This window comes from Mycobacterium sp. E3251, assembly GCF_001666835.1.
Classification (GTDB): Bacteria; Actinomycetota; Actinomycetes; order Mycobacteriales; family Mycobacteriaceae; genus Mycobacterium.
This window is the reverse complement of the sequence record NZ_LZJF01000163.1, coordinates 1-56775: the sequence shown is the minus strand read 5'-3', so window position 1 is coordinate 56775 and position 56775 is coordinate 1. Positions and strand designations below refer to the sequence as shown.

Annotated in this window: 55 protein-coding genes, 1 tRNA gene and 3 pseudogenes (1 of these 59 only partly in view); 39 read left to right on the top strand and 20 right to left on the bottom strand. The window is 67.6% G+C overall.

What is annotated here, in order from left to right:
- From A5697_RS20635 to A5697_RS20615, 5 genes are all read left to right on the top strand, one after another.
- Positions 1-3318 carry the 3' portion of a non-ribosomal peptide synthetase gene (locus tag A5697_RS20635; protein WP_068011862.1) on the top strand. 1086 nt of this gene lie to the left of the window's left edge, so the window shows 3318 of its 4404 coding nt (coding positions 1087-4404); its start codon lies beyond the left edge, outside the window; its stop codon occupies positions 3316-3318.
- A complete protein-coding gene (gene mbtG / locus A5697_RS20630) occupies positions 3315-4610 on the top strand; it encodes an NADPH-dependent L-lysine N(6)-monooxygenase MbtG (RefSeq protein ID WP_068011853.1) in 1296 nt (431 codons plus the stop codon). Before A5697_RS20635 ends, mbtG begins: the two co-directional genes overlap by 4 nt.
- Entirely contained in the window at positions 4588-4806 is a 219-nt protein-coding gene (locus A5697_RS20625; protein ID WP_068011852.1) for an MbtH family protein, read from the top strand. Before mbtG ends, A5697_RS20625 begins: the two co-directional genes overlap by 23 nt.
- Before the next feature lie 187 nt (positions 4807-4993).
- Positions 4994-5500 carry a hypothetical protein gene (locus A5697_RS20620; protein WP_369806135.1) on the top strand — a complete coding sequence of 169 codons (507 nt, stop codon included), beginning with the start codon at positions 4994-4996 and terminating at the stop codon, positions 5498-5500.
- A 175-nt stretch (positions 5501-5675) separates the two neighbouring features.
- Positions 5676-6179, top strand: coding sequence for a hypothetical protein (locus tag A5697_RS20615; RefSeq protein ID WP_068011861.1), 504 nt, complete (start codon positions 5676-5678; stop codon positions 6177-6179).
- On the opposite strand, the gene A5697_RS20610 is transcribed toward A5697_RS20615, so the two are convergent.
- From A5697_RS20610 to A5697_RS20600, 3 genes are all read right to left on the bottom strand, one after another.
- Positions 6173-7048 carry a sigma-70 family RNA polymerase sigma factor gene (locus tag A5697_RS20610; RefSeq protein ID WP_068011851.1) on the bottom strand — a complete coding sequence of 292 codons (876 nt, stop codon included), beginning with the start codon at positions 7046-7048 and terminating at the stop codon, positions 6173-6175. The two genes, A5697_RS20615 and A5697_RS20610, sit on opposite strands and share 7 nt — an antisense overlap.
- Positions 7045-7638 carry a carboxymuconolactone decarboxylase family protein gene (locus tag A5697_RS20605; RefSeq protein ID WP_067946779.1) on the bottom strand — a complete coding sequence of 198 codons (594 nt, stop codon included), beginning with the start codon at positions 7636-7638 and terminating at the stop codon, positions 7045-7047. The genes A5697_RS20610 and A5697_RS20605 overlap by 4 nt, the downstream gene beginning before the upstream one ends.
- Positions 7639-7717: 79 nt before the next feature.
- Positions 7718-8032 (bottom strand): type II toxin-antitoxin system VapB family antitoxin, encoded by a 315-nt coding sequence (locus A5697_RS20600; protein WP_067946781.1) that lies wholly within the window; start codon positions 8030-8032, stop codon positions 7718-7720.
- Between the two features lie 213 nt (positions 8033-8245).
- Between A5697_RS20600 and hrcA the strand changes: the two genes are divergently transcribed.
- From hrcA to A5697_RS20555, 9 genes are all read left to right on the top strand, one after another.
- Positions 8246-9277 (top strand): heat-inducible transcriptional repressor HrcA, encoded by a 1032-nt coding sequence (gene hrcA / locus A5697_RS20595; RefSeq protein ID WP_067203209.1) that lies wholly within the window; start codon positions 8246-8248, stop codon positions 9275-9277.
- Between the two features lie 67 nt (positions 9278-9344).
- Complete coding sequence (gene dnaJ, locus A5697_RS20590; protein WP_068011850.1) at positions 9345-10493, top strand: molecular chaperone DnaJ; 1149 nt, start codon at positions 9345-9347, stop codon at positions 10491-10493.
- Between the two features lie 24 nt (positions 10494-10517).
- On the top strand, positions 10518-11279 hold the full coding sequence (locus tag A5697_RS20585; protein WP_068011849.1) for a 16S rRNA (uracil(1498)-N(3))-methyltransferase: 762 nt from the start codon (positions 10518-10520) through the stop codon (positions 11277-11279).
- Between the two features lie 186 nt (positions 11280-11465).
- Entirely contained in the window at positions 11466-12524 is a 1059-nt protein-coding gene (locus A5697_RS20580) for a PhoH family protein (RefSeq protein ID WP_067944069.1), read from the top strand.
- 30 nt (positions 12525-12554) lie between these two features.
- Positions 12555-13088 (top strand): rRNA maturation RNase YbeY, encoded by a 534-nt coding sequence (ybeY, locus tag A5697_RS20575; protein WP_068011848.1) that lies wholly within the window; start codon positions 12555-12557, stop codon positions 13086-13088.
- A 62-nt stretch (positions 13089-13150) separates the two neighbouring features.
- Entirely contained in the window at positions 13151-14374 is a 1224-nt protein-coding gene (locus A5697_RS20570) for a hypothetical protein (RefSeq protein ID WP_067944077.1), read from the top strand.
- Positions 14371-15684: a hemolysin family protein gene (locus A5697_RS20565; RefSeq protein ID WP_068011847.1), complete on the top strand. Its 1314-nt coding sequence runs from the start codon at positions 14371-14373 to the stop codon at positions 15682-15684. The genes A5697_RS20570 and A5697_RS20565 overlap by 4 nt, the downstream gene beginning before the upstream one ends.
- Positions 15685-15702: 18 nt before the next feature.
- Complete coding sequence (era, locus tag A5697_RS20560; RefSeq protein ID WP_068011846.1) at positions 15703-16602, top strand: GTPase Era; 900 nt, start codon at positions 15703-15705, stop codon at positions 16600-16602.
- 35 nt (positions 16603-16637) lie between these two features.
- A complete protein-coding gene (locus A5697_RS20555) occupies positions 16638-17420 on the top strand; it encodes an SDR family oxidoreductase (RefSeq protein ID WP_068011845.1) in 783 nt (260 codons plus the stop codon).
- A gap of 48 nt (positions 17421-17468) precedes the next feature.
- Here A5697_RS20555 and A5697_RS20550 read toward each other — a convergent pair whose 3' ends face one another.
- Together A5697_RS20550 and A5697_RS20545 are read right to left on the bottom strand one after the other, a co-directional pair.
- Entirely contained in the window at positions 17469-18926 is a 1458-nt protein-coding gene (locus tag A5697_RS20550) for an aminotransferase class I/II-fold pyridoxal phosphate-dependent enzyme (RefSeq protein WP_068011844.1), read from the bottom strand.
- Between the two features lie 198 nt (positions 18927-19124).
- Positions 19125-20621, bottom strand: a complete 1497-nt coding sequence (locus A5697_RS20545; protein WP_068011843.1) for an amidase — start codon at positions 20619-20621, stop codon at positions 19125-19127.
- Between the two features lie 62 nt (positions 20622-20683).
- Between A5697_RS20545 and recO the strand changes: the two genes are divergently transcribed.
- Genes recO through A5697_RS20530 form a run of 3 tightly spaced genes read left to right on the top strand, consistent with a single transcriptional unit; the run spans position 20684 to position 22846 of the window.
- The gene (recO, locus tag A5697_RS20540) at positions 20684-21478 is read left to right on the top strand and encodes a DNA repair protein RecO (protein ID WP_067944075.1); all 795 of its coding nucleotides are present in this window, start codon (positions 20684-20686) and stop codon (positions 21476-21478) included.
- A complete protein-coding gene (locus tag A5697_RS20535; RefSeq protein ID WP_068011842.1) occupies positions 21471-22361 on the top strand; it encodes a decaprenyl diphosphate synthase in 891 nt (296 codons plus the stop codon). The genes recO and A5697_RS20535 overlap by 8 nt, the downstream gene beginning before the upstream one ends.
- Before the next feature lie 56 nt (positions 22362-22417).
- A complete protein-coding gene (locus tag A5697_RS20530; RefSeq protein WP_068011841.1) occupies positions 22418-22846 on the top strand; it encodes a hypothetical protein in 429 nt (142 codons plus the stop codon).
- A 4-nt stretch (positions 22847-22850) separates the two neighbouring features.
- Here the strand turns inward: A5697_RS20530 and A5697_RS20525 are convergent, their stop codons facing one another.
- From A5697_RS20525 to A5697_RS20515, 3 genes are all read right to left on the bottom strand, one after another.
- On the bottom strand, positions 22851-23852 hold the full coding sequence (locus A5697_RS20525) for an alpha/beta fold hydrolase (protein ID WP_068011840.1): 1002 nt from the start codon (positions 23850-23852) through the stop codon (positions 22851-22853).
- A 140-nt stretch (positions 23853-23992) separates the two neighbouring features.
- Positions 23993-24385, bottom strand: a complete 393-nt coding sequence (locus tag A5697_RS20520; RefSeq protein ID WP_067944056.1) for a Fur family transcriptional regulator — start codon at positions 24383-24385, stop codon at positions 23993-23995.
- A gap of 46 nt (positions 24386-24431) precedes the next feature.
- Positions 24432-24860, bottom strand: coding sequence for a metalloregulator ArsR/SmtB family transcription factor (locus tag A5697_RS20515; protein ID WP_067944054.1), 429 nt, complete (start codon positions 24858-24860; stop codon positions 24432-24434).
- 181 nt (positions 24861-25041) lie between these two features.
- Here A5697_RS20515 and A5697_RS20510 point away from each other — a divergent pair, with 181 nt between their 5' ends.
- The 3 genes from A5697_RS20510 (at position 25042) to A5697_RS20500 (ending at position 28360) form a co-directional block, all read left to right on the top strand.
- Complete coding sequence (locus A5697_RS20510; protein ID WP_197501074.1) at positions 25042-26439, top strand: glycine--tRNA ligase; 1398 nt, start codon at positions 25042-25044, stop codon at positions 26437-26439.
- A gap of 224 nt (positions 26440-26663) precedes the next feature.
- Positions 26664-27860: a PPE family protein gene (locus A5697_RS20505; RefSeq protein WP_068011839.1), complete on the top strand. Its 1197-nt coding sequence runs from the start codon at positions 26664-26666 to the stop codon at positions 27858-27860.
- Between the two features lie 185 nt (positions 27861-28045).
- Positions 28046-28360: a hypothetical protein gene (locus A5697_RS20500; RefSeq protein ID WP_231972126.1), complete on the top strand. Its 315-nt coding sequence runs from the start codon at positions 28046-28048 to the stop codon at positions 28358-28360.
- A gap of 24 nt (positions 28361-28384) precedes the next feature.
- Here the strand turns inward: A5697_RS20500 and A5697_RS20495 are convergent, their stop codons facing one another.
- The gene (locus A5697_RS20495; protein ID WP_068011838.1) at positions 28385-30370 is read right to left on the bottom strand and encodes a TPM domain-containing protein; all 1986 of its coding nucleotides are present in this window, start codon (positions 30368-30370) and stop codon (positions 28385-28387) included.
- 107 nt (positions 30371-30477) lie between these two features.
- On the opposite strand from A5697_RS20495, the gene A5697_RS20490 reads away from it, so the two are divergent.
- From A5697_RS20490 to dnaG, 3 genes are read left to right on the top strand one after another with little or no spacing between them, the layout of a single operon-like run.
- A complete protein-coding gene (locus A5697_RS20490; RefSeq protein ID WP_067944047.1) occupies positions 30478-31749 on the top strand; it encodes a deoxyguanosinetriphosphate triphosphohydrolase in 1272 nt (423 codons plus the stop codon).
- A gap of 54 nt (positions 31750-31803) precedes the next feature.
- Entirely contained in the window at positions 31804-32412 is a 609-nt protein-coding gene (locus A5697_RS20485; protein WP_082953516.1) for a superoxide dismutase family protein, read from the top strand.
- A gap of 30 nt (positions 32413-32442) precedes the next feature.
- Positions 32443-34416, top strand: coding sequence for a DNA primase (gene dnaG, locus A5697_RS20480; RefSeq protein WP_067944045.1), 1974 nt, complete (start codon positions 32443-32445; stop codon positions 34414-34416).
- Here the strand turns inward: dnaG and A5697_RS20475 are convergent.
- Complete coding sequence (locus A5697_RS20475) at positions 34391-34669, bottom strand: hypothetical protein (RefSeq protein WP_067944043.1); 279 nt, start codon at positions 34667-34669, stop codon at positions 34391-34393. The genes dnaG and A5697_RS20475 overlap by 26 nt on opposite strands.
- A gap of 152 nt (positions 34670-34821) precedes the next feature.
- Between A5697_RS20475 and A5697_RS20470 the strand changes: the two genes are divergently transcribed.
- Positions 34822-34894, top strand: a tRNA-Asn gene (locus tag A5697_RS20470).
- Between the two features lie 12 nt (positions 34895-34906).
- Here A5697_RS20470 and A5697_RS20465 read toward each other — a convergent pair.
- Positions 34907-35629 carry an SDR family NAD(P)-dependent oxidoreductase gene (locus A5697_RS20465; RefSeq protein WP_255395981.1) on the bottom strand — a complete coding sequence of 241 codons (723 nt, stop codon included), beginning with the start codon at positions 35627-35629 and terminating at the stop codon, positions 34907-34909.
- Positions 35630-35730: 101 nt separating this feature from the next.
- Between A5697_RS20465 and A5697_RS20460 the strand changes: the two are divergent.
- Positions 35731-36012, top strand: a pseudogene (locus A5697_RS20460) (muconolactone Delta-isomerase family protein); the annotation flags it as partial.
- Positions 36013-36035: 23 nt separating this feature from the next.
- Here the strand turns inward: A5697_RS20460 and A5697_RS20455 are convergent.
- From A5697_RS20455 to cysK, 4 genes are all read right to left on the bottom strand, one after another.
- Complete coding sequence (locus A5697_RS20455) at positions 36036-37682, bottom strand: NAD-dependent malic enzyme (RefSeq protein ID WP_068011836.1); 1647 nt, start codon at positions 37680-37682, stop codon at positions 36036-36038.
- Between the two features lie 95 nt (positions 37683-37777).
- On the bottom strand, positions 37778-38197 hold the full coding sequence (locus tag A5697_RS20450; protein ID WP_067944034.1) for a thioredoxin family protein: 420 nt from the start codon (positions 38195-38197) through the stop codon (positions 37778-37780).
- A 7-nt stretch (positions 38198-38204) separates the two neighbouring features.
- A complete protein-coding gene (gene cysE, locus A5697_RS20445; RefSeq protein WP_067944032.1) occupies positions 38205-38888 on the bottom strand; it encodes a serine O-acetyltransferase in 684 nt (227 codons plus the stop codon).
- Positions 38889-38890: 2 nt separating this feature from the next.
- Positions 38891-39823 (bottom strand): cysteine synthase A, encoded by a 933-nt coding sequence (gene cysK / locus A5697_RS20440; RefSeq protein ID WP_067944030.1) that lies wholly within the window; start codon positions 39821-39823, stop codon positions 38891-38893.
- 385 nt (positions 39824-40208) lie between these two features.
- On the opposite strand from cysK, the pseudogene A5697_RS20435 reads away from it, so the two are divergent.
- Positions 40209-40421 (top strand): annotated as a pseudogene (locus A5697_RS20435) (aminotransferase class V-fold PLP-dependent enzyme); the annotation flags it as partial.
- A 15-nt stretch (positions 40422-40436) separates the two neighbouring features.
- Here A5697_RS20435 and A5697_RS20430 read toward each other — a convergent pair.
- The 3 genes from A5697_RS20430 to A5697_RS20420 form a co-directional block, all read right to left on the bottom strand.
- Complete coding sequence (locus A5697_RS20430; protein WP_068011834.1) at positions 40437-41555, bottom strand: YeiH family protein; 1119 nt, start codon at positions 41553-41555, stop codon at positions 40437-40439.
- Positions 41556-41559: 4 nt separating this feature from the next.
- On the bottom strand, positions 41560-41724 hold the full coding sequence (locus A5697_RS28140) for a hypothetical protein (protein WP_197501073.1): 165 nt from the start codon (positions 41722-41724) through the stop codon (positions 41560-41562).
- 127 nt (positions 41725-41851) lie between these two features.
- Positions 41852-42655: a Stf0 family sulfotransferase gene (locus A5697_RS20420; RefSeq protein WP_067944025.1), complete on the bottom strand. Its 804-nt coding sequence runs from the start codon at positions 42653-42655 to the stop codon at positions 41852-41854.
- A 616-nt stretch (positions 42656-43271) separates the two neighbouring features.
- Between A5697_RS20420 and A5697_RS20415 the strand changes: the two genes are divergently transcribed.
- From A5697_RS20415 to A5697_RS27365, 12 genes are read left to right on the top strand one after another with little or no spacing between them, the layout of a single operon-like run.
- On the top strand, positions 43272-44039 hold the full coding sequence (locus A5697_RS20415; RefSeq protein WP_067944024.1) for an ABC transporter permease: 768 nt from the start codon (positions 43272-43274) through the stop codon (positions 44037-44039).
- Positions 44036-44884: an ABC transporter permease gene (locus A5697_RS20410; RefSeq protein WP_067944022.1), complete on the top strand. Its 849-nt coding sequence runs from the start codon at positions 44036-44038 to the stop codon at positions 44882-44884. The genes A5697_RS20415 and A5697_RS20410 overlap by 4 nt, the downstream gene beginning before the upstream one ends.
- Positions 44885-44888: 4 nt before the next feature.
- Positions 44889-46157 (top strand): MCE family protein, encoded by a 1269-nt coding sequence (locus A5697_RS20405; RefSeq protein WP_068011832.1) that lies wholly within the window; start codon positions 44889-44891, stop codon positions 46155-46157.
- 11 nt (positions 46158-46168) lie between these two features.
- Positions 46169-47185 carry an MCE family protein gene (locus A5697_RS20400; RefSeq protein ID WP_068011831.1) on the top strand — a complete coding sequence of 339 codons (1017 nt, stop codon included), beginning with the start codon at positions 46169-46171 and terminating at the stop codon, positions 47183-47185.
- Entirely contained in the window at positions 47182-48351 is a 1170-nt protein-coding gene (locus tag A5697_RS20395) for an MCE family protein (RefSeq protein WP_068011830.1), read from the top strand. Before A5697_RS20400 ends, A5697_RS20395 begins: the two co-directional genes overlap by 4 nt.
- Positions 48351-49694, top strand: coding sequence for an MCE family protein (locus tag A5697_RS20390; RefSeq protein WP_068011829.1), 1344 nt, complete (start codon positions 48351-48353; stop codon positions 49692-49694). Before A5697_RS20395 ends, A5697_RS20390 begins: the two co-directional genes overlap by 1 nt.
- Positions 49695-49702: 8 nt before the next feature.
- Positions 49703-50812, top strand: a complete 1110-nt coding sequence (locus A5697_RS20385; protein ID WP_369806134.1) for a virulence factor Mce family protein — start codon at positions 49703-49705, stop codon at positions 50810-50812.
- Positions 50813-52291 (top strand): MCE family protein, encoded by a 1479-nt coding sequence (locus A5697_RS20380; RefSeq protein ID WP_068011828.1) that lies wholly within the window; start codon positions 50813-50815, stop codon positions 52289-52291. It begins immediately after the preceding gene.
- Positions 52292-52304: 13 nt separating this feature from the next.
- Entirely contained in the window at positions 52305-52967 is a 663-nt protein-coding gene (locus A5697_RS20375) for an Mce protein (protein WP_068011827.1), read from the top strand.
- Positions 52964-53584, top strand: coding sequence for a hypothetical protein (locus tag A5697_RS20370; protein WP_231972125.1), 621 nt, complete (start codon positions 52964-52966; stop codon positions 53582-53584). Before A5697_RS20375 ends, A5697_RS20370 begins: the two co-directional genes overlap by 4 nt.
- Before the next feature lie 32 nt (positions 53585-53616).
- Positions 53617-54090: a CAP domain-containing protein gene (locus A5697_RS20365; protein ID WP_068011858.1), complete on the top strand. Its 474-nt coding sequence runs from the start codon at positions 53617-53619 to the stop codon at positions 54088-54090.
- Between the two features lie 22 nt (positions 54091-54112).
- Positions 54113-55846, top strand: a complete 1734-nt coding sequence (locus A5697_RS27365; protein ID WP_156673390.1) for a molybdopterin-dependent oxidoreductase — start codon at positions 54113-54115, stop codon at positions 55844-55846.
- Here the strand turns inward: A5697_RS27365 and A5697_RS20355 are convergent.
- Both A5697_RS20355 and A5697_RS28500 read right to left on the bottom strand, forming a co-directional pair.
- Positions 55843-56421, bottom strand: a complete 579-nt coding sequence (locus tag A5697_RS20355) for a rhodanese-like domain-containing protein (RefSeq protein WP_068011826.1) — start codon at positions 56419-56421, stop codon at positions 55843-55845. The genes A5697_RS27365 and A5697_RS20355 overlap by 4 nt on opposite strands.
- Positions 56422-56423: 2 nt before the next feature.
- The gene (locus A5697_RS28500; protein ID WP_068011825.1) at positions 56424-56660 is read right to left on the bottom strand and encodes a 23S rRNA (adenine(2030)-N(6))-methyltransferase RlmJ; all 237 of its coding nucleotides are present in this window, start codon (positions 56658-56660) and stop codon (positions 56424-56426) included.
- Between A5697_RS28500 and A5697_RS28495 the strand changes: the two are divergent.
- Positions 56586-56775, top strand: a pseudogene (locus A5697_RS28495) (rhodanese-like domain-containing protein); the annotation flags it as partial. The gene A5697_RS28500 and the pseudogene A5697_RS28495 overlap by 75 nt on opposite strands.

The window sequence follows — 56775 nt, the reverse complement described above, 5'->3', positions numbered from 1 at the left end:
GGGCTGGCCGCGGGCACCGAATTAACCGCCGGCGGCGCAACTTTCCGGCCGTCCGCCCTGCAGACCTTGTCGCACTTCCCGGTCACCGTTGCGGCCCACATGGCCGGCGGCGAACTGGTGGTGCTGGTCGAAGTGGTCGACGGGGCGCTCGGCGCCATCCCGGCGGCCACCTTGGCCCGGCGGGTGATCGCTACCGCCGAGCGGCTGCTGCGGGACTGGGAGCTCCCGCTGCGCGAGGTCAGCGTCCTCTTCGACGACGAGGCGGTCCCCCCGCGCCCCGCGGGCGTGACCCCCCGGCCTGCGGTCGGCATCCACACCCGATTCGCCGAGGTCGCCTGCGGGGCACCCGACAACCTCGCGGTCAGCTGGGCGGGCGGCCAACTCAGCTACCGGGAACTGGACGCGCTGGCCGACGGCCTGGCCGCCCGGCTCGCGGACCGCGGGGTGCGGCCCGAAACCCCGGTGGCCATCCGGCTTTCCAGGGGGCCGCAGTACATCGTCGCGATGCTCGCGGTGCTCAAGGCCGGCGGCATGTGCGTGCCGATGGAGCCGGGGACGCCCCCGGAACGGGTGGAATCGATCCTGCGTCAATCCAATGCCTCGATCCTGCTCGACGAGGTGTCGCTCGTCGCGGGCGAACCTCCCGCCACGGAGTTCCGCCCGGCCGAGGTGGTGCCCGGCCAGGCCGCGTATGTCGTCTTCACGTCAGGCACGACCGGAGAACCCAAGGGCGTCATCGGAACTCACGCGGCGGTGGCCGCCTACGCGGACGACCACCTGGACAACGTGTTGCGACCGGCGGCCGCCCGGCTGGGCGGGCCGCTGCGCATCGCGCACGCGTGGTCGTTCGCGTTCGATGCCGCCTGGCAGCCGTTGATCGCTCTGCTCGACGGCCACGGTGTGCACGTCGTGGACGAGCCCACCCAGGCCGACGCCGAGGCGATGGTCGCGGCCATCGCCGAACACGGCATCGACATGATCGACACCACTCCGTCGATGTTTGCCCAACTCGCGGCGTGTGGTTTGCTGACGACGGTTCCGCTGGCGGTGCTGGCGCTGGGCGGGGAAGCGCTCGGTAAGCCCGCCTGGACCCTCATCCGCGCGGAGTGCGCACGCACCGGAATGACGGCCTTCAACTGCTACGGCCCGACCGAAACCACGGTGGAGGCGGTGGTGGCCGCCATCGCGGAGCACGACGAGCCGTCGATCGGGCGGCCGACCCTGCACACCCGTGGCTACGTGCTGGACTCCGCGCTGCGTCCGGTGCCGTTCGGAGCCACCGGCGAGCTCTATCTGGCCGGCGCCCAGCTGGCGCGCGGATATCTCGGCCGCGCGGCGGAAACCGGCCGGCGATTCGTCGCCGACCCGTTCGCGACCGGCGAACGCATGTACCGCACCGGCGATTTGGTGCGGCGCGGTTCCGACGGCTCGCTGCAGTACGTGGGCCGCGCCGACGCGCAGGTGAAGATCCGCGGCTACCGCGTCGAGCCCGGCGAGATCGCCGCCGCGCTCGAATCGCACCCCACCGTCCAGCGCGCCGGAGTGCTGGTGAGCCGCTCGAAGGCCGGAGCGCGGCTGACCGCTTACGTGGTGATTTCCGAAGCGCCGCCGCCGTCGACGGCCGAACTGCGCGGCATGCTCGGCTCCCGGCTGCCGCGCTACATGATCCCGCAGCGCATCGTCCCGGTCGACGAAATCCCGCTGACCGTCAACGGCAAGCTGGACGAGGCCGCGCTGAGCGCCTTCGACACCGCCGACGCGGTTTCCGGAGCCGAACCCGAAACAGCCACGGAAGCCGCACTGGCGGAACTGCTCTCCGAACTGTTGCATCAGCCGCGAATCGACGTCACCGCGGATTTCCTGCAGCTGGGCCTGGACAGCATCATGGCCCTGTCGGTGGTTCAGGCGGCGCGAGCGCGGGGGATCGCCCTGCGCGCCCGGCTCATCCTCGAGTGCGCGAACGTCCGCGAGCTTGCCGAAGCGATCGATTCCGAAACCATCTCCGCCACAAGCGATGCCGAGAATGATGGCGGCGAGCCCATGCCAGTGCTGCCCAACGGCCGCTGGCTTTACGAATACGGGGAGCCGCGCCGGCTGGCGCAGACCGAGGCCATCCGGCTGCCCGACCACGTCACCCGCCGGCAATTGGACGCCGCGCTGACCGGCATCCTGGCCGGGCACGACGTGCTGCGCTCCCGCCTGGACCGCGCGACCATGACCCTGGTCCCGACCCAGGGCACCGACACCCCTCTCACCGAAGTAGCGGTGGCCGCCGATCTGCACGCGGCGGTCCCCGATCACGTCGCACGGGCCGTCGACCGCCTCGACCCGGAGCGCGGGGCGCTGCTGGCCGCGGTGTGGCTTCGCCCCCCGACCGGACAGAGCGTCCTGCTGCTGGCCGTCCACGTGTTGGCGATGGATCCCGCGTCGTGGCGAGTGGTTCTCGGCGAATTGGACGCCGCCTTACAGGCTTTCGCCACCGGTCACTCGCCGGCCCCGGTCCGGGAGCACACCAGCTACCGGCGCTGGGCCGGCGCGCTCATCGAGCGCGCCCACCGGCTGGACACCGTGGAATTCTGGGCCGCCCAGGCCGACGGCGACGATCCCGAACTCGGTGCCCGGCGGGTCGATCCGTGCCGTGACCGGGCCCGCGATCTGGACGTCCGCATGATCGCAGCCGACGCGGACACCACGCGCCGGCTGCTGGATTCGGGCGTACCGTTGCCGCACCTGCTGATCGCCGCCACCGCGGCGACGGTGACGCGGTGGCGGCGGTCGCGCAATCAGGCCACGCCGCCGCCCCTGCTGGCGCTCGAAACACACGGTCGCGCCGACGGTCTCGTCGAGGGGCCGGGCGCGCACACCATCGACACCGGCGACACCGTCGGACTGCTGAGCTCCATCTACCCGGTGCGGGTGGCGTCGGCCGACCCGCGAGACGTGGGGGAGCTGATGGCGGCGATCCCGGGCGACGGGCTGGATTACGGGTTGCTGCGCTATCTGCGTGCCGATACCGCCGAACGCCTCGCCCCGTTGCCCGGCCCGCAACTGTTGCTGAACTACCTCGGTGCCGCCCACGCCGCAGGCGGGACCCGGCTGCTGACGCTCGAGCGTGAGCTCCTCGCCGGGGTCTCGCCGCAGCCCGAGCCAGAGCTGGCGGTTCGCCACGAGCTCACCATCGTGGCCGCCATGCTCACGTTCGACGGACAGCGCGTGCTGGCCGCGCAGTGGCGCACGCTGCCGGACATCCTGACTGACACCGATGTGGCGGCGCTGCAACGTCTTTGGATTGAATCGCTGCGGGAGGTGGTGACATGAGCACGCTGGCGATCGTGGGCGCGGGAGCCAAGGCGGTTGCCGTCGGGGCCAAGGCGTCCGTGCTGCGCGAGATGGGTGTCGATGCTCCCGAGGTGGTCGCGGTCGAACGCATCGGCGTCGCGGCCAACTGGCAGGCCAGCGGCGGTTGGACCGACGGGGCGCACCGGTTGGGCACCAGCCCGGAGAAGGACGTGGGGTTCCCGTATCGCTCCGCGCTGGTGCCCCGCCGCAACGCCGAACTCGACGAGCGGATGACCCGCTACAGCTGGCAGTCCTATCTGATCGCCACGGCGTCCTTCGCCGAATGGATCGACCGCGGCCGACCGGCGCCGACGCATCGCAAGTGGAGCCAATACCTGGGTTGGGTGGCCGAGCAGACTGGACTCGACGTGGTGCACGGTGAGGTCGAGCGGCTGGCCGTCAGCGGCGACCAGTGGACGCTGCACACCCACGAGGCCACCGTGCACGCCGACGCGTTGATGATCACCGGGCCGGGGCAGGCCGAGAAGTCGCTGCTGCCCGGCAATCCGCGCATGCTGTCGATCGCCCAGTTCTGGGATCGCGCCGCGGGCCACGACCGGATCAGCGCCGAGCGGGTGGCGGTGATCGGGGGTGGCGAGACGGCCGCGTCGATGCTCAATGAGTTGTTCCGGCACCGGGTTTCGACCATCACCGTCATCTCGCCGCAAGTGACCCTGTTCACCCGTGGGGAAAGCTTCTTCGAGAACTCGCTGTTCTCCGACCCGACCGACTGGAGCGCGCTGACGCTGGCCGAGCGCCGCGACGCGCTGGCGCGCACCGACCGCGGGGTGTTCTCGGCGAACGTGCAGGAGGCGCTGCTGGCCGACGACCGGATCCGCCACCTGCGGGGACGGGTGGCCCATGCGGTGGGCCGGGACGGTCAGATCCGGTTGACCCTGTCCACCAACCGGGGCAGCGAGAACCTCGAGACGGTGCACGGTTTCGACCTGGTCATCGACGGGTCCGGCGCCGACCCGCTGTGGTTCACGTCGTTGTTCGGCCAGGACGTGCTCGACCTGCTGGAGCTCGGCCTCGGCGGGCCGCTGACCGCCGACAGCCTGCAGGAGGCGATCGGCTACGACCTGGCGGTCGCGGACGTCACGCCGAAGCTGTTCCTGCCCAATCTGTCCGGGTTGACCCAGGGCCCCGGATTTCCGAACCTCAGCTGCCTGGGATTGTTGTCTGACCGGGTATTGGGAACCAGTGGGGGCTTAGTGGGCCCGTCCAAGCACACGACAAGGAGACGCGATGAGCATCAACCCCTTCGATGACGAGAACGGCACATTCTTCGTGCTCGTCAATAGCGAGGACCAGCACAGCCTGTGGCCGAGCTTCGCCGACACCCCGGCGGGCTGGCGCGTGGTGTTCGGCGAAGCAAGCCGCGCGGAGTGCCTCGAGTATGTCGAACAAAACTGGACCGACATCCGGCCGAAGAGCCTGCAGGAATCGATCGAGCGTCGCTCATAACGCGCGGCGTCGCCGCCACCGTAGCGTCGCCGTAACGTGACCGGCCCGAGACACAATCGCCGGTCACACAAGGCACACTTACACCAACCAATCCGTGGTGGCGCGGAACCTGCTGGGGGACAAGATCGCTGAGATCCCGCCACGGTTCGTGCGTATCGAAGGGGGAACCGTGAAGACCGTGAAAACCATGACAACTCTTGCCACCGGCGTGGCGGCGTTCGCCGTCGTAGGGGGAGCCGCCGGTGGCGCATTCGTCGCAGCACCGATGGATCAGGTGCAGCTGGCCGCGGTCGGCGCGCCGTTACCGCAGGATCCGCCCCCGCCGCCGCCGGCCCCGGGAGCGCTGCCGACCGCCGATCAGTTGTCCAGCCTGTGCAACCAGGCGACCGATCCGGGCGTTTCATACACGACCAAGAACAATCTGGTCGAAAACGGCATCAGCCCCAACGAGGGGCACGTCGCCGATCACGATCTGCGCAAGGCCTACCGCAACGGGAACTTCCCCGAGACGTTCGCCGTGACCAACATTGCGCCCGCCGGCCCGAACATGGCCCAGGCCGACGTGGCCATCTCGGGTCCGAAGTTCGCCGGGCCGGTGGAAAAGCACCTGGTTTTCGTCAACCAGGGCGGGAACTGGGTCCTGCAGCACGACGCCGCCATCGCGCTGATCCAGGCGGCGACGGCGACGAACTAGGCGGCTAGAATTCTGGGCGGCCACACAGCCTGCGCACAGGTTGTGCATGTTGTCTTCATATGGCCTGGTCGTAACGTAGCCGTGCCGAGTCGCGAAACAACAGGAGTAGCAGGCGCGCTGACACCACGCCAGATGTGTGGATCCGTCGAATTTCGTGCCCGTCGAAGGGGGAACCATGAAAACCGTTAAGTTGCTCGCCACCAGCGTGGCAGCCTTCGCCGCCATCGGGGGTGCGGCCGCGGGCCTGGCCTCGGTCGCGGCGCCAGTGGATCAGGTGCAGCTGGCCGCGGTCGGCGCGCCTCTGCCGCAGGACCCGGCTCCGGTCGCGGCCGCCGACGTCCCGACCGCCGACCAGCTGACCGGCGTGCTGAACAGCCTGGCCGACCCGAGCGTCTCCTTCTCCAGCAAGAGCAACCTGGTGCAAGGCGGCATCAGCGGTATCGAGGCGCACGTCGCCGACAAGAAGCTGCAGAAGGCGGCCAAGAACGGCGACCTGCCCCTGTCGTTCAATGTCACCAACATCCAGCCGGCCGCGGCCGGTTCGGCCACCGCTGACGTCGCGGTCTCCGGTCCGAAGCTGACGTCGCCGGTAACCCAGAACATCACGTTCGTCAACCAGGGCGGCTGGGTGCTGTCGAGGGCGTCGGCGATGGAGTTGCTGCAGGCCGCCGGTCAGTGATCTGCGCCCCGCGCGCATTTGGCGACGCGTGCGGGGTCGGCCAGCACGTCGATTGAGACCACCAGGCCGCCGCGCACCACGAATCCCATGATGGCCGCCGCCCGCCCGGAGACGAAGATGACCGCGCCGGGGGCGCCGTTGACGGTCGCGGCTCGCACCTCGCGGTCCGGACCCGCGTAGCCGCGGGCCAACCGTGCCACGGCGGCGGCACCCTCGGCGCGGAAGCCGGGGGTGCCGTGGCCGAAGTCGCCGCGCAGCACCACGTCCGGGTGCAGCACGGCCACCAGCCGGTCGAAATCGCCGCTGCGGCCAGCCGCAAAGAAGGCGTCGACGGCCTCCCGATGGGCGGCCGCGTCGCCGTCGGGGTCAGGATCGGCCTCTTCGATGCGCCGGCGTGCCCGGCTGGCCAGCTTGCGGGTGGCCTCCGGCGTCCGGCCGACGAGGGGTGCGATCTGGTCGAACGGCACGGCGAAGGCGTCGTGCAGCACGAATGCCAGGCGCTGCTCCGGCGGCAAGGTATCCAGCACCACGAACAACGCCAGTCCGACCGCGTCGGCCAGCATCGCGCGGTGTTCGGGGTCGAATTCGCCGTCGGCTTCCACGATCGGGTCCGGCACGGCCACGCTCAGGCCGCGCGTCCGGCGGTCGCGGAGCATGTTCAAACAGATGCGGGCCACCACCGTGGTGAGCCAGGCGTCCAGGTTGGCTATTTCGTCAGCGCCTTCGGCGCCCCGGCCGCTCAGCCGGAGCCACGCTTCCTGCACAGCGTCCTGGGCGTCGTCGATCGAGCCCAGCATGCGGTAGGCGATGGCGCCGAGCTGCGGCCTCGCCGCCTCGAAACGGGCCGTCACCGACGCATCGACGGTCACGTACGTGCTTCGGGCAGGGCGCAGACCCGGTTGCCGGAGAAGCCCGACGAGCCGATCCCAAGCGCCAGGTTGAAGCGGGCGCGCAGATTGCCCAGCGTGATCACGTGGGTGAGGCCGACGAGTTGGGCCGTATCGAAATGCGTGCGCAGCGCATCGAAAAGCTCATCGCTCACCTCCACGGGCGTCCGGCTGATCGCGGTCGCGTACTCGAGGATCAGCTTGTCGACCGCGGAGAAGCACGAAGCGTTGCGATAGTCCGCGAGGGCGAGCAGTTCCTCGTCGGTGATGCCCCACTGGCGGGCGATCTGTGAACCGAGGTCGATGCAGTATTCGCAGCGCACCGTCGTCGCCGACTTGAGCTCGGCGAGCGCGCGGTGGCGGGGGCTGAGGATGTCCAGTTTCGACTCGGCCTGCTCGAGCTTGCCGTAGGCGTTGAGCAGCCGGGGGATGTGCGCATACATTCGCAGCGGTTCCAGCATCCCGGCCGTTTCCAGGCCGGTCATCTGCGCGAGTTTGCGCTTGGTGAAGAAGAAGGCGATCTTGGCGCCCAGGCCGGCGTCGCGGTCTGAGACCCCTGGCAACCGGGACATGGCGATCCTCCTAGCAAGTTGCGGTGTGAACCAACGTCCTCACTAAGTCGACACCCGGCGCGGCGCAAACGTGACCGCCCTAGTTGGGCGGACCCGGCGCCCGGTCCATGTCGAACACCCGGGCGTGCAGCACGGTGCGGTTCCGCAGCGCCGCCCGGACCGCGCGGTGCAGGCCGTCCTCGAGATAGGTGACGCCCTTCCACCGCACGGCGTGCGGGAAGAGGTCGCCGTAGAAGGTGGAATCCTCCGACAGCAGGCGGTCCAGCGCCAGCACCGTGGTCGTCGTGACCAGTTCGTCGAGGCGGATCTGCTGCGGCGGAATCTGGGCCCAGTCGCGGTAGGACAGCCCGTGCTCCGGATACGGCTTGCCCTCGCGCACGCCCTTGAAGATCATCGCCGGATCTTTCCCGACGGCCTGTGCCGCGACCGGTTCATGCTGGACAGGCTAACCGGAAGACGTGCCTACAGCCTCGAGGCCACCGCAATTCCGCCTGCCGGCGCCGAGTGCCGCCGCCCCCGCCGCGGCAACCGGCCGCTGTAACGGTTAGCACGGCTTGCGACCCGTAAAATGAACCCGGGTCAGCGCGGCGCAGGGAGGTGACAACGAGTGGGAAGTGCCGACGATCGTCGCTTCGAGGTGCTGCGTGCCATCGTCGCCGATTTCGTTGCCACCAAGGAACCCATCGGTTCCAAGAGCCTGGTGGAGCGTCACAACTTGGGCGTCTCGTCCGCGACCGTCCGCAACGACATGGCGGTGCTCGAGGCCGAGGGCTACATCACCCAGCCGCACACCAGCTCCGGACGGGTGCCCACGGAGAAGGGCTACCGGGAGTTCGTCGACCGGCTGCACGACGTCAAGCCGCTCTCCTCGGCCGAGCGCAGCGCGATCCTGAGCTTCCTGGAGTCCGGTGTCGACCTCGACGACGTGCTGCGCCGGGCGGTGCGCCTACTGGCCCAGCTCACCCGTCAGGTGGCCGTGGTGCAGTACCCGACGCTGACGTCGTCCACCGTGCGTCATCTGGAAGTGATCGCACTGACGCCGGCCCGCCTGCTGATGGTGGTCATCACCGACACCGGTCGCGTGGACCAGCGGATCGTCGAACTGGGCGATGTCATCGACGATCACCAGCTGTCCCAGCTCCGGGAGATGCTCGGCCAGGCGTTGGTGGGCAAGAAGCTCTCGGCGGCGTCGATCGCCGTCGCGGACCTGGCCGGACAGCTGCGCGCCCCGGACGGCCTGGGCGACGCCGTCGGCCGCTCGGCGACGGTGTTGCTGGAGTCGTTGGTGGAGCACACCGAAGAACGCTTGCTGATGGGCGGCACCGCCAACCTGACGCGCAACGCCGCCGATTTCGGCGGCTCGCTGCGCTCAATCCTGGAGGCGCTCGAGGAGCAGGTGGTGGTGCTGCGGTTGCTGGCGGCCCAGCAGGAAGCCGGTAAGGTGACGGTGCGTATCGGCCATGAGACGGCCGCCGAGCAAATGGCGGGCACCTCGATGGTGACCACCGCCTACGGCACCTCCGACACCGTGTTCGGCGGAATGGGTGTGCTGGGGCCCACCCGGATGGACTATCCGGGAACTATCGCCAGCGTCGCCGCGGTTGCCCTTTATATCGGCGAAGTCCTGGGTGCTCGATGAACGCGCACCCGCTGGATGCTCAAGCTTTGTGGGCGCGGGACAAGGACCAGGTTTAGGAGAGTCAGGCGTGGCACGCGACTATTACGGGCTGCTCGGGGTGGGCAGAAACGCCAGCGATGCGGAGATCAAGCGCGCGTACCGCAAGTTGGCCCGTGAGCTGCATCCCGATGTCAACCCGGACGAGGCCGCGCAGGCGAAGTTCAAGGAGATCAGCGTCGCCTACGAGGTGCTGAGCGACCCTGAGAAGCGCCGCATCGTCGACCTCGGTGGCGATCCGATGGAGGGCGCCGCCGCCGCGGGCGGTGGCTTCGGCGGCGGCTTCGGGGGCCTCGGCGACGTGTTCGAAGCCTTCTTCGGCGGCGGCTTCAGCGGTGGCGCGACCTCCCGCGGTCCGATCGGCCGGGTGCGGCCGGGCTCGGACTCGCTGCTGCGCATGCGGCTCGACCTCGAAGAGTGCGCGACCGGTGTGACCAAGCAGGTCACCGTCGACACCGCGGTGCTGTGCGACCGCTGCCAGGGCAAGGGCACCAACGGCGACTCGGTGCCGGTCCCGTGCGACACGTGCGGCGGCCGCGGCGAGGTCCAGACGGTGCAGCGCTCGCTGCTGGGTCAGGTGATGACCTCGCGGCCATGCCCCACCTGCCGCGGCGTCGGTGTCGTCATCCCCGATCCCTGCCACCAGTGCATGGGCGACGGCCGGGTGCGGGCCCGCCGAGAGATCAGCGTGAAAATCCCCGCCGGGGTCGGCGACGGCATGCGGGTGCGGCTGGCCGCCCAGGGCGAGGTCGGGCCCGGGGGAGGGCCGGCCGGCGACCTATACGTCGAGGTCCATGAGCAGGCCCACGACGTCTTCGTGCGCGAGGGTGACGACCTGCACTGCACGGTGTCGGTGCCCATGGTCGACGCGGCGCTGGGCGCCACGATCACCATCGACGCCATTCTGGACGGCATCAGCGAGGTCACCATTCCGCCTGGCACGCAACCGAATTCGGTCATCACGCTGCGCGGCCACGGGATGCCGCACCTGCGGTCGGGCACCCGGGGCGATCTGCACGTCCACGTCGAGGTGGTGGTGCCCAGCCGGCTGGACCACCACGACACCGAGTTGCTGCGCGAGCTCAAGACCAGGCGCAGCCGCGACGTGCCCGAGGTCCGCTCGACGCACGCCGGCGGCGGCCTGTTCAGCCGGCTGCGCGAAACCTTCACCGGCCGCTAGCTGCGATCTGGGAAAGGCGCGCACATGGTCGCGACCCTCTTCTACGTCGACGCGCTGCCCGATACCGGCTCGCTGGCCGTCCTCGAGGGCGACGAGGGGTTTCACGCCGCCACCGTGCGGCGGATCCGACCCGGCGAACACTTGGTCCTCGGCGACGGCTCCGGCGGCCTGGCGCACTGCGAGGTCGAGCACGCCGGCCGCGACGGGTTGAGCGCCCGGGTACTGAAGCGCTGGAGCGTCGCGGCGGGGCAACCGCCGGTCACCGTGGTGCAGGCGCTGCCGAAGTCGGACCGCTCGGAGCTGGCCATCGAATTGGCCACCGAAGCCGGGGCGGACGCCTTCGTCGCCTGGCAGGCGGCCCGGTGCGTGGCCAGTTGGCAGGGTGCCCGCGTGGACAAGGGCCTGCGCCGGTGGCGCGCCGTCGCCCGTTCGGCGGCCCGGCAATCCCGACGGGCGCACATCCCGCCCGTCGAGGGCGTGCTGTCCACCGCGGGACTGGCCGAGCGGATCCGCGACGACGTGGCCGCAGGAGCCGTGGCGCTGGCCCTGCACGAGTCGGCCACCGACCCGCTGACCAAACTCGATATCGCCCGCGCGACCGCGCTGCTTGTCGTGGTTGGTCCCGAAGGCGGCATCGCGCCCGACGAGATCGCCGCGTTGACCGAAGCGGGGGCGGTGCCGGTGCGGCTAGGCCCCCAGGTGCTGCGCACGTCGACCGCCGCGGCGGTGGCGCTGGGGGCGCTCGGCGTGCTCACCCCACGGTGGGACCACGCCTCCACCCTGTAGGGCGTAGCGCGATCGTGCCGCGTCGTCGCTGGTCCCGGGCGGACCGGTGCGGATGGGCCCGTCGCGAGGCAATCATCCGCCCCCCGCGAATACGCGGCTGAAGGCTGACCAATCTGGGGCCCCGGCGTAGACTTAGGCAGCCGAGCAAACCACCGACAAACCGAGAAAGCAGGCATCGAGAGCCACGTGACGCCCCGCGAGACCAGCGCTGTTGACGCAGCCGGAGGCCTCCAGGCCAACGCCGAAGTACGCAGCAGCATCGATGTTCCGCCCGATGTCGTCGTCGGCTTGTTGGGCTCGGCGGACGAAAACCTTCGCGCGCTGGAGCGCAGCCTGAACGCCGACCTGCACGTGCGTGGCAATGCCGTGACCGTCTCGGGCGAGCCCGCCGACGTCGCGCTGGCTGAGCGCGCGATCTCCGAACTCGTCGCGATCGTCGCCAACGGTCAGCCGTTGACGCCGGAGGTGGTCCGCCACAGCGTCGCCATGCTGGCCGGCACCGACAACGAGTCGCCGGCCGAAGTGCTCACCCTGGACATCCTGTCGCGGCGCGGCAAGACGATCCGGCCCAAGACGCTCAACCAGAAGCGCTACGTCGACGCGATCGACGCCAACACCATCGTCTTCGGGGTCGGCCCGGCCGGCACCGGCAAGACGTACCTGGCGATGGCCAAGGCGGTCAGCGCGTTGCAGACCAAACAGGTGAACCGCATCATCCTGACCCGGCCGGCGGTGGAAGCCGGTGAGCGCCTTGGCTTTTTACCGGGCACACTCAGCGAGAAGATCGACCCGTATCTGCGGCCGCTGTATGACGCCCTGTACGACATGATGGATCCCGAGCTGATCCCCAAGCTGATGTCCGCCGGGGTCATCGAGGTCGCGCCGCTGGCGTATATGCGTGGCCGCACGCTGAATTCGGCCTTCATCGTCCTCGACGAGGCGCAGAACACCACCGCCGAGCAGATGAAGATGTTCCTCACCCGGCTCGGCTTCGGATCGAAAATGGTCATCACCGGCGACATCACCCAGGTGGATCTTCCCGGTGGCGCCAAGTCGGGCCTGCGGTCGGCGATCGAGATCCTGGACAGCGTCGAGGACATCCACATCGCGGAGCTGACCAGTGTGGACGTGGTACGCCACCGGCTGGTCTCCGAAATTGTCGACGCCTACGCCAGATTCGAAGAGCCGGGCCTGACGATGAACCGGGCGGCTCGGCGCGCGTCGGTCTCTCGTGGGCGCCGGTGATGAGGGCTGTGACTGTTTGATGGGCGTCTCATGAGCATCGAAGTGTCCAACGAGTCGGGCATTGACGTCTCCGAAACGGAGTTGATCAGCGTCGCACGGTTTGTCATCGCCAAGATGGACGTCAACCCGGCGGCCGAGCTGTCGATGGTCCTGTTGGACACCGCGGCCATGGCCGACCTGCACATGCGGTGGATGGACCTGCCCGGCCCGACGGACGTGATGAGTTTCCCGATGGACGAGCTCGAGCCGGGTGGCCGGCCCGACGCCCCGGAGCCGGGTCCGTCGATGCTGGGTGACATCGTGCTGTGCCCGGAATTCGCGGCCGGGCAGGCCGACGCGGCGGGGCACAGTCTCGGCCACGAGTTGGCACTGTTGACCATCCACGGCGTGCTTCATCTGCTGGGCTACGACCACGGCGAGCCGGACGAGGAAAAAGAGATGTTCACCCTTCAGGACCGGTTGCTCGAAGAGTGGGTCGCCGAGCAAGTCGAGGCCTACCATGAGGACCGCCAGCAGGAGCGGGACCGTCAGTTGCTGGACAAGTCAAGGTATTTCGACAATTGAGCTTACTTAAAGCACTCGGAATCGCGGCTGCGGCCGCCATCGCCTTCGCGCCGATCTCGTTGATGGCCAACACGATCGGGGCGGCAGAGGCGGCCCCCTGCGCCGGCGGCGGGTCGAACCCGACCAGCTGCAATTGGTGTCAGTATCTGGTGGCGCAGTATCACACCTCCAACGTGTGCTCCCAGGACGCGCCGCCGCGCCGGGCTCAGCCGTCCCCGACCCAGGTGCAGGTTCCCGAGCTTCCCCCGTACGTGCCGCCGAGCCCGGAGCCGGTGCATGCGCCGCCGGCCATCCCGCCAAACCTGCCGCCCACCAACCCAGTTGCCACGATCAACCCGCCGGGCCCCGACGCGTCGAGAAACGTCTCGGTGGTGGCCCCGCCGCGGGGGCTCGACGTTCCGCCGCAGGCGGTCGCGGCGGCCAAGGCCGCACCGGCGACGCGGGTCAATCCCGCCGACCCCCCGAAGCCACCGAAGCAGGTCGACTTCAACCAGCGGGTGCAGAATGTCGTCAGCAACCACCGGGAAAACGTCGACGTCCTCAAGGTCGACAATCAGAAGCTGGTCCGCCCCCGCCACTGGGACTACGTCGACTACGACGACGCCTACCGCCGCCCGGCGCTCTTCAACCCTCTCAAAGAGGGCATGGTCTTCCGCTACTCCTACAACGGTGCCGACCGCGAGGCGTATCTGGCGCCCGGTTCGCGCATCGTGCTGGACGCCGCGACCGTCGGCGTGGTCCCGTTCACCGCGGTCGGTGACAGCTGGGTGGCGGCGGGCAGCTTCTATGGCGGTGGCTCGGTACCGCCGGACGGCTTCAACGGCCCCCCGCCACCGGACTTCAAACCGCCGGCCCCCCCGAAGCTGTACCAGACTGTCCTGGTCGCTGTCCCCGCCGCCACCCAGACGGTGGAGGTCGCCCAGGTGGCGGTCGTGGGCCGGGACGAAAGCCAGCCCGGGGGCAGTCAGCAGACCTTCCTGCTCGACGACTCCACTATGGCCTGGGGCGAGATCAACGACTCCAGCAGCAGCAGCGCCCAGATCAGGGTGACGAAGACCCAGTCGTTGCCGCACGCCGGGCCGACCGACGACGGCAACTTCCTGGTGGTGCTCGCCGTGCGGCCGCACGAGGAGCCGACCCAACCCGCCCCGCCCTGGTGGCCTTCGGCGCTGGGCTACGGGACGCTGGGGATAGTGGTGTGCCTTACCGCCTGGGCCCTCAGTCGGAAGCGGAGCGACGACGACGTAGGGGAGCCTGTCACCACGTCAAGGTCTTCCGGGAATTGACCGGTCTTTCTTGGCTGCTCGGCGCGATGGCGCTCATCGCTATCGGCGGGCTGTTCGCGGCGATCGATGCCGCCATCAGCACCGTGTCGCTGGCCCGTGTCCAGGAGCTGGTGCGCGAGGAGCGGCCCGGCGCCGTGTCGCTGGCCGAGGTGATGGCCGAGCGGCCGCGCTACATCAACCTGGTGGTGCTGCTGCGCATCACCTGCGAGATCACGGCGACCGTGCTGTTGGTGCTTTTCCTGTACGACAACTTCGGCCTGAGCTGGGCGTTGTTCGGGGCCGCCGCGACCATGGTGGTCATCAGTTTCGTCGTCATCGGGGTCGGTCCGCGCACGCTGGGTCGCCAGCACGCGTATTCCATTTCGTTGACGACGGCCGTTCCGCTGCGGCTCATTTCGTGGTTGTTGATGCCCCTCAGCCGGTTGCTGGTGGTCCTGGGTAATGCGCTGACGCCGGGGCGCGGCCTGCGCAACGGGCCGTTCGCGTCCGAGATCGAGCTTCGCGAAGTCGTGGACCTGGCCCAGCAGCGCGGCGTGGTCGCCGCCGACGAACGCCGGATGATCGAGTCGGTCTTCGAGCTCGGCGACACCCCGGCCCGCGAGGTGATGGTGCCGCGCACCGAGATGATCTGGATCGAAAGCGACAAGCTTGCCAGTCAGGCGTTGAACCTCGCGGTGCGCAGTGGGCATTCGCGCATCCCGGTGATTGGCGAGAACGTCGACGACATCGTCGGCGTCGTGTACCTCAAAGACCTTGTGCAGCAGAGCTTTCTTTCGGGGGATGGCGGCCGGGGCATTACGGTGGCGCAGGTGATGCGTCCGCCGGTGTTCGTGCCGGACTCCAAGCCGCTGGATACGCTGCTGCGCGAAATGCAGCGCGACCGCAACCACATGGCGCTTCTCGTCGACGAGTACGGTGCGATAGCCGGACTGGTGAGCATTGAAGACGTGCTGGAGGAGATCGTCGGCGAGATCGCCGACGAGTACGACCAGGCGGAGACGGCACCGGTAGAAGACCTGGGCGACAGACGTTTCCGCGTATCGGCGCGGTTGCCCATCGAAGACCTCGGCGAGCTCTACGATGTGGACTTCGACGACGACCTCGACGTCGATACCGTCGGCGGCCTGCTCGCCCTGGAACTGGGCCGGGTTCCGCTGCCCGGGGCCGAGGTGGTCTCGCATGGCCTGCGCCTGCAAGCCGAAGGCGGCACCGACCACCGGGGGCGGGTACGGATCGGCACGGTCCTGCTGAGCCCGGCCGAACCCGAGTCCAATGGCTCCGCCGGTCGTGGGGCCGACGAGCATGGCTGATCGGCGGGGCGCCGGCGAATGACCGAATTCCATTCCGGCTTCGTGTGTTTGGTCGGCCGGCCGAACACCGGTAAGTCGACACTGACCAACGCCCTCGTCGGCACCAAGGTGGCGATCACCTCGACGCGGCCGCAGACCACCCGGCACACCATCCGCGGCATCGTGCACCGGGAGAACTTCCAGATCATCCTGGTCGACACGCCGGGCCTGCACCGGCCGCGCACCCTGCTGGGCAAGCGGCTCAACGACTTGGTGCGCGACACCTATGCCGAAGTCGACGTGATCGGGTTGTGCATCCCGGCCGACGAGGCGATCGGCCCGGGTGACCGATGGATCGTCGACCAAATCCGTTCCAACGCACCGAAGACGGCGCTGGTGGCCATCGTCACCAAGATCGACAAGGTGCCCAGGGACCGGGTGGCCGCGCAGCTGGTCGCGGTCAGCGAGCTGGTCGGCGACTCGGCGGAGATCGTCCCCGTGTCCGCGGCCACCGGGGCACAGATGGACGTGCTGATCGACGTGCTCGCCGCGGCGCTGCCCCCCGGCCCCGCGTACTACCCCGACGGCGAGCTGACCGACGAGCCTGAGGAAGTCCTGATGGCGGAGCTCATCCGCGAGGCCGCCCTGGAGGGCGTCCGCGACGAGCTGCCGCACTCGCTGGCGGTGGTCATCGACGAGGTCAACCCCCGGGAGGACCGCGACGACCTCATCGACGTGCACGCGCTGCTCTACGTCGAGCGCGACAGCCAGAAGGGGATAGTCATCGGCAAGGGCGGCGCCCGGCTGCGACAGGTGGGCACCGCGGCGCGCGGCCAGATCGAAAAGTTGCTCGGCACCAAGGTCTACCTCGACCTGCGCGTCAAGGTCGCCAAGAACTGGCAGAGCGACCCCAAACAGCTTGGTCGGCTGGGCTTCTGAAGTTTGGTGGCATCGACGACGGGTAGCCGTCGCGTATGACCCAAGCACAGTGGGCTTTAGTGACCGGCGCGTCCAGCGGCATTGGGCTCGAACTGGCCAAGCAGTTCGCCCAACACGGCTACGACCTCGTCGTGGCGGCCGAAGACGACGCCATCAGGGACGTACCGGACAAACTCTCCCGGTGGGACTGCACCGTGCAGCCGATCCAGGTCGACCTTCGCACCCCCGAGGGGGTGGAGCACTTGTACCAGAGCACGATCGAAGGCGACCGCGTGCTGGCCGCCGCGGCCCTCAACGCGGGCATCGGCCGCGGCGAGATGTTCCTCAAGAGCGAACTCGCCGACGACCTCAGCATCGTCGACCTCAACGTGCGCTCGACGGTTCACCTGGCCAAGCTGGTGTTGCGCGACATGGCGAATCGTGACTCGGGCAAGGTGCTGTTCACGTCGTCCATTGCGGCCCAGATGCCGGGTTCGTATCAGCCGGTGTACAACGCGTCGAAGTCTTTCGTCCAATCGTTCGCCGAAGCGCTCCGGGATGAATTGCGCGGCACCTCAATCACTGTCACGGCGCTGATGCCCGGACCGACGGACACCAATTTCTTCGGCCGAGCCAAGATGGTTGAGTCCCTGATGGGCAAGGGCGCCAAAGACGATCCGGCCAAGGTCGCCCGGCAAGGGTTCGAGTCGCTGATGCGCGGCGATCAGAAGGTCGTCGCCGGGTCGGTCCTCGTCAAGGCCATGGGTGCTGCCAACCGCGTGCTGCCCGACAGCGTCAAAGCCGTTGGCAATCGGGTGATGTCGCGCCCGCGGAGATGATATGGCGGTGACCCGCGGCGCCCGGGTTCCCCGCGCTTGCGATCGCCGCTAGGCAAGCACGCGGATTGTCTGCAGTGACGGATCCGCCGCGTCGGGGACGTTCATGCCGGCGCGCACACCGGAACACAGGTAGTCCAGCACAGCCCCGTTGAGGCGCTCGCCGGGTACGACGGCGGGAATGCCCGGCGGATACGGTGTGCACTGCTCGGCGGCGACGCGGCCGGCGGCTCGGTCGGTGGATACCGATTCGACGCGCCCGAAGAACGCGTCGCGCGGCAGGCAGACGGTTTCCAGCTCCATCTGCTCCGGTGACGGCAGGTCGATGCGTGGTGGCGGCTCGAAGTCGTGGGCGGCTTTGCGCCAGGCCCACAGCGCATCCGTGAGGCGGCCGGCGGTGTCTTTGTCGTCGGCCATCGACAGTGTCGCCAGGATGCGGCGGTGATCGCTCATCCCGGTGTCGATGTGGGCGTGCTCGCGCAGCCAGTCGTGCGCCTGATAACCGGAGGTGCCCGTGGCGGACACGTCCATCAACACTTGCATTCGGTCCAGGTCGTGCGACGCCTGCACACCGAGCAATTCGTCGTCGAGCACCTGTACATCCGGGATGGATTCGATGTCCTTGCGCAGCTGGCACGCGAGATCCAATGCCCCATCCAGTAATTCGTGCCCGTGCTGCACCATCTGGCGCCGCCACCCGTCCATCGCGGCGTACACCAGGACGTTGGGGCTGGTGGTCATCAGCAGGTCCGCGCAGGCCGACAAGCGGTCTTGATCGATCAGGTCGCCCTGCACGTGAAACACGGAGCCCTGTTCGAAGCCGGCGCCCATCTTGTGGACGCTGACAACGCAGACGTCCGCACCGGCATCCATCGCCCAGGTCGGTAGGTTCTCGTGGAACGGCAGGTGCGCCCCCCAGGCCTCGTCGATGATCAACGGCTTGCCGCGCGCGTGGCAGACCTCCGCGATCCCCGCGATGTCGGCGCAGGTGCCATACGGGCTCGGGCTGACGATGAGCGCACCGGCGGCGTCGGGGTGCTTTTCCCAGGCCTCCGCCACCTGCTGCGGTGACGGGGGGTGCGAGAAGTGATGCTCGGCGTCCCAGCGGGGGGTGATCCACCGGGGCTGCACGCCCGAGAAGATGAGGCCCGCGACGATCGACTTGTGGCTGTCCCGGCTGACCAGCAGGCTGCCGTCGCCGCCGGCCACGGCCATCATCGCCGCCTTCACCGACAGCGAACTGCCGCACGTGGAGAACCAGGCGATGTCGGCGCCCACGGCCTCGGCCATCAGGTCTTCGGCGTGCTTGAGGTACTGGTGGCTGGTCCTGCGGTCATCCAGCCCGCCGCTGGCGAGCACGTCGTCGTGAAACGGCTCGCGGCCCAGCACCGCCAGGACCCTGTCATCGGTGCCGCGGCCCTGCCGGTGGCCCGGCGGCGTGAACCCGTACCGGTTCTTTTCCCGGTAATCGACCAGCGCATCTAACAGGGGAGCATCAGATTGGTCCATTGATCCGGTGTACCCACGTTGCTCCCGGCTATGCGACCGCCTCGAGCAACCCGCGCATTGATGGTGCCCGGTAGCCGAATTCGTCGAACAAGAACGTGATTCGCTCCCGGTCTCCGCCGATCACTCTGCCGCGCCCCCATTCCCGGTGTGGGCACCGGCAAACCCGAAGCCGCACAAGCGAAGTCAACTTGAAAGGCTTCACTTCCGCGGCGTGGCGCCGGACACCGGCGGTGTGCCCGTTTCGGCGTTCCACCACATCGTCGGCTGCTTGGTCGACCACCCGCACACGGCCTCCAGTTCGGCGGCCAGCGAGATCAGCATGCCCTCGCTGTTGGGCGGCCCCATCAACTGCACGCCTATCGGCAACCCCTCGGAGGTGAACCCCGCCGGCACGTTGATCGACGGCCAGCCCAGCACATTCCACGGGAAGGTCAGCGGGCAGGCGGCGATCATCGCGCGATCGGTGCCGAAGCCGCTCAACCGGTCGAAGGCGCGCGCCAGCGGCGGCGGCTGGGCGGTAGTCGGAGCCAGGACGACATCGACGATGTCGAAGATCGAACCCACCCGACGCTGGGCCTCGGTTTCGTGCCGGCGCGCGGTACGCAGGATCGCCTGACCCAACACGTGGCCCACCCGCAGGTTGGACACCGTGCGGGGGTCGAGGATCACCCCGTCGCCCAGCCGCTCCTCCCAGTCCCGCAGGCCGGCGGTCGACCGGGCGAGGAAATCCCACGACAACCGCAGCCCGTAGTCGGGGTTGCCCGGCACCACGGTGTGGCCGAGCAGCTCGAGCTGGCTGGCCACGGCTCGCGTCGCCGCCAATATCTCGGGATGCAGCTTGGGCCGAAAACCGGTGTAGGGGAACCGGGTTGACAGCGCGATGTTCAGCGGGCCGGGCGCGATACCGACATAGTCGGAGGCGGTGATCGGGGGTGGCTTGTGCCGGTCGCCCTCGACGTTGCCCGACGCCGCGTCGAGCACCAACGCCGCATCGGCCACCGTGCGGGCCAGCACGCCGTTGACCGTGATGCCGTTGAACGCCTCCGGCAGCGGCCAGGTGGAGATGCGGCCGCGCTGCGGCTTGATGCCCACCAGGTGCGTCCACGCGGCGGGGATGCGGACGCTGCCGGCCCCGTCCGAGCCGATCGCCGCGGTGACGAGCCCGGCGGCCACGGCGGCCGCGCTGCCCCCCGAGGAGCCGCCCGGGGTGTGCCGGCGCGACCAGGGGTTGCGGGTATGCCCGAACCCGGGTCCGCTGGTGAACGGCCACTGGCCCAGCTCGCAGGTGTTGGTCTTGCCGACGATCACCGCGCCCGCGGCCTTGAGGCGGCGAACCACCTCGGCGTCGTGGGTAGCGGGTGGGACATATCCCTCGGTGCCGAACGCGGTCGGCACTCCAGCAACGTCGACGTCGTCTTTGACCGCGATCGGGATACCCAGCAACGGCGCCGTGTCGCCGGCCGCCCGCCGCCGGTCCGCCGCCGCCGCGTCGGCCAGGGCCGACTCGGTGAGCACCACGCGGAAGGCGTTCAGCGTGGGCTGGCTGGCGTGGATGGCGTGCAGCGACCGGCGCACCAGTGTGACCGAAGTCACGGACCGGCTGGCAAGCTGATAGAGCAGGTCAGTCAGTGTGGGCAGGCGCTGGCCACCGGATCCGAAAATGGATCCAGGGCCTGACTCGAAAGCGCCAATCACGGGGTACGAGACTAACCGGCGCGGATACCAGCATTGTCGCGGCGGGGTGCAAAACTATGGTGATGCGGCTGTATCGAGACCGGGCGGTGGTGTTGCGCCAACACAAGCTCGGCGAAGCCGACCGGATCGTCACGCTGCTCACCCGTGACCACGGATTGGTTCGGGCGGTGGCGAAGGGCGTTCGCCGCACCCGCAGCAAATTCGGCGCGCGGCTGGAACCGTTCGCGCACATCGACGCGCAACTGCACCCCGGCCGCAATCTCGACATCGTCACCCAGGTCGTCTCGATCGACGCGTTCGCCACCGACATCGTCAGCGATTACGGCCGCTACACCTGTGGGTGCGCGATGTTGGAAACCGCCGAACGCCTCGCCGGGGAGGAGCGGGCCCCCGCCCCGACCCTGCACCGGCTCACGGTCAGCGCCTTGCGGGCGGTGGCCGACGGCCGCCGCTCCCGGGACCTGCTGCTGGACGCCTACCTGCTGCGTGCCATGGGCATCGCCGGGTGGGCGCCGGCGCTGACCGAGTGCGCCCGGTGCGCCACGCCAGGGCCGCACCGCGCGTTTCACGTCGGCGCCGGGGGCAGCGTGTGCACGCACTGCCGCCCGGCCGGTTCGACGACACCGCCGCCGGGCGTGCTGGATCTGATGTCGGCGCTGCACGACGGCGATTGGGTGTTCGCCGAAGAGGCCCCGCAATCGCACCGCAGCTACGTCAGCGGACTGGTGGCCGCGCACCTGCAATGGCATCTGGAACGCCAGCTCAAGACGTTGCCACTGGTGGAACGGACGTATCACGTCGACCGCACCATCGCCGAACGGCGCGCAGCGCTGATGGAGCAGTTGGACTGTGGCTAAAGCCGAGCGCAAGCTCAAGTCGACCGGCTTCCCGCAGTTGCCCCCGGCGCCCGACGATTACCCGGTTTTCCCCGACAAATCGACATGGCCGGTGGTCTTCCCCGAACTACCGCCATCCCGTGACGGCGGCCCGAGCCGCCCGCCGCAGCACACCTCCAAAGCAGCCCCGCCGCGTATTCCGGCGGACCGATTGCCCAACCATGTGGCCATCGTGATGGACGGCAACGGCCGCTGGGCCACCGAACAGGGACTGACGCGCACCGATGGCCACCGGGCGGGCGAGGCGGTAGTCATTGACGTCGTCTGTGGCGCAATAGAAATCGGCATCAAGTGGCTGAGCCTCTATGCGTTTTCCACCGAGAACTGGAAGCGGTCCCCCGAGGAGGTCCGCTTCCTGATGGGCTTCAACCGGGACGTGGTCCGCATGCGCCGCGTGAACTTGAAGACCATAGGGGTCAAAATCCGGTGGGTGGGTTCAAGGCCACGGCTGTGGCGCAGCGTGATCAACGAGTTGGCGATCGCGGAGGACATGACGAAGGACAACGACGTCATCACGGTCAACTACTGTGTCAACTACGGAGGTCGTGCCGAAATCGCGGACGCCGCAAAGGAAATCGCGCGCCTAGCCGCCGCCGGCAGGCTGAATCCGGAGCGCATCACGGAGTCGACGGTGGCGAATCACCTGCAACGGCCCGACATCCCCGACGTGGACCTCTTCCTGAGGACCTCGGGCGAACAGCGGTCCAGCAACTTCATGCTGTGGCAGGCCGCGTACGCCGAGTACATCTTCCAGGACAAGTTGTGGCCGGACTACGACCGGCGCGACCTGTGGGCGGCGTGCGAGGAATACGCTTCGCGCAACAGAAGGTTCGGGAGCGCGTAGTGGGGACCGGAAGCGCGGCGCAGCCGGGCGCAACGGGTCCTCACGGGGAGGATCCAATGCCATCACTGCAGGAGCGTCTGGCTTCGGTACTCGGCGTGGTCCTTGCGGTCCAGGAGGAGTCCGACGGGGCGCTGACGGTGCGCCATGCCGGGACCATCGCTTCGTTGCGGGTGGTGAATATCGCCGAGGACCTCGACCTGGTGTCGCTCACGCAAGTCTTGGCGTGGGATCTGCCGCTGACCAAGAAGATCAGCGATCAGGTCGCCAAGCAGGCCCGCGCCAGTAATTTCGGCAGCGTCACGACGATCGAGAAGGTCAACGAGAAGGCCGTGCAACGCAACTCGGGCAGGGGCGCCGCAAAGAGCGCCGACGTGATGCTGCGCTACAACTTTCCAGGCGCCGGCTTGACCGACGACGCGCTGCGCACGCTGGTGCTGTTGGTGCTGGACAGCGGCGCCGATATCCGTCGCACGTTGACGGGGTAGGGCGCTAGGACACCGCCGATTCGGCCAGAGCGGCGGCTATCGATCCCGGGGCGTTTCCGTCCACGCGGGTCTGCAGCAACGAGCGTAGGAGGTCTTGGTCGTGCTGAGCCGGTCGGGTCGAGTCGACGAACCGCTCGACGACTTCGACGAAGCGATCCGGGTCGTCTTTGAACGGCATGTGCCCGGAGTTTTCGAAGATCTCCAAGCGTGATCCGGGCATCGCCTCGTGGGCCATCCGGGCATGCTCTACCGGGATCACGAAGTCGTCCTCGCCCCAGATCACTTGCACCGGAATGGGTTGCGCGAGATAGCTTCGGTCCAGCATGGTGACGAATTGGCCGCGCCCGTCCACCACCGACCGCAAGGTGCGCGCGAACGCCGACAACGCGCGCGGGTCCCGGAAGCCCTCGAGCAGATTGACCACATCGGCGACATCGTGCCCGAGGTTGGTGGGGCCCAACACGGTAGCCATGGCCCGTCCGAACAGTCGAATCGCAGGCATCACGCCCGGCGTGCGCAGCATGGCCAGGGCCTCGCTGCCCAACGGCATCGCCGCCAACCGCAAGGCCACACTCACCTCCCGGGCGACGCCACCGCTGCTGACCAGCACGATGCGTTCTACCAACTGCGGGTACTGATAGGCGAATTGCATTGCGACACCGCCACCGAACGAATGCCCGACCAGCGTGACGCGGTCAATGTCAAGCGCGGCAAGCAAGTCGCGCATACCGTTCGCGAAGGCCGCCAACGAGTAGTCGGCGCGTGGTTTGTCCGATTCCCCGTGGCCCAGCAGATCCGGTGCGATGACCGTGAACCGTCGCGCGAGTTTGGCGTGTACCGGCTCCCATGCCGTGGACTTGTCGCCGACGCCGTGGATCAGCAGCAGAGCCGGTCCCGAACCGGCGATCCGGAAGGCCCGCCGGTAGCCATGGATGGTGCGAAATTGCAGTGACGGAGCCTCGACGTCGCGTACGGGCCGCAGGTGGGGCGATGGGTGGTTCCGCATGTTGCTCTCAATTCCCTCGAGTTCGTGCTTGCCTCGGCCCGTGGGCCACTCATGGGTAGGAGCACGCGGCGGGCGCGTGACGGGACACCTTTTCGGTAACTTTTTTCCGCCGTGCCGCGTTCGGCCGGCTTCGGGTCAACCTAGGTCCCGCACTGGGAACAGGTGCCGAAGATCTCGATGGTGTGGCTGACGTCGGAATAGCCGTATTTGGAGGCGACTTGGGCCGCCCACTCCTCGACCTCGTGGTCACCGACTTCGATCGTGGAACCGCAGCTGCGGCAGACCAGATGGTGATGGTGGTGTTCGGAGCACCTGCGGTAGACCGACTCCCCGGTGTCGGTGCGAAGTGTGTCGACCATTCCCGCCGCCGCCATTGACTGCAGCGTCCGGTAGACCGTGGTCAGCCCGATGTTCTCGCCGCGGCGGCGGAGCTCGTCGTGCAACTCCTGCGCCGAGCGGAAGTCGTCGAGGGTGTCCATCAGCGTGGAGATCGCCGCCCGCTGACGGGTCGACCGGACACTCGCGCCTGTCATTGGTGCCGTCCCCCGCACGCGGGTCCTGCATCGTGGCCGGCGCGTGTCATTGGGTGTCCTCGCTCGCGTGGGCGACCGCGTCCACCACGATGTGCGCCAGGTGGTGGTCGGCAAGCCGGTACAGCACCTCGCGGCCGGATCGCTCCCCGGCGACGACGCCGGCGGCCTTCAGGATTTTCAGGTGCTGGCTGACCAGCGGCTGCGGCACGCCGAGCGCGTCGACCAGCTCGTGCACGCAGCGCTGGGATTCACGCAGCTGCAACACGATGGCGATCCGCACCGGAGCGGCCAGCGCGCGCAGCAGCTCACCGGCCGCGTCGAGAATCTCCCGGGGCGGCGGGACGGGGTAATCGGCCGGCGCGTGTCCGCCGGGGCCGGTTTCGCCGTGCTCGTGGGCAACCACGCTCATCACCGGTCCCACGTCGCCGTCGGCGGTGGCCGACAACGAGGAAGGCGGGGAGGGGGACATCGCCATGGAGAGAGTCATCACCTCGAGAAGGGCCAGGTAGCGGGAGGGTGCGCCGTGCGGCGGTCGACTTCCACTGTCACATGCATGATGACGCATGTCAAAGACCGGGGGGCCGATCGTTACGATGACGAATGCTCTGCGCACGGCGGTCGAGCGCCGCTCGTGCCCGTCCTAACCCGGAAAGGGAGTGCACCACCCCGTGGCGTCCGTCATCGACACCGTAGTGAACCTGGCCAAACGTCGCGGCTTCGTCTTTCCTTCGGGTGAGATCTACGGCGGCACCCGGTCGGCGTGGGACTACGGCCCGCTGGGAGTGGAACTCAAGGAGAACATTAAGCGTCAGTGGTGGCGAGCGGTGGTCACCGGGCGCGACGACGTCGTGGGCATCGATTCGTCGATCATCCTGCCGCGGCAGGTCTGGGTGGCCTCCGGCCACGTCGAGGTCTTCCACGATCCGCTGGTCGAGTGCCTGAACTGCCATCACCGGCATCGCCAGGACCACATGCAGGAGGCGTACGCGGCCAAGAAGGGGATTGACGACCCCGACTCGGTGCCGATGACCGAGATCGTCTGCCCGGATTGCGGAACCAAGGGCCAGTGGACCGAGCCGCGCGAGTTCAACATGATGCTCAAGACCCACCTCGGGCCGATCGAGACCGAGGAGGGCCTGCACTATCTGCGTCCGGAGACCGCGCAGGGCATCTTCGTCAACTTCGCCAACGTGGTCACCACCGCGCGCAAGAAGCCGCCGTTCGGTATCGGTCAGATCGGCAAGAGTTTTCGAAATGAGATCACGCCGGGCAACTTCATTTTCCGGACCCGCGAGTTCGAGCAGATGGAAATGGAATTCTTCGTGGAGCCGTCGACCGCGAAGGAATGGCATCAGTATTGGATCGACACCCGCCTGCAGTGGTATCTCGAGCTGGGTATCGACCCGGAGAATCTGCGGTTATACGAACACCCTCCCGAGAAGCTTTCGCACTACTCCGACCGGACGGTCGACATCGAGTACAAGTTCGGCTTCGCGGGCAACCCGTGGGGCGAGCTGGAGGGCGTCGCCAACCGGACCGATTTCGACTTGTCCACGCACGCAAAACATTCCGGCGCCGACCTGTCGTACTACGACCAGGGCACCGATACCCGGTACATCCCCTATGTCATCGAACCGGCGGCGGGGCTGACGCGGTCGTTCATGGCGTTTCTGATCGACGCCTACACCGAGGACCAGGCGCCGAACGCCAAGGGTGTGATGGAGAAGCGCACGCTGCTCCGCCTGGATCCGCGATTGGCCCCGGTTAAGGCCGCGGTGCTGCCGCTGTCCCGGCACGCCGACTTGAGTCCCAAGGCCCGCGACCTGGCCGCCGAGTTGCGCAGGTGCTGGAACATCGATTTCGACGACGCCGGCGCGATCGGGCGCCGCTACCGGCGCCAGGACGAGGTGGGGACGCCGTACTGCGTGACGGTGGATTTCGACTCCCTCGAAGACAACGCCGTCACGGTGCGCCGGCGCGATGACATGACGCAAGAACGGGTCGCGATGAATGCCGTCGCCGACTACCTGGCGGCGCGGCTCAAGGGTTGCTGACCGGGGCTGGCGCCGCGCCCTCCGGAGCTCCCGCCTTGCCTCCTGACCGGCATCGACACCCCGCCGCCGCGCCTAATTAAACGTTTCGTAAAAAACCGCATTTGGGTAACCGATTGGCTTAGGCTCGATGCGGATGTTGCTCACGTGTCTAGTCGCCGGGGGTGGCTGTCGGTTCGCATGGGTGTAGGTGCCGTTGACTCGGTAGTCGGTGGGTTGGGGATGTGATGATTCCTGCTTTTATGTTCTTCCCCCCCGAGATCAACTCTGCCCTGATGTACGGCGGCGCCGGCCCCGGCCCGCTGTTGACGGCGGCATCGGCCTGGGAAGCACTGGCGGCGGATTTGGCGACGGCGGCGGCGTCGTTTGAGTCGGTTGTGACGGGAGTGGCAGCGGGTCCCTGGACGGGCCCGTCGTCGGTGGCGATGGTGGCGGCGGCGACGCCGTATCTGCAGTGGCTGATCTCGGCCGCCGGGCAGGCCGAGATGGCGGCCGCCCAGGCGACGGCGGCGGCGGCGGCCTATGAGGCGGCGTTCATGGCGACGGTGCCCACCCCGGAGGTGCTTGCGAATCGCCTCCGGCTGTTAATGCTCATCGCCACGAACTTCTTCGGTCAGAACACCCCGGCGATCGCGATGACCGAAATCGAGTACATGGAGATGTGGGCCCAGGACGTGGCCGCGATGGTGGGCTATCACGTCGGGGCGCAGACGGTGGCCGCGACGTTGCCGGCGTTCAGCGCCCCGCCGGTGGCTCTGGGCGGATTGGCGGGCCTGGTGACGGCGCCGCTGGACTTCGCGTCCCAGGCGTTCGGAGCGCTGGGGGCCAGCTTTGTTTCGCAGCTGCAGGCGGTGCTCGGGGCGTTCTTCCCCGGCCTCTCGTCCGTGACGTCCTTACTGTCGTCGATGCCGGTGACGACGATGACCGCCCTGGCGCCGATTGGCATGTACCCCGCGACCGCGCTGATGTCCCCGATGATGGTGCTGGCCCACAACGTCGGGCCGGCGGCGCCCGCGATGGCCGGTGTCACCACCGTGGCCGCACAGACGCCGCTCGCCACCGGCGGCCTCCAAGCGCCGCAATCGCTCGGTGGGCTGGGCGTCGCCACGGCGGGGTTGGGCACCGCTCGGTTCGTGGGAGCGATCACGGTGCCGCCGACCTGGCAGGGCTCGATGCCGGTGCCGGCGGTGCTGACCAGTCTCGCGGTGCCGGCGTTGGGCACCCAATTACCGACGCCGATCGCGACCGGGGGATCGTCCTCCGCGTCGCCCGCATCCGCCGGCTCCACGTCGGCCATGGCCATGGCGATGGACGAACGCGATACCGACAAAAACAAGACCGACCGCAGGGGCCGCCGCGGTGGGGAGAACCCACACGTTGTTCAGTCGCGGCCCAAGGTGGTGCCGCGGACCAAGGGCGGATAGCGGGGCCCACCGCCGTTCGCGGGCGCTGAGCCTGCTTGCCGGTTCCGGCCCGGGGGGTCGGGGATGCCCGCGGAAGCAAATCCACGTTTTTCGGGTATTTGTCTGAAGTTTGGCTTACGATATGCCTGCTTGCTGTTATTAGGTTCGGCCACAGCATCCGAAAGTCGGCTGTGGAAGGGGGCAACATGCTTTTGCCTCTTGGTCCGCCGTTACCAGATGACTCGGTCTCGGCGGTTCGGGGTGAGTCGGGGATGCTCGGCGGCCTGTCGGTGCCACTCGTTTGGGGTGTGGTCGTACCGCCGGATGACTACGACCACTGGGCCCCGAAGCCGGAAGTGAGCGCCGACCCCGGCGACGCGGCGGCCGACGCTCCCGCCCCGGCCGCGGTCGCGGACCCCAAAGAATGGAACGACTGGCAGCGGTGGGAAGGCGAAGCCGAGCCCCGCTTCGACGTACCGCGCAGCGGAGGCGTGATTCCGCATTCACCGGCCGCCGGTTGACCGCCGGGTTCTAGGGCGAGCGGCTCAGAATCGTCCGCCGCCGCCCATGAAGCCGCCGCCGGACGATCCCCCCGACGACCCGCCGAACGATGTGGGGCTCCAGCCGCCGAAGCCGCCCCGCATGCCCCCGCCGAGCAGATTGCCGATGATGATGCCGCCCAGCATTGCTCCCATGTCACCGCCCCCGCGCCGCGCGTAGGCGCGCTGAATCGATTGCACATCGGCATTGGCCAGCGACTGCGCCTGGGCGGCCAGCGTCGAGGCCGCATTGGCGTCCGAAATCGCCTCGGTCGGATGCGTCGCCCTCTTGTCCCGCGCGGCCTGCAGATATCGGGTGGCTTCCGCCAGCCGGGTGCGGGCCTCCGGGCCGATGCTGCCGCGGCGCGTATCGATGTAGCCGGAAACCGCTCGCACCCGCGACTCGGCGGTGAACAACGCCTGCTCCAATGACCGGTTGAGCTGCTCGGCGGCGGCCTGCTCCTGCGCCAGCGTGACCAGCAGCCCGTTGAGATCGGCATCCGCCCTGGACAACTCGGCGAACGCGCCGAGCGGGTCGGTGGAGCCGCCGGCGCGCGCGCGGTCGACGGCCCGTGTGGCCGCATCGCGCGCCGCGCGCAGATCGCCGGTGTGAGCGGTTGTCTGCCCTTTCTGCAAGAGCCCGCCCGCCCGGTTGATGTCGGCCTGAATGTCGGCCATGGCCGACGGCAGCCGGTCGATGGCGTGCTGGATGTCGCTGGCCGCGTTGTCCACCGAGTCCAGCAGCGCCCGCGCCTGCCCGAGCGCGGACTCCGCGGCGCGGACCGCATCCACCAAGCCGGCCTGCCGGCCGGTGACGGCTTCGGCGGCCAAATCCCGGGCGGTACCGATGTTGCGGTCGGCGAACGCCAGCCGCTCCTTGGCGGCCGAGACATTGCCCGACACGGAAATCAGTGCGGTAGCGTCGAATTGGTCGTGCAGCTCGGCCAGCCGCTGCTCTGACGGCGCTATCCGGGTGGTGAGCTCAACGTATTGCTGGGTCAGCGCGTCGAGCCGCGACGGGGCGTTGATCACCAGATCGCGCAGCTTCTCGAACGCCTCGGTCTGCGACTCCAGTTCCCGATCGGCGCGCGACGCCGACATGACGACCCGGGTGAGCAACTCGCGGCGCTGGTCGGGCGTCTCCGGGGTCCTGTCGTCCAGCTGCTGTCGCACCGTGAACGCTTGGGAGAGAGCGGCTTTGGCGTTGGTCAGGGCCTGGGTGAAGGGCTGGGTCCGCTCTTCACCGAACTCCGCGATCGCCAGGTCGAGTTCGTTGGAGCTGGTTCGCACGGCGTTGTCGACGTCCACGACGAATGCGCGCGACAGGTCGTCGAGGGCCTGCAGCGGCACGGCGGCCAGCGCTTCGGAGTCGGTGGGGTCGACCCGTCGGGCCGCGGCCAATTCGGCCGCGCGCCGGCGCCGACTGCGATAGCGCATGACCAACAGCAGGGCAGCCAGCGCGACGAGAATTATTGCCAGCGTGACCAGCAGGGCCACCCGGCCCGACGAACCCGGTGACGTGTTCAGCCCGTTGGCCGCCGCGACGGCGGCCCCGCTCCAGTCGCCGTTGTGCAAGGCGGGCTCGATCTTGTTGCGCCGCAAGTCATCGACCTGGCGGGCGTTGACGCTCTTGACGGTGGACGGCACCAGGAAGGCGTAGGCGCGGCTGCCGGTGGCGACGGCCAGCAGGGCGTCATAGTCGCCCAGATCGCTGGTACGCACCGTGCGCTGTGCCCAGTTCACCGGGCTCTGGTCGGAGAAGTCGTCGACGTAGACCACCCACAGCCGGATGTGGCGATCCGTGTACAGCTTGCGCACCGCGGACGTGACCGCCGCGCGGCCGGATTCCGACAGGGCGCCCGCGTTGTCGGTGACGTAATCCGCCAGCCGGAACGGGGGTTGTGCGCCGGCCCCGGGTGCCACGAGCAGGCCGCCGCTGAAAGCGATTGCGAGGATTGTCGCGATCACACCGAGCAGGCGGGCAGTGCGCATGACGTCAATCTAGCCCCGCGGCGACGCGGGCAATGAGCCGTCCGGCGGAGCGGTCCCTCGTCCTGCATTCCCTGGCAGACTGTGCTGCGGTGACTAAGAAGGCGGACATGAATCGGCAAGACCCTTACGACGACTTCGACCGTCAACGGCGGGTACGCGAAGCTCCGAAGACTGCCGGTCTGCCGGGCACGGAAGGTCAGCACCGGACCGACTTCGCCCGGGACCGGGCCCGGGTGCTGCACAGTGCCGCGCTGCGCCGGCTGGCCGACAAGACTCAGGTCGTCGGGCCCCGCGAAGGTGACACACCACGCACCCGGCTGACGCATTCCCTGGAGGTTGCCCAGATCGGGCGGGGGATGGCGGTCGGCTTGGGCTGCGACCTCGACCTGGTCGAGCTGGCCGGCTTGGCCCACGACATCGGGCACCCACCATACGGCCACAACGGCGAGCGCGCCCTGGATGAGTTCGCCGCCGACTACGGCGGGTTCGAGGGGAACGCACAGAACTTCCGCATCTTGACCAGCCTCGAGCCCAAAGTGCTTGACGAGCAAGGCAATAGCGCGGGGCTCAACCTGACCCGCGCCTCCCTCGACGCGGTCACCAAGTATCCGTGGTACCGCGGCAGGGGGCTTGGTCAACAAATGAGAAAGTTCGGGTTCTACGACGAGGACCGCGAGCCGGCGGCTTGGGTCCGCGCCCGCGCGCCGGAGGGCCGGATGTGCCTGGAAGCGCAGGTGATGGACTGGGCCGACGATATCGCCTATTCGGTGCACGACGTCGAGGACGGCGTCGTCTCCCAGCGCATCGACCTGCGCGTGCTCGCCGACGACGACGAGGCGGCCGCCCTCGCCAAACTCGGCGAGAGCGAATTCTCCCGGGTGAGCGCCGACGACTTCATGGCGGCCGCCCGGCGGCTGTCCGGTCTGCCCGTGGTCGCCGCGGTCGGCAAGTACGACGCCACGCTGGCCGCCGCGGTCGCGCTCAAGAGGCTCACCAGTGAATTGGTCGGCAGGTTCGCCTCCGCCGCCATCGCCACCACCCGCGCCGCGGCCGGGCCCGGGCCGCTGGTCCGCTACCGGGCCGACCTGCTGGTGCCCGACTTGGTGCGGGCCGAGGTCGCCTTGCTGAAAATCCTGGCGCTGCAATTCATCATGTCCGATCCGAGGCATCTGGACACCCAGCGCCTGCAGCGCGAACGGATCCACCGGGTGGCGCAGTGGCTCTACTCAGGGGCGCCTCAGACACTCGACCCGGTCTTCGCCGCTGCGTTCACCACCGCCGCCGACGACCGCGCCCGGCTACGGGTGATCGTCGATCAGATCGCCTCGTACACCGAGGGCCGGCTGGAACGTATCGACGCGCGCCAGGCCACCGGTTAGCCGCCCGCTCATCCCACGGCGATCCCGTCCTCGCCGCGGGCTAGGCTGCCCGACATGACCAAATTCAGCGGTATCGCCACCCTCGCGGTGGGGCTTCCCGTCGTCGCCATGACCGCCTGCAGCTCACCCCAACACGCCAGCACTCAGCCTGGCACCACCCCTCCGGTGAAGAGCGCCCCACCGGCGTCGTCGGGTGAGACGACGACGCCCGCGCCCAATGGCGAATCGCTCACCGCGCAACTGAAGACGCCCGACGGGCGGTCGGTTGCCACGGCGACGTTCGACTTCACCGGCGGGTACGTGACGGTCACCGTCAAGACCGTGGCCGGCGGCATCCTGTCGCCGGGCTTCCACGGCCTGCATGTCCACCAGATCGGCAAGTGCGAGCCCAACTCCGTCGCCCCGACCGGTGGTGCGCCCGGCAACTTCCTGTCCGCCGGCGGTCACTACAACGCGCCCGGACATACCGGTAAGCCGGAAAGCGGCGACCTCACGTCGCTGGAGGTGCGTTCGGACGGCTCGGCCTACCTGGTGACCACCACCGATGCGTTCAACCGGGACGTCCTGGTGGGCGGCGAGGGCAAAGCGTTGATGCTGCACGGCGCCGAGAACACCGACAACGCGATGGAACGGGTGGCATGCGGCGTCATCGGAACGGGATAGCCGGCCGGTTCGGCGCTCTAGACTGAGCCGATGTCCAGCCCGGCAGGTTCACGCGCGGACGGCGACGCCCGGGCCCGGGGCCGGGGCCGGATTCCCGATCGCGACATCGCCGCCATCCGCGAGCGGGTCCGCATCGAGGAAGTCGTCGGCGACTACGTCCAATTGCGGCGCGCGGGAGCCGATTCCCTCAAGGGCCTGTGTCCGTTTCACGACGAGAAGTCGCCGTCGTTCCACGTCCGCCCGAACCACGGCCACTTCCACTGCTTCGGTTGCGGGGAGGGCGGCGACGTCTACGCCTTCATCCAGAAGATCGAACACGTCACCTTCGTCGAGGCCGTCGAGCTGCTCGCCGACCGGATCGGCCACACCATCAGCTACACCGGCCCGGCGACCAGCGTGCAGCGCGACCGCGGCAGCCGCAGCCGGCTCGTCGCGGCCAACGCGGCCGCGGCGGAGTTCTACGCGGCGGCGCTGGAATCCGACGAGGCGGCACCGGCCCGCCAGTACCTGACGGAACGGAATTTCGACGCCGAGGCGGCCCGCCGGTTCGGCTGCGGATTCGCCCCATCCGGGTGGGATTCACTGACAAAACATCTGGTGCGCAAGGGTTTCGAGTTCAAGGAGCTGGAAGCGGCCGGCCTGTCGCGACAGGGGCGGCGCGGCCCGATGGACCGCTTCCACCGCCGGCTGTTGTGGCCCATCCGCAGCGCGGCCGGCGAGGTGATCGGGTTCGGCGCCCGCCGCCTTTTCGACGACGACCCGATGGAAGCCAAGTACATCAATACCCCTGAGACGCTGCTGTACAAGAAGTCGTCGGTGATGTTCGGCATCGATCTGGCCAAGCGCGACATCGCCAAGGGGCACCAGGCCGTCGTCGTCGAGGGCTACACCGATGTGATGGCGATGCATCTGGCCGGCGTCACCACCGCCGTGGCGTCGTGCGGCACCGCATTCGGTGATGAGCACCTGTCGATGCTGCGCCGGCTGATGATGGACGACAGTTTCTTCCGCGGCGAGCTGATCTACGTCTTCGACGGTGACGCGGCCGGCCGCGCCGCGGCGCTCAAGGCCTTCGGCGGCGAGCAGAATCTGGCGGGGCAGTCGTTCGTCGCCGTGGCTCCGGACGGCATGGATCCCTGCGACCTGCGGTTGAAATCCGGCGACGGCGCGCTGCGCGATCTGGTGGCGCGGCGCACGCCCTTGTTCGAATTCGCGATACGCAGCGCGCTCGCCGAGATGGACCTGGACAGCGCCGAGGGCAGGGTCGCGGCGCTGCGCCGCTGCGTGCCGATGGTGAGCCAGATCAAAGACCCCACGCTGCGCGACGAGTACGCGCGCCAGCTCGCGGGCTGGGTCGGCTGGGACGACGTGGCGCAGGTCATCGACCGGGTGCGCAGCCAGGCCAAGAAGTCGCCGGCCCCGGCGCGGGCCGGTTCCGCCGCGAACGCCCCTCGCGGCGGCGCTCAGCAGCCCCGTGCGGCGGCCCCGGGTCGTCCCGCCGCCTCACTTCCGGACCCTCGTGATCCGACGCTCAGGCCGCAGCGCGCGGCGCTCAAGTCGGCGTTGCAGTACCCGGCGCTGGCCGGCCCGGTATTCGACACCCTGCCCGTCGAAAGCTTCACCCATCCCGGTTACGCCGCCGTGCGCGCGGCCATCGAGGCCGCGGGCGGCACGTCGAGCGGCATCACCGGGGGGCAGTGGATCGACGCGGTGCGCCAACGGGCCGGCTCAGACCTCACCGCGGGGCTGGTCAGTGAGCTCGGGGTGGAGGCCATCCAGGTCGACGACGACGAGAAGCTGGTGCGTTACATCGCCGGCGTGCTGGCCCGCCTGCAAGAGGTGTGGATGGGCCGCCAGATCGCCGAGGTGAAGTCCAAGCTGCAGCGCATGTCGCCGATCGAACAGGGCGACGAGTACCACGCGCTATTCGGTGACCTGGTCGCCATGGAGGCCTACCGGCGCAGCCTGCTGGAGCAGGCTAGCGGCGATGATCTGACGATGTGAGGACCTCGTCGGCCGGTCGCTCGGCGCCGCGCTCCAAGACGGCCGTTTGGTCGTCGATCGCGGCGACGGTCACGAATCCGGCGTCCGGGGAGATCCGGTTCGCGATCTTGCGGCGCCCACCCTGGATCACCGACTTGGCCACCGGGCTGCTGGTCAGCGCCCGATAGGTGCCGACGATCTGTTCGTATCGGCGACGCCCGGCCTTCGAGCCCAGCACGTAACCCAGTCCCAGCACCACGACATACCGGATCAAAGCGTTCCTCCCGACTAGCGACCGTTCCCATCCTGCCTCACCCGACCCGGTGCGTGCGCGCCCGATCCGGTCCCCGAGGCGAGACGAAGTCGGTCCTGTCCAGTTGGGTGCGGTTATGCCAGTACGCTAGAGTCGTCCCGCGATCGTGTTGATCCCCTGTAGCTCAATTGGCAGAGCGTTCGGCTGTTAACCGATAGGTTCCTGGTTCGAGTCCAGGCGGGGGAGCAAGGTTGAGACTCAGTGTCCGGCGCTCTGGCCGCCGTCGATGTGGAGGGTCTCCCCGGTCACGAAGGTCGCGGCCTCCAGGTATCGAACCCCCTCGATGACGTCGGCGATGGCGCCCATCCGGCCCAGGGGATGCATGGCGGCCAGCGCGGCGGTGTCGTCGTCGGCATGCATCGGCGTGGCGATGTTGCCCGGGGAGATGGCGTTGACGCGGATCCCGCTGCGTGCGTACTCGATGGCCAACGATTTGGTCACCGCCGCCAGGCCGCCCTTGGTGAGGGCGGTCAATCCCGCGGGGACCGCGGAGTTGGCCTGGTCGAGCAGCGACGTGGTCATGTTCACGACGTGGCCGCCCCCGCCTTGGCTGAGCATTCGGGCGATGGCTCGCTGCGTGACGTGGAAGAAGCCGGCGAGGTTCACCCCGGTCACGAACTCGTAGTCCGCCGCCGTGTACTCGGTGAACGGCTTGGGGACGAAGACGCCCGCGTTGTTGATCAGCGTGTCCACCCGACCGAACCGCTCCACCGCCGTCGCCACGATACGGTCGGCGGTCGCGGGATCAGCGACGTCACCGGCGACGGCCGCCACGCGGGGGTCATCGCCGGCGGCGATCGAGCGTGAGTTGGCCACCACGGCGTAACCGAGTTCGCGGTAGGCCTCGACCAGGGCGGCACCCATGCCCTGCGAGGCGCCGGTGATGATCGCGACTTTCTGGTGGGCCTGATCGGCGGTCAATTGAGGTCTCCTTGCCTTGTCTGCCTGCCGCGCGTCGCGCCATTGCGCTGGCGCGCCGTCCCTCGTGAATTTACTGTGAGCGCAACCTATTAGGAGGACTGGTGGAGTTCCTGGTCACGATGACGACGCACGTCCCGGATGGCACCCCGACGGAGACGGTCGACGAGGTCCGGGCCCGAGAGGCCGCGCATTCCCGCGAGCTCGCCGAGCAGGGGCACCTGTTGCGCTTGTGGCGGCCGCCGCTGCGGCCGGGTGAGTGGCGCACGCTCGGTCTGTTCGCCGCTGCTGACGCCGACCGGCTCGAGGAGGTGCTGGCCTCGATGCCGCTGCGCGTGTGGCGTACCGATAAGGTGACGCCGCTGGCGCCGCACCCGAACGACCCTGGGGCGGGACCATCCGTAAAGCGCTAGTCGTACGCCGGTGTCCAGACGGTGTCGAGGACGGCTTGCCGCGGATCGGCGTGCGTGCGGGTGGCCACCCCGTCGGCGACCGCGGCGTGATACACGGCTTCGGCGACCGCCGTCGAGATGGCGCGCAATTCCCTGACATCGGGTAGCAGTGAATCCCCGGCGGCTGACGGGCTAGCCTGTAGCACAACGGCTTTCGCCGCCGCCTGCAGCATTCCCTTGGTCAGCAGCCGGGCCCCTGCGACGATGATGCCGAGCCCGATTCCGGGAAACACCAGAACGTTGTTGGCCTGGCCGATGGTGTAGGTGGTGCCGTGGTATTCGATCGGCGGGACCGGGGTGCCGGTGGTGATCAGCGCCTTGCCGTCGGACCACTGCAGCACGTCGGCGGGCATGGCCTCCATGCGGGATGTGGGGTTGGACAGCGGGAAGATCATCGGGCGCTCACACGACGCGGTCATGGCCTGCACGACCTTCTCGGTGAAGGCGCCGAACACGGCCGAGGAGCCGAGCAGGATGGTGGGGGAGGCGAGCTTGATGGTGTCCACCAATCCCACCCGGTCTCCCGCTCCCACGCCCAGCCGGGCGCGGTTCTTGGCGTAGGGGACCTGGAAATCGCGCAGGTCGTCCATGTCGTCGAATAGCAGGCCCTGCTTGTCGATCGGCCAGATCTGCGCCGTCGCCTGCTCGATGGTGGCGCCGTCGGACACCATCGCGTCGCGAATCTGGTCTGCCACCCCGATCCCGGCGGTGCCCGCCCCGAAGACGACGGCCCGCTGGTCGCGCATCGGCACGCCGGTGACGTGGCATCCGCCGTACACGGCCGCGACGACCACCGCGCCGGTGCCCTGGACATCGTCGTTGAACACGCAGTACTTGTCGCCGTACGTGTGCAGGATCCGCCGGGCGTTCAGCGGACCGAAGTCTTCGAAATGCAGGATCGCCTTCGGGAACAGCCGGTGGGCGGTTTCGATGTAGCGGTTGACGAAGTCGTCGTACTCGTCGCCGCGGCGCCGGGCGTGCCGATTGCCCAAGTAGAACGGATCCTGAAGCAGTTGTTCGTTATTGGTGCCCACGTCAAGGGAGACCGCGATGCAGCGACGGGGATCGATGCCGGCACCGGCGGTATAGAGCGCCAACTTCCCCACCGCGATCTGGATGCCACCCACGCCCCAATCGCCGATGCCCAGGATCGCCTCGGCATCGGTGCACACGATCAGGTCGACGTCGTCGGGTTCCAGCCCGAAAGTTGCGAAGGCGGGCTCGATCTCGTCGGGCTCGTCGATGCTCAGGAAAAGCCCGCGCTGTCCCCGGTACTCGTCGGAAAACCGTTGAATGGCCTCCCCGACGGTGGGCGTGTAGACCACCGGCATCAGTTCCGGCAGATGATCCTCCAGCACCTTGTAGTAGAGCAGTTCGTGGCGGTAGTGCAGCTGCTCCAACAGCAGGTTTCGGCCTAGATCCGTTGCCAGGCTTTGCAACTGATGCCACACTCGGTCGGCCTGCTCGTCGAGCGTGAGCACCGCCGGTGGGAGCCGCCCGGTCAGGCCCAGCCGCCGCCGCTGCTCGTGCGTGAAGCCGACCCCACGATTCAGACTCGGCGAGGACAGCGCCGCCGGGATCTTTGGCGCGTGGGGGTCGCTCATCGCAATCTCCGTCCGTGACGCGGTCGCTTACGCCAACCGTAGCGTCGATCGCGGTGATCGCATCTCGAACGGCATTCGAAGCGCCGGCGCCGCGGTCAGGCCAGCAGAGGTTGCAGCGCCTGGCGCAGGTCAGCGGCCTTGGGGACGCCCGCGCTGCGGTATCGCTGCCGGCCGTCGGCGTCGAAGATGAAGGTAGTTGGCAGCGACAACACCGAAAGCCGCTTGGCGGCAGCAGGATTGGCGTCGATGTCGATTTCGAGATGCGTCACGTCGGGGAGGTCGCTGCACACTTGCTCGATCACGCGACGCACCGAAGCGCACGGACCGCACCATGCTGCGGTGAAATGGACGACTGTGGGACCCGCGTCGGACAAACCGAGGTCTGCCGTGTCCTGTGGGAGACCGGGACTTGTCTCGCGAAGTACCCCGGACCGTCGATTGATCATCGCTCCGGCCGCAGTGGCGGCCCCCAGCGCAGCGATCACCGCCGTCCCTGCGATCACGAGAGTGCTCAATTGGTCCTCAGATGGAGAAGTCTTCGCCGTGCCACACGCCGGCTTCCGGTGGCCGGATGACACTTGCGGATTGTTGCCCGTCGTTGGAGGCCTCGAGCTTGGCGACCCGGGTGAGGAGGGACTGGAGGCTGACGCCGATGAGGTCGGGCATCATCGAGTCGTCTGGGCTGTTTCGCCCGTGGCGGCTGATGACCTGGCCGGGAACCCCGATGACTACGGCGCTCGACGGAACCTCTTTGACGACGACAGCGTTGGCGCCGATCCGGCTGTCATCGCCGATTTTGATCGCACCGAGCACCTTGGCGCCGGCACCGATGGTCACCCGGTCACCGATGGTCGGGTGGCGTTTGCCGGTATCCCGCCCACTGCCGCCGAGCGTGACGCCGTGGTAGATCGTCACGTCCTCGCCGACTTCGGCCGTCTCGCCGATCACCACGCCGGTGGCGTGGTCGATGAACAGGCCCGCGCCCAGGACGGCGCCGGGGTGGATGTCGACTCCGGTCAAGATGCGGGTGACTTCGTTGAGCATCCGCGCGGCCAACCGGGCTCCGCGGATCCAGAGCCAGTGGCTGATCCGGTGGCCCCAGATGGCATGCACGCCTGGATAGGCGAAGATCACCTGCAGCGTGGTCGGGGCAGCGGGATCGCGCTCCCTGGCGGCCCGGATGTCCCGGCGTATGGCGTCGAGCATGGTTAACCCGCCAGGTCGGCGAACAACGGCGTGCTGAGATACCGCTCGCCGAAATCAGGCAGCACGACGACGACAAGCTTTCCGGCGTTTTCTGGGCGGCGGGCCACCTGCAGGGCGCCGACCACCGCGGCACCCGACGAGATGCCGACCAGCAAGCCCTCCTCTCGTGCCAGCCGACGTGCCACGTCCATGGCCTCCTCGTTGCCGACGGTGACGACCTCGTCGACGAGTTCCATGTCGAGCACCGGAGGCACGAACCCGGCGCCCAGGCCCTGGATGGGGTGGGGACCTTTTTGTCCGCCCGAGAGCACCGGCGACGCTGCCGGCTCCACGGCGACGAATTGCACTGACGGCTTGCGTTCCTTGATGACCTCGGCGACCCCCGTGATGGTGCCGCCGGTGCCCACGCCGGCCACGAAGATGTCGATCTTGCCTTCGGTGTCGCGCCACACTTCTTCGGCGGTGGTCTTGCGGTGGATCTCCCGGTTCACGGGGTTTTCGAACTGTTGGGGCACCCAATACCGTTGGTCGCTCTTGGCCAGTTCCTCGGACTTGGCGATGGCGCCCGGCATCCCCTCGGCGCCCGGCGTCAACACGATCTCGGCGCCCAACGCGCGCAGCAGCATCCGCCGCTCCATGCTCATCGTGTCCGGCATGACCAACACACAGCGGTAGCCGCGGGCCGCAGCCACCAGCGCCAGTGCGATGCCGGTGTTTCCGCTCGTCGGTTCGAGGATGATCGTGTCGGGCTTGATCAGGCCCGCTTGCTCGGCCGCATCGATCATCGCGACCCCGATGCGGTCCTTCACGCTGTTTCCGGGGTTGAAGAACTCCAGCTTGGCGACGACGTCGGCGGCCGCCCCGTCGGTGACCCGGTTCAGCCGGACCAGCGGAGTGTTTCCAATCAGTTGTGTGACGTTATCTGCGATGCTCATCTGTCTTCCTCGGGCGATGTTGGTTCAAGCTTCGTCGGCCTACCAGGTGATGTCGAATGCGAAGGCGACGCCAGTGCGTATGGGCAATTGGTCATCGGCGGGGTGATCCTTCTTCAAGATTGACTAACGCTTCGACGCGGCCACTGGGTGCTACCTGTGCGAGCGGCCCGCAAACCTGGAGGAAACGCGAGGGTTTCTGCGGCGTCAGGGAATCAACAACAACGACAACAGCAGTGCACGGCGGTGCGGCACGTAAGGACAAGGCACGGCTGTGTGGCCTGTTGCATAACGCCCACTATAGGACATTCGACAATTTCGCCGGTTGAGCCCGTTTTTGTCGACTCCCCGCGGCCGTTCGCCAGCACGCCGGCGGGCCGGCCGGCGTGCTGGCGGCGATCCACTCGGAGTGGGCAAGGCGCTCAACGCCGAGGGGATCGCCGTGCGCGCCGGCCATCACTGCGCCCAGCCCACGCTGCGCCGCCTCGGGTTGAAGGCCACCGTTCGGCCGTCGTTCGCGTTCCACAACACGTTCGAGGAGATCGACGTCTTCCTGCGCGCGGTGCGGCGGATCGCCGAGGGCGGCACCAACGTCGGGTGAGCTGCTAGTTCACGGCTAAGTGCCCGCGTACCAACCGAATACGCGTGAGGTCAAAAGCACGATGCCCAGTGAGACCACGGCGACGACGGTGAGCCCGATGATCGCGACGACCAGCGGCCGCCATCCGGTGCGCGCGATCTGGCGGATGTCGGTGTTGAGCCCCACGCCGGCGAAGGTCAGCAGGAATGCCCATTTCGACACGTTGGCGAGGTTGGCGGTCTGGCCCTTGGTCAGCCAGCCCGCGGTCGCGATCGCGGAGACCGCCAGGAAGCCGAGCACGAACTTCGGGAACTTCGCCCAGATGAACGCGACCTTGGCTTTCGCGCCGGGCGCGATCTCGTCGGCCTGCCCGCGTCCGGCCCAATAGAGCGCGAATCCCAGGACCACGAATCCAATCAACGCGTTACGCGTCGATTTGACCAGCACCGCGATCTTCCCCGCATGATCGGAGAACAGATAGCCGGTGGCCGTGGTCTCGGCGGTGTTGTCCACCGATAGGCCGGCCCACAAACCGAATTCGTTGTCGGTCAGTCCGATTGCGTGCCCCAGCGGCGGCAGCACGAACAACGACACCGCGCCCAGGGCCAAGATCGCCGCGATCGCGTAGCTGACGTCGGCATTGCGGGCCCGGATCGCGCCCTTCGCGGCCACGATGGCCGACACCCCGCAGATGGACGTGCCGATCGCCAACAGCGAGCCGAGCTTGCCCGACAACCCGAACGCGCGCGCCGCGACGATGATGATCGTTCCGGCGATCGTCATGTCCACCAGAATCTGCACCAGGCTGAGGCCGCCGAGTTTGGCGATATCGCCGAGGACGAATCGCGAACCCAACGCCACGATGCCGACCTTGAGCCAGAATTCGTAAGTCTGCACGCCGGGCCGGAAGATCGGGTGCAGGCCGAGGGTGTTGGTGATGAGCAGCCCAATCACGATGGCCCACAACACGTATTCGATGTCGGGCACCGTCCAGTGCTGGTGCTTGGCCACCGCGTTCCACCAGACCTGGGCGTACTTGCCTAGCACCCCTACTCCGATCAGGAGCAGGATGCCCGGCACGTAGTCGAGGGGACGGGTGCTGGTGAACGGGGCCTCGGCCGACGTTTCGTCGGGTTCGACGCGAACCGTGCTCACGCGGTCACCATGGGATCTTCGGGAGCACGTTGGCCACCGCGAGCGCGACGATCACACCGGCCACCGCGGTAGCCCACCAGTCCACCGATATCGAGCCGAGCCTCGCGGGCCGGGCCGGCCGTTGCGACGCGTCTTGCTCGCGCCCGTCACTCGGCGCGCGTTCACCCACGATGATTGCTCCTCGTTCACGGTGGCCCTGGACGCCACATTCTGTGCGAATAGTGGCGTCTTGGACCGCGGCGACCAAGTGATTGGATCGCCCTGAATTTAGGTGGCGTGCGCGGTTTGCGCTCCGGTCAGGTTGGCAGGCCGAGCTTCTCGGCGTCCGCGCGGTACCGGTCCACCCACTCATCGGAGCGCTGGTCGGCCTGACGTTCCAGGACCGGCTCGGGCGCCAGGCCCGGGTCGAGCCCCAGCCCCTCCAGGATTGAGGCCACCACCTGAGTCAGGTTGCGCCACAACACCGGATACGGAATCTCCATCGGCTCGACGCCCTCGTCGGCGAACCAATTCCGCCAGCCCTCGTTCTGCGCGCGCAGCATGGTGACGACGTGCGCGATCGCGCCGGCGTGATAGGTAGCGCGTGCATCGCGAGCCGGGTCGGGCCGCCCTCGCCACACCCGCGTCTGCACCGCCCGCCAGAACGACACCGCCTGCGAAATCACGTCGGGCCGATGCACATAGATGAACAGCGGCTCCTCACCCACCACATCGGTGATCGCGGCCAACAGGCCGTCGCCGCTGCGATTCGGCAGGTTCTTCGCGCGGTTCAACAAGAGCGGCGTCTGGTTCCACATCAGCTTGCCGCCCCATATCCCGTTCGGCGTCCTGCCGACCGTGCGGATGTAGTCGCGCCAGATCTCGGGCGGCGCCAGGTCCGGCGTCCCGGCATCGAGCGGGTCGAGCAGCTGCAAGATCGACTCGTCCTCCACGCCGGCGAACCACTCGCGCGGCTGGGGCGCCTGGCTGGTGGCCGGCAGGTATTGGAAGAACTCCTGGGGCTCGCCGGCCACCCCAGTCGCGCGCAGCGACTCGACCAGCAGTGTGCTGCCGCTGCGCTGGGAGGCCAGCACCAGGTAGGAGGACGGGGTATCGGTCACCTGCCAAGCGTATCCGGGCGGAAATTCTCGTGCAGGTGGTGTTTAGGCTCAGCCTGAACCTAAACCTTGCTTTGAAAAGCGAAAGTCCGAACCGTGTTCGTCTGACGGCGATAGCCAAACGGACGGTGGCCGTGAGCGCTCGACTAGGTTGTTGGCAACGGAAAACTCGGCAAGCGACGAGTCGCCATTCCGCATTCCCACGGCCGAGGCGCTCCGCAGCGTCTGTGACGTTCGCCGCATGTTGGTCCGGCCGTCTTCGAGCACCACCGCCGGGGCGCCCACTGGGCTGAATTCGGTCGCGGTGCGACGGAAAGATCATCGTCTCATCCTGGGCTTTTATTCGAATACTCGCGTGCCGGATGCCGCAGACGGCATGAACCCTCGGCCGAGTCCTTCTCGCCGCTGGATAAATTTCTTCGTGTTGATTGCAACCCTGACGCGGTCACAATGTTGCCCGTAAATTCCTTGCGTGATCTACGCAGGCAAACTGACATCGCGGTCGGCGTGCCGCGATATCCGGTGCTTTCAAGCTGGTTAATTACGAGCGGATTAATTGCGTTAAGAGAATGGAAAAAGGGTTGATCCATATGGACGCCGGTCGGGCCGAGCGCGCCCTATGAACGGCACCGCCATTGCGAAGCCCATGAACGCGCTGGGCGATTTCTTCGTGCTCAGCGCCCAGGCGCTAGTCGCAGCGGTGCGGGGCCCGTGGGCATGGCGGGAGTTGCTCGAGCAGATCTGGTTCGTCGCCCGGGTTTCCATCTTCCCGACGATCATGTTGTCCATCCCGTACACGGTCCTCATCGTCTTCGTCCTGAACATCTTGCTGGTCGAGATCGGGGCCGGTGACCTGTCCGGCGCAGGCGCGGGGCTGGCATCGGTGACGCAGGTGGGGCCGGTCGTCACGGCGATGGTCGTCTCCGGCGCGGGGTCGACGGCGATGTGCGCCGACCTCGGCGCCCGGACGATTCGCGAGGAAATCGACGCGATGAAGGTGATCGGCGTCGATCCGATTCAGGCGCTGGTGGTTCCCCGTATCATCGCCGCCACCTTCGTCGCGGTCCTGCTGTACTCGGTGGTCGCTGTCACCGGGTTGACGGGGAGCTACGTTTTCGTGGTCTTCGTTCAGCACGTCACCCCCGGCGCGTTCGTCGCGGGAATGACCCTGGTCACCGGGCTTCCCCAAGTGGTGACCTCGCTGATCAAGGCAACCCTGTTCGGGTTGTCCGCGGGCCTGATCGCCTGCTACAAGGGCCTTTCGGTGGGCGGCGGACCCACCGGCGTCGGCAACGCCGTCAACGAGACGGTGGTCTTCTCCTTCATGGCGCTGTTCTTCATCAACATCGTGCTCACCGCGCTCGGCGTGAAGGTGACCGCCAAATGACCGGCGCGGCGCAGGAACCGTCCTGGTTCGTTACCGTCGGTCCGCGGCTGACCGATTACACCCGCAAGCTGGGTGAGCAGACCGAATTCTACGGAAAATCGCTGGCCTCCACCGTGGACGCGGTGCGCCGCTACCCCAACGAGCTGCTGCGGCTCATCGCCGAGATGGGCATGGGCACAGGGGCTTTGGCGGTGATCGGGGGAACCGTCGGCATCATCGGCTTCCTCACGCTGACCACCGGCGCCCTGGTCGCGGTGCAGGGTTACGACACGCTTTCCAACGTCGGGGTCGAGGCGCTGACGGGTTTTCTGTCGGCTTTCCTGAACGTTCGGATGATCGCGCCCTGCACGGCCGGTCTGGCATTGGCGGCCACGATCGGTGCCGGAGCGACGGCGCAACTGGGGGCCATGCGGATCAACGAGGAGATCGACGCGCTGGAAGTGATGGGTATCCGCGCCATCACGTATCTGTCGTCGACACGCATCATCGCCGGCGTGCTCGTCGTAATCCCGCTCTACGCCGTTGCTGTGCTGATGTCCTTCATCGCCGCCAAGTTCCTGACTATTTACAGCTACGGCCAGTCCCGCGGCGTGTACGAGCACTACTTCTCCACGTTCCTGCGCCCCACCGACTTGTTCTGGTCGTTTCTGGCGGCCCTGACCATGGCGACGGGTGTGATGGTCGTGCACACCTACTACGGTTTCACCGCGACCGGGGGTCCCGCCGGGGTGGGGGAGGCTGTCGGTCGTTCAGTGCGGTCATCGATGATCGTCACGGCGTTTGTCTGCCTGGCGATTTCGCTGTCCGTCTACGGGCAGTCCGGCAACTTCAACCTGTCCGGATGACCGCATGAGCAATCACAGCGCGGGCGGTCGGAGGCAACGAAATCGGGTCCGCCACAGCAGAATCGACCCGATCTGGTGGGCGCCGACGCTGTTCATCCTCATCGGCGCGATCATCGCGCTGACCGCGGGGGCGTTCTCGGGCAAATTCCAGGAAACGATCCCGCTGACCCTGGTGTCGGACCGGGCCGGTCTCGTGATGGAGCAGGGGGCAAAGGTCAAGCTGCGCGGCGTGCAGGTCGGTCAGGTCGGTTCGATCGGCACCGATGTGAAAGCGGCTCAGCTGCAGCTCAAGATGCAGCCCGGCCCGTTCAAGTTCCTGCCGAGCAACCTTGAGGCCGAGATCAAATCTACGACGGCATTCGGGTCGAAGTACGTCGACCTGATCGTGCCCGAACACCCCAGCGCGACCCCGCTCAAGCCCGGCGCGGTGCTGCGTTCCAGAAACGTCACGGTCGAGGTCAACACCGTTTTCGAAAACCTGCAATCGGTGGTCCATGCGATCGATCCGGCGAAGCTCAACGCGATCTTGTCCGCCTTCTCCGAAGCGTTGCGCGGAAAGGGGGAACGGATCGGCCAGGCCATCACCGGTGCCAACGACGTGCTGCTGACCGTCAATCCCCGGATGGACACCATCGACAAGGACTGGAGGCTGTTCGGCAAGACGACGGCGGTCTATTCCGATGCGGCCCAGAACATTTTGTCGATCCTCGACTCGGCGACTACGACCAGCAACACGCTGACCGAGAACCAGCGGTCGCTCGACACGCTGTTGTTGTCGGCGGTCGGCCTGAGCCAGACCGGCATCAACGTCATCGGCAGGAACGAATCCAACATCGTGCGGTCCATCAACCTGCTCGATCCGACCACGGCGCTGCTGAACAAGTACTCGCCGACGTTCACCTGCCTGTTCCAGGGCGCGCAATGGTACGTCGACCACGGCGGTCGAGACGCATTGGGCGGCAACGGTTACTCGGTGATCTTGGACGCCGGGCTGCTGTTCGGTGACGACCCCTACCGCTACCCGAAACACCTTCCGAAGACGAACGCCACCGGCGGCCCCGGGGGCAAGCCCAGCTGTGGGTCGCTGCCCGACCCGAGCGCCAACTTCCCGGTGCGTGCGCTGGTTACCGACACCGGGTGGGGTGCGGCTCCGAACGAGATCCGCACCAACATGGCCGTCGGCAATCCGTGGTGGGCGAACTGGTTCCCGACCACGAAGAACCCGCCGGAAGCGCCGCGCTACTTCTACCGTGGGGGACAACCGCCGCCGTGAAAAGACGAAAGATGTCCGCCATCATCGTGCGCATCGCCGCCTTCACGGCGGTGTGCGCGGTCTTCACGTTCACCCTGATCACCGTGTTCGGTCAATTTCGCTTCGAGGACCGCACCGGCTACCAGGCCGTTTTCACGAACATCTCCGGGCTGAAGTCCGGCAACTTCGTGCGCATCGCGGGGGTGGAGGTCGGCAAGGTCGGGGACCTGCACCTGCAGCGCGACGGCACCGTCGTGATCGGCTTCTCGGTGGACAAAGGTGTGCGCCTCACCGAGGGCACCAAAGCCCTTGTGCGCTATGAGAACTTGATCGGTGACCGATACCTCGCGCTCGAGGAGGGGCCGGGCTCCCCACGCCGGCTGCCGGCGGGCGCGACGATTCCGTTGGCCCGGACGTCGCCCGCGTTGGACATCGATGCGCTGATCGGTGGGTTCCGGCCGCTGTTCCGGGCGCTGGACCCCGACCAGGTCAACGCGTTGTCCGGTCAGTTACTGCGAATCTTCCAGGGACAAGGCGGAACCCTGGCTTCGGTGCTGGCCCAGACCTCGACGCTGACCTCGACGTTGGCCGGGCGCAGCGAGTTGATCAGCGAGCTGATCACGAACCTGAACACCGTGCTGCACACCTTTGCCGCCCGCGACCGCGAGTTCTCCGACGGCCTGGACAAGCTGTCCCAGTTTGTGAACGGCTTGGCGCAGCGCAAAGACGAGATCTCCACGGGGCTCGCCTATATCAATGCGGCCGCAGGGTCGGTCGCCGATCTCCTAGTCCAGGCCCGCCAGCCGATCAAGGACGTCGTGCACGAGACGGATCGCATGTCAGCGCAGATGCTTTCGGATCGTGACTACGTCGACAACCTCCTCAAGCAACTGCCCGATATCTACCAGGTCCTGGCAAGACAAGGCCTCAACGGTGATTACTTCGGCTTTTACTTTTGCGAGGTCCTGATGAAAGTCAACGGAAAGGGCGGCAACCCGATCTTCATCAAGCTGGTCGGGCAGCCGAGCGGACGGTGCACGCCGCAATGAACCAGTCCAAAATCAAAGCCGGCGTCCGGCAAAGCCCATGGAAGATCGGCGCGATGGGTGTCTTCATGTTGGCCTGTGTGACCGTTGCGGCCTTCAACTACGAGAAGCTCCCATTCATCAAGAACACCAACGACTACGCGGCATACTTCTCCGAGGCCGGCGGCATTCGAACGGGTAACTCGGTGCGAGTTTCCGGGATGGGGGTCGGCAGGGTCACCGACATCAAATTGGAGGGGACCAAGGTCCGGGTCGGCTTCACCGTCCGCAAATTCATCACGCTGGGCGACCGCACCGAAGCCGCGATCAAGACCGAAACCATCCTCGGCGCCAAAATGCTCGAGCTCACGTCCCGTGGAGAGGGAAAGCTCTCGGGCACCATTCCCCTGAACAGGACTCACTCGCCGTACGACCTTCCCGACGCGCTCGGAGACCTGACCACGGAGATCAGCGGGCTGGATACCGCGCAGTTATCCTCTGCTCTAACCACTTTGGCGGACACCTTCAGGCAAACACCCTCGGAGGTCAGGCCCGCGTTGGAAGGTGTGGCCCGGTTCTCCGAGACACTGAACAACCGCGACACGCAGCTGCGCAACCTGCTGGGGAACGCGAACAAGGTCTCGACGGTGCTGGGCCGTCGCAGCCAACAAATCGCCGCTCTGGTGGCGGACTCCAATGCGCTGCTCGCGGCGCTGCTGGACGAACGCGATTCCATCGACGCGCTGATGAACAATCTCACCGCGGTGTCACATCAGGTTTCGGGGCTGGTCAACGACAACAGGACGCAGCTCAAGCCGGCCCTCGACAAGCTCAACGGCGTGCTCGAGGTCCTCGACAACCGCAAGCAGGACATCCAGGCGAGCCTGCCCAAATTCAAGCGCTACGCGATGTCGTTCGGCGAATGCCTAGGCTCTGGACCGTTTTTCAAGGCCTACGTGGCCAACCTGATACCGGGGCAGCTCAGCGGGCCGACGATCGATGCGCGCATGTACAACCGGTTCTTGGACCCCGAGCAGAAGCTGCCTTCTGAGTCGGTGGACCCGCCCACCGGAACGCCGCCCGTGCCGCCGGAGCAGGCACCGCACCCGATCTGGTCGCAGCCCCCCTCACCGGGGCCGGCGCCGGGCCCACCGCCCGACCCCGCGAACGCCGGCACGGGGGGACAGTGATGAGCCGGCGCACGCTGCAACGACTGACCGCGATCAGCCTGGTCGGCACCCTCGCCGTGGCTTCGTTCCTGGTCGGCTCGAGGCTGTGGACGGACGTCGAAAAGAACACCTACACGGCATATTTCACCGAGGCGAACGGCCTCTTCGTCGGCGACGATGTGCGGATCCTCGGCGTCTCGGTCGGCGTTATCGACAAGATCGAGCCGCAACCCAATAGCTCCAAGGTGACGTTTTCCGTCGACAAGCAGTACGCCATCCCGGCCGACGCCCGCGCCGCGATCCTGTCGCCGTCCCTGGTGACGCCCCGGGCGGTTCAACTCGTTCCCGCGTACTCGGGCGGCCCGAAGCTGAGCCCCGGCGCCTCGATACCGCTCGGTCGCACAGCGGTCCCCGTCGAATGGGATGACTTCCGCAAGCAGCTGGAAAAGCTGACCGAGGCGCTGCAGCCGACCTCCGCGGACGGGGTGAATTCGGTCGGTGAGTTCATCAACTCGACCGCCGACAACGTGCGCGGCCAAGGTGACACCGCCCGCGACACCGTGATTAAGCTCTCCGCGGCGATCTCGGCGCTCGGCGATCACGCCGACGACATCTTCAGCACGGTGCGCAATCTGCAGCTGTTGGTGTCGGCGCTGTCTTCCAGCAGTGATCTGCTGGCCTCGTTCAACCAGAACTTGGCCAGCGTGACGACGCTGCTCACCAACACACCCAACGAAGTCGCCACTGCCGTCAAGGGTCTCGACGGGGCGCTCACCGATCTGCGCGATTTCCTCTCCGAGAACCGGGAAGCGATGGGCGTCACGTTCGACCGGTTGGCTTCCGTCACGACCGCGTTGAATGACAGTCGCATGGACATCAAGCAGATCCTGCACATCGCCCCGACGGTGTTCCAGAACTTCCTCAACATCTACCAGCCGGCGCAAAGCGCGATGACCGGCATCATCGCGCTGAACAACTTCGCCGACATCCCGCAATGGATCTGCAGTTCCATCGAGGCCGCATCGCGGGCCCGCTTGGACCGGGTGTCGAAGCTGTGCCTGCAGTACATCAACCCGATCATCAAAAACCGCCTGTACAACTACATTCCGGCGGGGCTCAACCCCTTCGTCGGGACTCAGGCCCGCCCCGGCGAGATCACCTACAGCGAGGACTGGCTCCGGCCCGGGTACACCCCTCCGGCACCGCCGCCCGACGCAACCCCGCCGCCGCCCGACGCACCACCACCTCCGGCGTCCACCGAACCGCCGCCGGGTGAGGCACCCGCGCCGCCACCACCACCGAACGGCACGGTCAACTCGACCCAGGTGTTGCGGGATCTGATGCTTCCGGCGGGTGCCTCATGAGGCGCGCGATGGGGACGTTGCTCTGCCTTGTCTGCGTCGCCGTCCTTCCCGCCTGTGGGTGGAAGGGGCTGAACTCGTTCACCTTGCCCGGCACCTCCGGGAACGGGCCGGGCTCCTACACCGTCCAGGCCCAGATGCCCGATGTCGTGACCATTCAGGAGAACACGCGGGTTCGGGTCGACGACGTCAACGTCGGCAACGTGACCAAGATTCAGCTGCAGGACTGGCACGCGCTGGTCACCATGCGCATCAACGGGGATGTGCATCTGCCGGCCAATTCGACGGCCAAGCTGGGCCAGACCAGCTTGCTCGGCTCGATGCACATCGAGCTCGCGCCACCCAAAGACGAACCGCCCGTCGGCCAGCTGAAGAACGGGTCGGTCATCCCGTTAGCGCACGCGAGCATGTATCCGACCACCGAGCAGACGCTTGCCTCCGTCTCGATCCTGCTGAACGGCGGCGGCATCGGGCAGCTGCAGGAGATCACGCAGTCGATCGCCAAGGCATTCGCCGGGCGCGAAAACGACATGCGCAGCCTGCTGAAGCAACTGGACGAGTTCATCGCCCGGACCAACGACCAGACCGACGACATCATTGCCGCGGCCGAGAATCTCAACTCGCTGGTCGGCCAGTTCGCCGATAAGGACGCAACAGTCGACAAGGCGTTGATCACCGTGCCCAAAGCGCTGAGGGTGTTGGCCGACGAGCGCACCAAGATCGCCGACGCGATCGATCAACTCGGCAAGTTCAGCGCCATCGCGGCCGATACCGTGCGCCAGAGCAAGGAATCTCTGGTCAACAACCTGCGCAGTATCGCGCCGGTGCTGCGATCGCTCGCCGACGCGGGACCGTCGTTGACCAAGGGGCTGGATGGCTTGGTGGCCTATCCGTGGCCGGCGTCGACCGCGAGAAATTGGTTCCGCGGTGACTACGCCAACCTCACCCTGATCGTCGACCTGACACTGAGCCGCCTCGACACCGGGTTCTTCACCGGCTCACGGTGGGAAGGCAACCTCACCCAGCTCGAACTGCAGTGGGGACGCACGATCGGGATGCAGCCCAGTCCGGCCACCGCCGGCAACCCGCTGACCTATCCATATCATTTCGGGGGATACTGAATGCTGCGTCTGAACCGCCGAACGTGGATACAACTGTCAATCCTTACGCTGGTGACGGTCGTGTCCTGTGGGGCAATGGCATTCAACTACATGAAGTTGCCCGAAACGCTCTTCGGGATCGGGGAATACGTTGTCACCGTCGACCTGCCGCAGTCGGGCGGGCTCTACCAGACTTCGGTTGTCACCTATCGCGGCACCGATGTCGGTCAGGTCAAGTCGGTCGATGTGACCGCCACCGGTGTCCGCGCGGTGCTCGCCATCAGATCCGGTGTCAAGGTGCCCGCCGACGTCCAGGCGTCGGTGCACAGCCGCTCGGCGATCGGCGAGCAGTACATCGAGCTCACCCCCCAGCCCGGTAAGGACGGCGACCACGGCCGCGCGCTGCGAGCCGGGGATGTCATTCCCGCCGGCCGAGTTGACGTACCCGTCGACATCGGGCACCTGCTCGACGTGACCAACCGGGCACTGCAGGCGATTCCGCGCGACAACCTTCGCACGGTGGTCGACGAGACGGACCGTGCGGTCGGTGGTCTCGGACCCGAGTTGTCTCGAATCGTCGACGGATCGGCCGCCCTGGCCATTGCCGGGGGGCAGACCGTCGGCCCGCTTGCCGCGTTGATCGACCAGACGCCTCCGGTGCTCAACTCCCAGATCCAGACCTCGGATTCCATTGCCAGGTGGGCGAATCGCACCGCCGCCATCACGGCCCAGTTCAAGGCGCAGGACGCCGCGCTGCGGGACCTGTTGACGCAGGGCACCAACGGGGTGGAGGAAAGTCGCGCGCTGCTCGACCGGGTCACACCCGCGCTGCCCGTGCTGTTCGCAAACCTGGTCAGCCTGGGCGACATCGCCGTCGTGTATCGCCATGACATCGAGCAGCTTCTGGTGCTGTTCCCCCAGGGCATCGCGGCCATGGCCGCAATCGTCGTGCCCAGCTCGAACACCAAGCAGGAGTACCGGGGCGCCCAGCTGGACTTCAACCTCAACATCAACCTGCCGCCGCCGTGCACGACCGGGTACCTGCCGCCGACTCAGCGCCGGTCGCCGGCCAACGTGGACGCACCGGACCGCCCCGCCGCGGATCTGTTCTGCCGAGTCCCGCAAGACTCGGAGTTCAATGTCCGTGGGGTGCGGAACATTCCGTGCGAGAGCAAGCCGGAGAAGCGTGCGCCCACGGTTGAGTTGTGCGAAAGCGACGAAGAATACGTGCCGCTCAACGACGGCTACAACTGGAAGGGCGACCCGAACGCCACCTATAGCGGGCAGGGCGTTCCGATGTATCCGCCGGGACAAGATCCGCGGCTTCCACCGCCGCGGGGGACCGCGCCACCGGCGCCCGCGCCGCCGCCGTTCGCAATCGCGACCTATGACCCGGCCAACGGCGACTACATCGGCCCCGATGGGCGTCGCTACACCGAGTTCGACCTCGCGCACCCCCGCGCCAAGAACTGGCAGTCACTCTTGGTGCCGCCGGCGTAACCAAAGGAGCAGGATGACCGAAGAAACGAAAGGGCCTGAAACCGCTGATGCCGCCGACGAACTCGGCGAGGCGACAGCGGTCGGCGCCCACGACGTCGACGATGCCGAAACCGCGGCGGAGACCGACGAAACCGCCGAGGGCACGGCGGGTTTGAAGAGCCGGCTCGCCCGGTTGCGGCACCGGGCCGGTCCGCGACTTTCGCGAACCGGGCGGGCGTTGGCGGCGGGCGGCGTCGTCGTGGCGGCGTTGGCCGGGTTGACCGGTTGGCTGGGCTACCAGGCCTACCAGAAGCATGAGGCCCAAGCCCAGCGTGATCTGTTCGTGCAGGTTGCTCGTCAGGGCGCGGTGAACCTCACCACCATCAACTACACGGAGGTCGACTCAGACGTGCAACGCATCCTCGATCTGGCCACGGGGGCGTTCCGTGACGACTTCGAGCAGCGGTCCAAGCCGTTCATCGAAGTCGTCAAGGCGGCGCAGTCGAAATCGGAGGGCACGGTCACCGACGCGGGCCTGGAATCGCAGCGCGGCGACTCGGCGCAGGTGCTGGTGGCGGTCGCGGTGAAATCGCGCACCGCCGGCGGCGAGGAGGCGCCCCGCGAATGGCGGATGCGAATAGAGGTCCGCTCGGTCGGCCAGGACGCCAAGGTCTCGAACGTGGTGTTCGTGCCATGACGACTCTCAACGAAAGGGCCATACAGGACGAGGAATTCGTCGAGGCCGACGACGAGGCCACGCCCGAGGGCGCCGTCGATATCGACGAGACGTCCGACGACCAGCCCGACACCCGCACGCGGGAACGGCGGCCGATCCCGTGGTCGCGCGTCCTTGCGTACGGGGTGCTGCCCGGACTGGCGCTGCTGCTCACGCTTACGGCGGGCTACTTCAAGTGGGTGACCGCCTCTGCCGACGACGTGGCGCGAGCCCGCACCGAAGTGGTGAAAGTCGCCGGCGACGACGCCGTCGCCCTGTTGTCGTACAAGGCGGACTCGGTGGACAAAGACCTGGCCGCCGCGCGCGAGCGGCTGACCGGTGATTTCAAGGACGCCTACACGGAGCTGACCCGCCAGGTGGTCATTCCAGGGGCAAAAGAGAAGCACATCACCGCGGCAGCCAAAGTTGCTGCGGCAGCGCCGGTTTCGGTGACGTCCAATCACGCCGTGGCCCTGCTCTTCGTCAACCAAACCGTCACCGTCGGCGAGGGCGCTCCCACCGATACCCAGCCCGTGGTCCGGGTGACACTGGACAAGGTCAACGGCCGGTGGCTGGTCTCGCATTTCGATCCGGTGTGAGGGCAGTAACCATGATCGGGTGGGTACGCGTGATGCCCGCGGCCGTGCTGGCCGCGGCGCCGGTGATGCTGGCCGCCCCCTCGGCGCACGCCGACAACAAGCGGCTCAACAGCGCCGTCGTGTCCGCCGTCTACACCTTGCAACATCAGGCGGGCTGCACCAACGACGTCATCCGGGACAACGCGCTCACGCTGGCCGCGCAATGGCACGCCGACGACATGATGAATAACCGAAACATCAACGATGACCTCGGATCTGACGGATCGACACCGCAGGACCGGGCCAATGCCGCCGGTTTCCGCGGCAAGGCGGCCGAGACGATCGCGATCAACCCGGCCATCGCCATCAGCAGCCTGGAGCTGGTCAACCAGTGGTATTACAACCCCGACGACATGGCGATCATTCGCGACTGTGCCAACAGCTCCATGGGGGTGTGGTCGGAGAACAGTATGGACCGGACCGTCGTGGTGGCGATGTACGGCCAACCGGCCCCACGCAACCGATGACAACGCTGAAAGAAGGTGCCCATTGAGCCCGACGCCGCCGAGCATGGACCTGGTCGAAAGCGCGCCGCGGTTGACCATCGGGCAACTGGCCGAATTGCGCGGCCTGGACCCGCAGCTGCAGGTGATCGACGTGCGCAGCCAGGATGAGATGGCGCGGGGCGTCATCCCGGGCGCGCGGGGGATTCCATTGTCGACGCTGACTGATTCGCTTTCCGCCCTCAATCCGGCGGCCCCGGTGGTCGTTTACTGCGGCAGCGGCGATCACTCGATCGCCGCGGCGAGCCTGCTGCGAGCCTCGGGCTTCGACGACGTTTCGGACTTGGTTGGGGGATTCGCCGCCTGGCAAGGCGCCGGATTCCCGGTATCTGTCGGCAACGAGATCGTCGTCGACACACCACAAGTCGGTCCCCGGGCGGCCAAGGCACTTCTCGACGCGGGCGCGCTGCTGCTTGACGTGCGTGAGCCCGGCGAATGGTGTACCGAGCACGCGCCGACCGCGATGTTGTTGCCGGCCGAGGGCGTGCGCACTCGAGAACATGAACTGCCTCGGGACCGCCGCATCGTTGTGGTGTGCCGCTCGGGTGGACGATCCGCGGCGGTGACGGTTTCGCTTCGCCGTTCGGGCTTCGACGCGGTGAACCTGGCCGGCGGTATGTGCGCGTGGGCGGCCGCCGGATTACCGGTCGTTACCCATGGTGGCGGGCCCGCACTTGTCGTCCACCGCGAGGATCCGCTCAATTGCGAGACATCGCTTCCCGAGCTGATCGGTGGCGTCGTGATGCCCTCCGACCACTTCTACGTCCGCAACCACTTCAGCACGCCGGTGGTGGATCCGGACCAATATGAGCTGACGGTCGGCGGAACGGTCGAGCGGACGTTACGGCTGCGCTTGGGCGATTTGCACAACATGCCGAAACAGTCGATGGTCGCCACGCTGGAATGCGCGGGCAACGGTCGCGCACAGTTCGATCCACCCGTCGACGGCGAACAGTGGCGATTCGGGGCGGCGAGCACCGCCGAATGGACGGGTGTTCCGCTCGTCGAGATTCTTGATCGGGCGGGCCTGGCGGCGCAGGCCCACGATGTCGTGTTCCGTGGCGCCGATGCGGGTTTGGTCGACGGCGCGACGGCGCCGGTGCGGTTCGAGCGCGCCTTGTCGGTGCGGGATGCTTGCGACTCGGGTGCGATCGTCGCCTACGCGATGAACGGCGAGCCGCTACCACTGCAGCACGGTCGCCCCGTCCGGCTGATAGTGCCGGGCTGGTATTCCGTCGCGTCGGTCAAGTGGCTCACCGAGATTGAAGTCGTTGACCATGTTTTCGAGGCCTTCTTCCAAACGAAGCGGTACCACTACGAATGGGACGGTGGCGACGGCGTCGTCCGTGAGCCGGTCCGCCTGCAGCGTGTCCGCGCGCTGATCGCCCAGCCCGCCGATGGCGCCACGGTGACCGCCGGGACAATCGTCGTGCGAGGCGTCGCCTGGTCGGGCGCGGCGCCGATAGATCGCGTGGACGTTTGCATCGGCGGCGGCCCGTGGCAGGCCGCCCGACTGGTCGGTGAACGCCGCCGGCACAGCTGGCAATGGTGGGAGCTGTTCACCCGATGCGACGTTGTTGGGACCCAGACCGTACGTGCGCGGGCTACCGACGAGGCGGGCAACACGCAGCCGGAGCGACCGGACTGGAACCGGTTCGGCTACGGCGGCAACGCGATTCAGGCGATTTCCATCGAGGTTCTCCCGGGCCCGCAGGCCTAGCCGTCGAGTTGCGACAGCACCGTCTTCACGTCCGAGGTCGTGCCGCGGTTATACGGGAGTTTGGACAGCGCCGTGGCCATGGCGCAGGTGTCGCTCAGGGCGGCATACGTCAGGCCGCCGCCGATTGCGGCGGCCACCCATTTGAGTCGTGGGACCGCGACACTGCCCAGAACGGACGACAGCACCACTGACCCGGCGACCAACCGGACCTGACGCTCGAGCTCCCAGCGCTGGGCGCCACGGTCCACGTCGAAACCTTGGTCCTCCCAGTCGGTGATGCCGTTCTCGAGCACCCGCCCGCTGGTGAGCCCGGCGTTGCGTAACAGCGCCTGCGCCTTGGTTGAGCGTTGGCCGGAACGGCACACCAACACGACGTCGTTGTCCTGGGCCAGGCGGTCCGCGATGTCGGCGCCGTGCTGATCCAATACGTCGAGCGGCACGTTGACGGATCCGGCGATGTGCGCGGTCTCGAATTCGGCGGGGGTCCGAACGTCGACCAGCCGTGGAGCTTTGGGCGACTTGATCAACTTCCGCAGCTCGATCGACGTGATCGCGTCGGCCGTCGGTGCGTTCATGGTTACTCCCTTGCCAAGTGGGTCGTGATCCCGAGCTTTTCGGCGTTGCTGTAGTTGTCATCGATGAGAACGACGTCACGGCGCTCGCGGTCGAGCAGCGCCGCGGCGATCGAGGCGCGGTAGCCGCTCGCGCAGTGAACCCACACCTCGCGGTCCGGGGGGATCTCGGCGAAGCGCTGGACGACAGGCGCGTCCTCGTCCTCGACGTCCGCCAAACCGGCGAGTTCGACGATGGACACGTGCGTGGCGCGGTCAACATCGCGTTGCACGAGGTGACCCAGCGCTTCGCCGAGATCCCCCCGGACCGCGAGGTGTGGGTTCACTGCGCGAGCGGCTACCGCGCCTCGATCGCCG

Bases quoted from the DNA above. Each gene is read 5' to 3' on its own strand.
- mbtG (WP_068011853.1), top strand. From the start codon at position 3,315: ATGAGCACGCTGGCGATCGTGGGCGCGGGAGCCAAGGCGGTTGCCGTC.
- A5697_RS20625 (WP_068011852.1), top strand. From the start codon at position 4,588: ATGAGCATCAACCCCTTCGATGACGAGAACGGCACATTCTTCGTGCTC.
- A5697_RS20620 (WP_369806135.1), top strand. From the start codon at position 4,994: ATGACAACTCTTGCCACCGGCGTGGCGGCGTTCGCCGTCGTAGGGGGA.
- A5697_RS20615 (WP_068011861.1), top strand. From the start codon at position 5,676: ATGAAAACCGTTAAGTTGCTCGCCACCAGCGTGGCAGCCTTCGCCGCC.
- A5697_RS20605 (WP_067946779.1), bottom strand. From the start codon at position 7,638: ATGTCCCGGTTGCCAGGGGTCTCAGACCGCGACGCCGGCCTGGGCGCC.
- A5697_RS20600 (WP_067946781.1), bottom strand. From the start codon at position 8,032: ATGATCTTCAAGGGCGTGCGCGAGGGCAAGCCGTATCCGGAGCACGGG.
- A5697_RS20585 (WP_068011849.1), top strand. From the start codon at position 10,518: ATGGTCGCGACCCTCTTCTACGTCGACGCGCTGCCCGATACCGGCTCG.
- ybeY (WP_068011848.1), top strand. From the start codon at position 12,555: ATGAGCATCGAAGTGTCCAACGAGTCGGGCATTGACGTCTCCGAAACG.
- A5697_RS20570 (WP_067944077.1), top strand. From the start codon at position 13,151: ATGGCCAACACGATCGGGGCGGCAGAGGCGGCCCCCTGCGCCGGCGGC.
- era (WP_068011846.1), top strand. From the start codon at position 15,703: ATGACCGAATTCCATTCCGGCTTCGTGTGTTTGGTCGGCCGGCCGAAC.
- A5697_RS20555 (WP_068011845.1), top strand. From the start codon at position 16,638: ATGACCCAAGCACAGTGGGCTTTAGTGACCGGCGCGTCCAGCGGCATT.
- A5697_RS20550 (WP_068011844.1), bottom strand. From the start codon at position 18,926: ATGGACCAATCTGATGCTCCCCTGTTAGATGCGCTGGTCGATTACCGG.
- recO (WP_067944075.1), top strand. From the start codon at position 20,684: ATGCGGCTGTATCGAGACCGGGCGGTGGTGTTGCGCCAACACAAGCTC.
- A5697_RS20530 (WP_068011841.1), top strand. From the start codon at position 22,418: ATGCCATCACTGCAGGAGCGTCTGGCTTCGGTACTCGGCGTGGTCCTT.
- A5697_RS20525 (WP_068011840.1), bottom strand. From the start codon at position 23,852: ATGCGGAACCACCCATCGCCCCACCTGCGGCCCGTACGCGACGTCGAG.
- A5697_RS20520 (WP_067944056.1), bottom strand. From the start codon at position 24,385: ATGACAGGCGCGAGTGTCCGGTCGACCCGTCAGCGGGCGGCGATCTCC.
- A5697_RS20515 (WP_067944054.1), bottom strand. From the start codon at position 24,860: ATGGCGATGTCCCCCTCCCCGCCTTCCTCGTTGTCGGCCACCGCCGAC.
- A5697_RS20505 (WP_068011839.1), top strand. From the start codon at position 26,664: ATGATTCCTGCTTTTATGTTCTTCCCCCCCGAGATCAACTCTGCCCTG.
- A5697_RS20500 (WP_231972126.1), top strand. From the start codon at position 28,046: ATGCTTTTGCCTCTTGGTCCGCCGTTACCAGATGACTCGGTCTCGGCG.
- A5697_RS20495 (WP_068011838.1), bottom strand. From the start codon at position 30,370: ATGCGCACTGCCCGCCTGCTCGGTGTGATCGCGACAATCCTCGCAATC.
- A5697_RS20490 (WP_067944047.1), top strand. From the start codon at position 30,478: ATGAATCGGCAAGACCCTTACGACGACTTCGACCGTCAACGGCGGGTA.
- A5697_RS20485 (WP_082953516.1), top strand. From the start codon at position 31,804: ATGACCAAATTCAGCGGTATCGCCACCCTCGCGGTGGGGCTTCCCGTC.
- dnaG (WP_067944045.1), top strand. From the start codon at position 32,443: ATGTCCAGCCCGGCAGGTTCACGCGCGGACGGCGACGCCCGGGCCCGG.
- A5697_RS20455 (WP_068011836.1), bottom strand. From the start codon at position 37,682: ATGAGCGACCCCCACGCGCCAAAGATCCCGGCGGCGCTGTCCTCGCCG.
- cysE (WP_067944032.1), bottom strand. From the start codon at position 38,888: ATGCTCGACGCCATACGCCGGGACATCCGGGCCGCCAGGGAGCGCGAT.
- cysK (WP_067944030.1), bottom strand. From the start codon at position 39,823: ATGAGCATCGCAGATAACGTCACACAACTGATTGGAAACACTCCGCTG.
- A5697_RS20415 (WP_067944024.1), top strand. From the start codon at position 43,272: ATGAACGGCACCGCCATTGCGAAGCCCATGAACGCGCTGGGCGATTTC.
- A5697_RS20410 (WP_067944022.1), top strand. From the start codon at position 44,036: ATGACCGGCGCGGCGCAGGAACCGTCCTGGTTCGTTACCGTCGGTCCG.
- A5697_RS20405 (WP_068011832.1), top strand. From the start codon at position 44,889: ATGAGCAATCACAGCGCGGGCGGTCGGAGGCAACGAAATCGGGTCCGC.
- A5697_RS20400 (WP_068011831.1), top strand. From the start codon at position 46,169: ATGTCCGCCATCATCGTGCGCATCGCCGCCTTCACGGCGGTGTGCGCG.
- A5697_RS20395 (WP_068011830.1), top strand. From the start codon at position 47,182: ATGAACCAGTCCAAAATCAAAGCCGGCGTCCGGCAAAGCCCATGGAAG.
- A5697_RS20390 (WP_068011829.1), top strand. From the start codon at position 48,351: ATGAGCCGGCGCACGCTGCAACGACTGACCGCGATCAGCCTGGTCGGC.
- A5697_RS20385 (WP_369806134.1), top strand. From the start codon at position 49,703: ATGGGGACGTTGCTCTGCCTTGTCTGCGTCGCCGTCCTTCCCGCCTGT.
- A5697_RS20380 (WP_068011828.1), top strand. From the start codon at position 50,813: ATGCTGCGTCTGAACCGCCGAACGTGGATACAACTGTCAATCCTTACG.
- A5697_RS20375 (WP_068011827.1), top strand. From the start codon at position 52,305: ATGACCGAAGAAACGAAAGGGCCTGAAACCGCTGATGCCGCCGACGAA.
- A5697_RS20370 (WP_231972125.1), top strand. From the start codon at position 52,964: ATGACGACTCTCAACGAAAGGGCCATACAGGACGAGGAATTCGTCGAG.
- A5697_RS20365 (WP_068011858.1), top strand. From the start codon at position 53,617: ATGCCCGCGGCCGTGCTGGCCGCGGCGCCGGTGATGCTGGCCGCCCCC.
- A5697_RS20355 (WP_068011826.1), bottom strand. From the start codon at position 56,421: ATGAACGCACCGACGGCCGACGCGATCACGTCGATCGAGCTGCGGAAG.